The sequence below is a fragment of the Blastococcus colisei genome (assembly GCF_006717095.1).
GTDB classification, from domain to species: domain Bacteria; phylum Actinomycetota; class Actinomycetes; order Mycobacteriales; family Geodermatophilaceae; genus Blastococcus_B; species Blastococcus_B colisei.
The window spans coordinates 511,602-567,280 of sequence record NZ_VFQE01000002.1 but is presented as its reverse complement, the minus strand read 5'-3'; the positions used below and the strand labels follow the sequence as shown (position 1 = coordinate 567,280).

Here is a 55,679-nt window from a genome sequence, read left to right as displayed (position 1 = left end):
GTCGCCGACACCGCTGCAGCCAAGGAGTTCTACTCCGCCGTCTTCGGCTTCACCTTCGACCAGATGGAGGCCGAGATGGCCGGCGAAGGCATGGACTACGCCACCTTCACCAAGGGCGCGAACCCGTTGGGCGGCCTGGGCGCCTCGGACCCGAGCATGCCGACGGGCTGGCTGACCTGCTTCTCGGTGGCGTCGGCCGACGAGGCGGTGGCCGCGGTCGAGGCGGGGGGCGGCACGGTGACGACGCCCCCGATGGACACACCGTTCGGGCGTTTCGCGATCGTCGAGGACCCGTGGGGCGCGGCGTTCGAGGTCATGCAGGACCCGCCGGCCTGACGGTCACCGGCCGGCGCGCACGGGGCGCGCCGGCCCATTCAGCCGCGCAGCTGACCGTAGGCGTGCTCGGGCCGGAACCGGACGACGAGGCGCCGGTCGGCGACCATGGCGGCGCGGTACTCGTCCCAGTTCTCGTGCTCGCCGCTGATGCCGCGGTAGTAGGTGATCAGCTCCTCGACCGTGGCATCGTGCGGGTCGGCCGCCGGCGGGGTGAGCTCCGCGGTGCCCTCCACGGCGACCCAGGTCCAGAAGTCCGACGAGGCCACGTGCAGCGTCACCCGCGGGTCTCGCTGCAGGTTGCGGGTCTTGGCCCGGTCGGCGGTCACCGAGACCCGGATCAGCTGCGCGCCGGAGTCGTAGGCGTAGCCGACGTTGGACAGCTGAGGGCGGCCGTCCTGCTTGGTGGTGGCCAGCACGCCCCAGCGGTTCTCCGCGACGAATGCGAGCATCCGGGGGTCGATGGAGGCGGCCATCACCGCACCCGCCCACGGGCCTTGAGCGGCATCGCCGGGAGCGAGGGAGCGGGCAGCCGGTCGCCGTCGTACCCGACGACGACGCCGAAGCGGTCGTCCTCGGCGTTCCAGAGCTCGGCGTAGTCGGCGATCTCCTCACCCGACCGGCCGACGAAGTTCCACCACATGACCAGCTGCTCCTCGAACGGCTCTCCGCCCAGCAACAGCAGGCTCGCGGCCTCCTCCGCCCGCAGCCGCACGGTCCGCCGGCCGGTGCCCAGGTAGAGCATCGCGCCGTGCGCCACGGGGGCGCCCTCGACGGTCGCCGACCCGCCGGCGGCCAGCACGGCGTACTCGAAGTCCGGCTCGAGGGGCAGTTCGACATCGGCGCCAGGGGTCAGCCTCAGGTCGGCGCCCACCAGCGGGCTGTAGGCGGTGCCCGGGGAGATGACACCGCCGACCGAGCCCATGAGCACCGTGGCCGTCAGCCCGTCGGAGCGGAAGCCGGGCAGCGTCGCGTGGTGCTGGAAGTGCGGAGCCACCTCGCGGTGCGCGTCCGGCAGCGCGACCCAGAGCTGGGCGCCGTGCAGGAATCGGGGGTGCACAACCGGCGACTGCTCGGAGTGGGCGATGCCGTGCCCGGCCGTCATGAGCGCCAGCTGACCGGGACCGAACACCACGTCGCTGCCGACGGAGTCCCGGTGGTGCACCTGGCCCTCGAGCAGCCAGGAGACCGTCTGCAGTCCGGTGTGTGGGTGCGGGGCCACCTGCATGCCGGCCGAGGAGGTGACGTCGTCCGGGCCGTAGTGGTCGACGAACGCCCAGGCACCGACCATCCGCCGTCCCAGGGTGGGCAGCAGCCGCCGGACTCGGGTGCTCTCGCCGAGCAGCACCTCCTTGCCCGGCAGCAGGTCCATCGCCGGGCCGGCCGCGGTGGCCTCGAGGCCGCCCATCTCGCGGGCGGCCGGGCGGCGGTCGAGGTTGCTCATCGCGGTCCTCCGGAAGGAATCGGCGTCAGGCGCGGGGAGTCGGCGGCGTCGCCTGCCCAGTCTCGCCCCGGACATCAGCATGGGGAACCGGTTCACGGCCTCCGTAGGCGGCGGGGATCGAGCCGAGCCGCCCGGCCTGGAAGTCGGTGAACGCGTCCATGACCTCCTGGCGGCTGTTCATGACGAACGGCCCGTACATCGCGATCGGCTCGCGGATCGGCGCGCCGCCGAGGATGACGACGTCCAGCGCCGGAGTGCGCGACTCCTGGTGGACGGCGCCGTTGATGGTCACCGTGTCGCCGGGGCCGAGGACGGCGAGCTGACCGGTCCGGACCGGGGCGCCGTCGATGCCCACCGAGCCGGCGCCGGAGAGCACGTAGACCAGCGCGTTGAAGTCCGGGCGCCACGGCAGGTCGAGGGTGGCGCCAGGAGAGACGGTGGCGTGCACCATCGCCATGGGCGTGTAGGTGGAGCCCGGGCCGGTGTGGCCGGCGACGTCCCCGGCGATCACCCGGAGGAAGGCGCCGGCGTCCGGGCTGGCCAGCAGCACCGACTCGTCGGCGCGCAGGTCCTGGTAGCGCGGCTCCACCCACTTCTGGGCGCGAGGCAGGTTCACCCACAGCTGGAGGCCGTGGAACAGCCCGCCGCTGACCACGAGGTGCTCCGGCGGGCGCTCGATGTGCAGGACGCCGCCGCCGGCGGTCATCCACTGCGTGTCGCCGTTGCTGATCGTGCCCCCACCGCCGTGGGAGTCGGCGTGCTCGAACGTGCCGTCGATGATGTAGGTGACGGTCTCGAATCCGCGGTGCGGGTGCCAGCTGGTGCCCTTGGGCTCACCGGGGGCGTACTCGACCTCGCCCATCTGGTCCATGTGGATGAAGGGGTCGAGGTCGCGGAGGTCGACACCGGCGAAGGCGCGGCGGACCGGAAAGCCCTCGCCCTCGAAGCCGGACGGCGCGGTGGTGACCGAGCGGGTGCGGCGCCGGACGGTCCCGGGTGCGGGCACCGGGACGCGGGCCAGGGTGGTGGTGTCCTCGACGGTCACGGCAGGCATGCCGGCCTCCTCGGTTGAGTGTTCAACTAATGAGGACTCTAACCCTGGCCGGCCCGGTTGTCTTCCCCTCGGACGCGACCAGATGGCCGATGTGGGTCACTTGATGCAAAGAACAGTTTGCAAAGAAATCTTTGCAAGCCTACGGTCTCCTCGTGCCCGTTGAACCGTTCATCGAGCCCGCCGTCCAGGTGACCGATGTGCGTGCCCTCCGCGCCCTCGCCCATCCCCTGCGCAACCGCCTGCTGGGCCACCTCCGGCTGCACGGCCCGTCGACGGCGAGCCAGCTCGGCCGGGCGGTCGGCGAGAGCAGCGGCTCGACCAGCTACCACCTGCGGCAGCTGGCGGCCTACGGCTTCGTCGAGGAGGACGAGGGACGCGGCAGCGCGCGGGAACGGTGGTGGCGGGCGCGGCACCGGATGACCAGCTGGCAGCGCTCCGGCATCGCCGCGCAGGAGGGGGGCGAGGAGGTCCAGGACGAGATGTCGCGCCTCCAGGCCGATCTGCACGGTCGGGTGCTGAGCACCTGGCACGTGCAGAAGAACCGGCTGGATCCGGCATGGGTGGGCGCGGCCTCGATGAGCGACTACGCCCTGCAGCTGCGCCCGGACCAGGCCCGCGCCCTCGCCGACGAGCTGGACGCCGTCGTCATGCGCTGGCTGGACGCGCATCCGGGGGACACCCCCGCCGAGGGCACCGAACTGGTTTTCGTGCTCAGCACCGTGGTCCCGGTGCAGGAGTGGCCGTCGTGAGCGCGCCGGCGACGGTCCGTTCGGCAACCCGCCGGCTGGTCGCCCTCACCGCACTGCGGTGGCTGCCGGTCGGCCTGACCACCCCGATCACCGTGCTGCTCGCCCAGGCGCGGGGGCTCTCCCTCGCCGACATCGGTCTGCTGTTCACGGTGCACGGGCTCGTCGTCCTCGCGCTGGAGCTGCCGACCGGCGGGCTGGCCGACGTCCTCGGCCGCCGCGTGGTCGTCGTCGCCGGAGCCCTGCTGCACCTGGTCTCGTGCGTGGTCTACGCGACCGCCACCAGCTTCGCCGGATTCCTCGCCGGCGTGCTGCTGCTCGGGCTCGGCCGCGCGCTGGATTCCGGCCCGGTCGAGGCCTGGTACGTCGACACCGTCCACGCCCTGGACCCGGGGGGCGACGTCGCGCCCGGGCTGGCCAGGCACTCCGCCGCCGACGGCGGCGGCCTGGCGGTGGGCGCCGTCGTCGGCGGCTTCCTCCCCGCCCTGCTCGGCGGGACGGACGGCGCCGCGCTCGCCGTGCCCTACGTCGCGGCGGCGGTCCTCGACGTCGTCTTCGTGGCGGCCGTCCTGCGGCTGCTCACCGAGGACCGCCCGCCGCGCGCGGGCCGCGTCGCCGCGGCGCTGGGCGCCGGCCTGCGGGCCGTGCCGGGCACGGTGGCCGGCGCGGTGCGGCTGTCGGTCACCGACGGCCCGATGCGCCTGGTCCTCCTGCTCACCGCCGTCGGCGGCCTCGGCCTGGTCGGCTGCGAGCTGCTCGGGCCGGTGCGGTTCGCCGAGCTGGCCGGAGGGGCCGACGGCGGCGCCGCGGTCTACGGCGTGGTGCTGGCGATCTCGTTCGCCGCGGCGGCGGTTGGGGCGATAGCGACCCCGGCGCTGCGCAGGCTGCTCGGCGGCTCCACGCGGACGACGTGCGTGGCGCTCTCGGTGCTCGGTGCCGGGGCGACGGCCCTGTTCGCGGGGCCCGATCTCCTGCTCGTCGCCGCGGCCGGCTTCGCGCTCTACTACGTCGCGCACGGTTCGAGCTGGCCGCTGCTCAGCGCGGTGCTGCACACGCGGGTTCCCGCGGAGGTGCGGGCGACCGCGGTCTCGGCGATGTCGCTGGCGATGGCCCTCGGTGGCGTCGTCGGCAATCTTGCTGTCCCCCGGCTGGCGGCGATGACCAGTGTGTCGACCGCGCTGCTGGTGATCGCCGCCGTCCTGGCGCTCGGTGCGGTCGCGTGCCTGTGGCTGCCGCACTCCACCCGCGACGAGGCCGCCGTGGCGGCCGGCAACCCCGCTCCGGTCTGACGCGCAGGGCTTCGCGACGCGCGGGAGGCAGGTCCTCACTAGGTTCGACCCCATGGCGGACCTCTTCGACGGCTACTCCCTCGGGGAGCAGTGGGACGAGATGTTCGCCCGCGCGGGCGAGCCGCGGGCGGCGTACGCGGGGCTGTTCGCGTCGCTGCAGCCCATGGCCGGCGAGGAACTGGCCGCCCGGGCCGACGTCCTCTCCCAGACCTACCGCGACGCGGGGGTCACCTTCGCCCACGCCGGCGAGGAGCAGCCCTTCCCGCTCGACATCGTGCCGCGGGTCATCGGTGCCGAGGAGTGGGCGGTCATCGAGCGCGGGGTCGCCCAGCGGGTGCACGCGCTGGAGGCATTCCTCGCCGACGTCTACGGCGCCGGTCAGGTGTTCGCCGACCGGGTGGTGCCGCGCAGCGTGGTGACCACCAGCGCGCACTTCCACCGGCAGGCGCACGGGCTGGTGCCGCCGAACGGCGTCCGGGTGCACGTCTCGGGCATCGACCTGGTGCGCGACGAGGCCGGCGACTTCCGGGTGCTCGAGGACAACCTGCGCTCGCCGTCGGGGGTCAGCTACGTCATCACCAACCGCGCCGCGATGAGCCAGGTACTGCCCGAGCTGTTCGCCGACCACCGCATCCAGCCGGTCGCCGATTACCCGAGCCGGCTGCTCGCCGCGCTCAAGGCGTCCGCGCCGTCGAACGTCGCCGACCCGACCGTCGTCGTCCTCACCCCCGGCGTCTACAACTCCGCCTACTTCGAGCACGCCCTGCTGGCCCGCCAGATGGGCGTGGAACTCGTGGAGGGCCGCGACCTGGTCTGCGCGGGCAACCACGTCAGCATGCGGACGACGGACGGTCAGCAGCGGGTCGACGTCATCTACCGCCGCATCGACGACGAGTTCCTCGACCCGGTGCACTTCCGGCCCGACTCGGTGATCGGCTGCGCCGGCGTGCTCAACGCCGCCCGCGCCGGCCGGGTGACCATCGCCAACGCCGTGGGCAACGGGGTCGCCGACGACAAGCTGCTCTACACGTGGGTGCCCGACCTGATCCGCTACTACCTGGGCGAGGAGCCGGTGCTGGCCAATGCCGACACCTACCGGCTCGACGAGCGCGACACCGTGGAGTGGGTGCTGGAGTCCCTCGACCAGTTGGTGCTCAAGCCGGTCGACGGGTCCGGCGGCAAGGGCATCGTCATCGGCCCGCGCGCGGACGAGACGACCCTGGACGACCTCGCGGTCAAGGTCCGGGCCCGGCCCCGCGACTGGATCGCCCAGAAGCCGATCGGCCTGTCCACCTGCCCGACGCTGATCGGTGGCCGCATCGCGCCGCGGCACGTGGACCTGCGGCCGTTCGCGATCAACGACGGCTCCACGGTGTGGGTGCTGCCGGGCGGGCTCACCCGGGTGGCGCTGCCCGAGGGAGAGCTGGTGGTCAACTCCAGCCAGGGCGGCGGGTCGAAGGACACCTGGGTGCTCAGCCCGCCGCGGCAGACGGCCGAGCCCGAACCGGAGCTCACCACCATCGAGTTCACCGCCGTCGACCTGCCCGAGGACCCGCCCGCGCAGGACCCGGGTCCGCTGAACGACACCGTCGTCGGCCAGGGGCAGCAGCAACAGCAAGGTGCATTTATGGCCATAACTGCCGCCGGCAGGGTGGCGCACGTCCGGCCGGAAGGGCAGTTATGGCCATAAACGCTGCTCGGGGGGCGTCGTGCTGAGCCGGATCGCCGAGTCGCTGTTCTGGATCGGCCGGTACGTGGAGCGCGCCGACGACACTGCCCGGATCCTCGACGTGCACACCCAGCGGCTGGTCGAGGACCCGTGGATCGACGAGCGCCGCGCCTGCGCGAACCTGCTGGCGCTCATGGGTGAGCCGGTGCCGGAGTCGGAGGCCGACACCGAGCGGGTGCTGGCCACCCTCGCGTTCGACCGCGCCAGCCCGAGCTCGATCGTCGGCGCGCTCTCGGCCGCGCGGGAGAACGCCCGCGGCGCGCGCGAGGTGCTCAGCGCCGAGATCTGGGAATCGCTCAACGTCACCCACAACGCGCTGCCGCAGCAGCGGACGATGGCCCGCCGGTACGGCCCGCACTCGCTGTTCCGGTTCGTCCGCGAGCGGTCGGCGATGGTGTTCGGCCTGGCCGACGCGACGATGAGCCGCGACGAGAGCTGGCTGTTCCTCATCCTGGGCCGCTCGCTGGAGCGGGTGGACATGACCAGCCGGATCATCTCCACCCGCATCCTGGCCGGGGACGCGGCGCCGTCCTGGACCCTGGTGCTGCGCTCGACCGGCGCCTACGAGCCCTACCTGCGCACCTACCGGGGGATGGTCAACAGCAGCCGGGCCGCGGAGTTCCTGCTGCTGGACCGGTTGTTCCCGCGCTCGGTGTTCGCGGCGCTGGAGCAGGCGGAGTCGTGCCTGGCCGAGCTGGAGCGCTCCACGGTCCGCGACGCCGCCCGCATCGGCGTGGCCGGTGAGGCGCACCGGATCGTCGGCCGCGCCCGCACCATGCTGGAGTTCATGAGCCCGCCCGAGCTGCTGGCCCAGCTGCCGTCGCGGCTGGAGGAGCTCCAGCGCACCTGCTCGGCGGCCAGCGCCGCGGTCACCCACCGCTTCTTCACCGAGCAGGCGCCGCAGGTGTGGGTGCCGGAGGAGGCCGGGTGATGTCGCAGGCGCAGACGTTCGAGCCGACGACGGCGGCGCGCCCGGCCGCGCACCGGTGGCGGCTGCAGGTCGTGCACCGCACCCGCTTCCACTACACCGGCCCGGTGCGCTCCAGCTACAACGAGGCGCGGCTGACGCCGGAGAGCAGCAACCGGCAGACGACGCTGCGCTCCAAGGTCGAGATCGAGCCGGTCGCGACCGCCTACGCCTACCGTGACTACTGGGGGTCCACGGTCACCGCGTTCGACCTGCACAGCCCGCATGCGGAGCTGGTGGTCACCGGGACGTCGATCGTGGAGGCCGGGCCCGAGCTCGGCGGCCACGACCGGGTGGGGTGGAGCGGGCTGCGCGCCCGCGAGGTGCGGCAGCAGTTCGGGGAGCTGCTCAGTCCGACGCCGCTCACCGCCATGGACGACGACGTGGTGGTCCAGGCGCGGACGGCGGTCGGCGAGACCCATCCGCACGAGGCCGGGCCGCTGATCTGCCGGTTCGTGCGCGACCACATGGACTACCTCTCCGGGTCGACGAACGTGAAGACCAACGCGATGCAGGCCTGGACCAAGGGTCAGGGCGTCTGCCAGGACATCTCGCACGTCACCGTCGGCCTGCTGCGCGCACTGGGGCTACCGGCGCGCTACGTCTCCGGCTACCTGCACCCGACTCCCGGCGCCGAGATCGGCCAGCCGGTCACCGGGGAGAGCCACGCCTGGGTGGAGTGGTGGGACGGCGGGTGGAACGCCTTCGACCCGACCAACTCCGTCGAGATCGGCACCCGGCACGTCACCCTCGGCCGGGGGCGCGACTACGGCGACGTCCCGCCGTTCAAGGGACTCTTCTCGGGGCCGAGGAGCGAGGGCCACACGGTGACGGTGGAGGTCACCCGTCTCGCCTGAAGAAGGACCGCCCTTCCCCCCACGCCTCGCGTGCTCGGCGCGGGTCCCAGAAGGGCGGCCGTTCCAGCCCCGTCACCAGCTCGCGGCGGGCCCGTTCAGGGGGCCGGTAATACTGGAGGCGATGAGCGCCCCCCTGAACCTGGTCAACCTCGAGCGGGTGCACAAGGCACACGGCACGACCGTGATCCTCGACGACGTCTCCCTCGGCGTCGCCGCCGGTGAACGGATCGGTGTCGTCGGCCGCAACGGCGGCGGCAAGAGCACGCTCCTGTCGCTGCTGACCGGCGCCGACGAGCCCGACTCCGGGCGGGTCACCCTCCGCGGCGACCTGGTGATGGGCGTGCTGGACCAGTCCGGCACCCTGCCCGAGGGGACGACGGTGCGCGACGTCGTCCTGCCGCCGTCGATGTTCGCCGCCGAGCACGAGTGGGCCGGTGACCCCGCCGTCCGCTCGGTGCTGACCGGCCTGGAGCTCGACCGGCTCGGCCTCGATGCGCCGGTCGCCCCCATGTCCGGTGGCGAGCGACGCAGGGTGGCACTGGCCGCGCAGCTGATCCGGCCGCTGGACCTGCTGGTCCTCGACGAGCCCACCAACCACCTCGACGTCGAGGGGGTCGCCTGGCTGGCCGAGTACGTGAAGCAGCGGGCCGGCGGCATGGTCGTGGTCACCCACGACCGGTGGTTCCTCGACGAGGTGTGCACCACGACGTGGGAGGTCGCCGACGGCAGCGTGCACGCCTACGACGGCGGCTACTCCGCCTACACGCTGGCGCGTGCGGAGCGGGCGCGGATCTCGGCGGTCACCGAGGAGCGCCGGCTCAACCTGGTCCGCAAGGAGCTGGCCTGGCTGCGCCGGGGCCCGCCGGCGCGGACCAGCAAGCCGAAGTTCCGCATCGAGGCCGCGCAGGCGCTGATCGCCGACGAGCCCCCGGCGCGCGACTCGATGGCGCTCAAGGGCTTCGCTGCGCGCCGGCTCGGCAAGACCGTCTACGACGTCGAGGACGTCGACTACGCCGTCCCCACCGACGACGGGTCGCGGACGCTGTTCGAGGACCTGACCTGGCACGTCGGCCCCGGCGACCGGATCGGCATCGTCGGCGTCAACGGCGCCGGCAAGACGTCGCTGCTCAAGCTGCTGGTCGGGGAGACGGAGCCCGACTCCGGCAGGGTCGTCGTCGGCCAGACCGTGGCGCCGGCCTATCTGTCCCAGCACGTCACCGAGCTGCCGCCGCGGGCTCGGGTGCTGGAGGCCGTGCAGGACGTGGCCCGCATCGCGCGGATCGGCAACCAGGAGATCTCGGCGTCGTCGCTGGCCGAGCGGTTCGGCTTCGCGGCCAACCGCCAGTGGACACCGGTCGGTGACCTCTCCGGTGGCGAGCGCCGCCGGCTGCAGCTGCTGCGCCTGCTCATGGCCGAGCCGAATGTGCTGGTGCTCGACGAGCCGACCAACGACTTGGACATCGACACCCTCACCGCGCTGGAGGACCTGCTCGACAGCTTCCCCGGCACGGTCCTGGTCGTCAGCCACGACAGGTACTTCGTCGACCGGGTCTGCGACAAGGTCGTCGCGCTGCTCGGCGACGGCACCCTGGCCGAGCTGCCCGGCGGGGTGGAGGAGTACCTCCGCCGTCGCGCCGCGGGCGGTGCTCCGTTGACGACGGCATCGGGCGACGGCGGGCCCCGGCCCGTCGGCGCGCCCTCGACCGCCGCGCCCGCGGTGTCGGCGGCCGAGGCGCGGGCGGCGAAGAAGGAGGCGGGCCGGCTGGAGCGGCGGATGCTCAAGCTGGACGCCGACGAGAAGAAGCTGCACGAGCAGCTCGCCGCCGCCGCCACCGACTACACGAGGGCCGCCGAGCTCGACGCCGAGCTCAAGGCCGTGCACGCGGAGAAGGAACAGGTCGAGAACGACTGGCTGGCCGCCACCGAGATCGCCGAAGGCTGACCCGGCGGATCGGCCTCCTCCCTCACCGTTCGGGGTCCTCCCTCATCGTCGACCGTGAGGGAGGACCCCTGATGACCAGGTCACCTGATCATCATCAGGCGGTCGCGTTCGCCTACGAGAGCGGGCTGGTCACGCCGGGCGGCCGCTGACGCCTGACCGGTAATCTGGGAGCACCGCCGCCGGTGTCTCCCCGACGTCTGTGGTCGTCCCCGAGCCCTTTTGACTCCCGGAGACCCGTGCTCGCAGTTCTGCTCCTCCACCTGGTGGCCGCCGTGCTGGCGCCCGTTGGGGTGCGGTGGTGGGGGCGGAACGCGTTCCTCGTGCTGGCCCTGGTGCCCACCGCCGGCTTCGTCTGGGTGCTGACCCGGCTGGCGGCGGTGACCGGGGGTGGAGAGGTCACCGAGAGCGTCCCCTGGGTGCCGGCGCTGAACCTCGACGTGGCCCTGCGGCTGGACGCCCTGTCGCTCACGTTCGCGCTGCTGGTCACCGGTGTGGGCGCCCTGGTGCTCGTCTACTGCGCGCGGTACTTCGAGCCCGACGACGAGGGAACCGCCCGGTTCGCCGGGAACCTCACGGCGTTCGCCGGCTCGATGCTGGGCCTGGTCCTGGCCGACGACCTGCTGATGCTCTACGTGTTCTGGGAGCTCACCACCGTCTTCTCCTTCCTGCTCATCGGCGGTGCGGGGACGAAGCTGGCCGCACGGCGGGCGGCCAGCCAGGCGCTGATCCTCACCACGGCCGGCGGGCTGGCCATGCTGGTCGGCCTGATCATGCTGGGCGAGACCAGCGGCAGCTACCTGCTGTCGGAGGTCGTCGCCGATCCGGGCAGCGGCCCGCTCCTGGTCGCGGGGACGATGCTCGTCCTGGCGGGCGCGCTGACCAAGTCGGCGATGATCCCGTTCCACTTCTGGCTGCCGGCCGCCATGGAGGCGCCGACACCGGTCAGCGCCTACCTGCACGCCGCCGCGATGGTGAAGGCGGGCATCTACCTGGTGGCCCGGCTCGCGCCCGGTTTCGCCGAGGTGCCCGGGTGGCGGCCGGTGGTCCTCGGGCTCGGCCTCGCGACGATGCTGGTCGGCGGCTACCGGGCCCTGCGGCAGAGCGACCTGAAGCTCCTCCTGGCGTTCGGCACCGTCAGCCAGCTGGGCTTCCTCATGGTGCTCGTCGGCGGCGGCAGCCGGGAGCTGGCCGCCGCCGGGTTGGCGATGACGCTCGCGCACGCCCTGTTCAAGTCCACGCTCTTCCTCACCGTCGGCGTCATCGACCACGCGACCGGAGTCCGCGACCTGCGCAGGTTGTCCGGTCTGGGACGGCGGCTGCCGGCACTCGCCGCGATCGGTGGGCTGGCAGGGGCCTCCATGGCCGGGCTGCCGCCCCTGCTGGGTTTCGTCGGCAAGGAGGCGGCTTTCACCGCGCTGTGGGACGGCGGGCTGCCCGACCGCACCGCCGCCGTCGTCGTCCTCGTCGGCCTGGTGCTCGGCTCGGTCCTCACGGCCGGCTACACCGCCCGCTTCCTCTGGGGTGCCTTCGCCCGCAAGCCGGGCCTCGACCCGACCGAGCCTGCCGAGCTGATCCACCCGCCGCGGGCGCTCTTCCTCGCCGCCCCCGCGGCGCTGGCCCTCACCGGCCTGCTGGCCGGGCCGTTCAGCCCGCTGCTGGAGCCGCTGGTCGCCGGGTACGCCGACACCATGCCGCTGCTGGCACCGGAGGCGGAGAAGCTGGCGCTGTGGCACGGCCTGCAGCCGGCCCTGCTGCTGTCGGCTCTCACCCTGGTCGGCGGCGCCCTCCTCTTCCTCGCCCGGACGGCGGTCTTCCGGACCCAGCGGCGGCTGGCCGTCGGCGCCTCCGCGGACGAGGGCTACTGGAACACCCTGCAGACCCTCGACCGCCTGGCCGTCCTGGTGACCGGGACGACGCAGCGCGGCTCGCTGCCGGCCTACCTCGGCACGATCCTGGTCGTCGTGCTGGCCCTCCCCGGAACGGTGCTGCTGTTCCGGGCACCCTGGCCGGGCGAGTGGCGGGCGTGGGACAGCCCGATCCAGGCGCTGGTCGGCGCGGTCGCGCTCATCGCCGCCGGGCTGGCGCTGCGCATCCACCAGCGGCTGTCCGCGGTGCTGGTCGTCGGCGTCACCGGCTACGCGCTCGCGGTGCTCTTCGCCCTGCACGGTGCCCCCGACCTGGCCCTCACCCAGTTCCTGGTCGAGACGCTGACCCTGGTCGTCTTCGTGCTGGTGCTGCGGAAGCTGCCCAAGGACATCACCGAGCGGCACCGGCCCCGGGAGCGGGCCGGCCGGGGCGTGATCGCCGTCGCCGTGGGGGCCCTGATGGCGGCGGCCGGCGCCGTGGCGATGAGCGCGCGCACCGCGACGCCGGTCTCGGTGGACTACCCGGAGGCCGCCTACGAGTTCGGCGGCGGGCAGAACATCGTCAACGTCACCCTGGTCGACATCCGCGCCTGGGACACCCTCGGCGAGATCTCGTTGCTCGTCGTCGCCGCCACGGGGGTGGCCAGCCTCGTGTTCCTGCGCCGGCGGACCGGTGCCGTCGACCGCCTGGACCCCGTGCAGCTGGCGCAGCAGGAGCGCCGCTCCGCGCGGGCGCCCCGCGGCCAGTGGCTGTCCGCCTCGGCGGCGCTGAGACCCGAGCGGCGCTCGGTGATCCTCGAGGTCATCACCAGGATCCTGTTCCACACCATCCTGGTCTTCTCGGTCTTCCTCCTGTTCAGCGGTCACAACGAACCCGGCGGAGGCTTCGCCGGTGGCCTCGTCGCGGGACTGGCGCTGGTGCTGCGCTACCTGGCCGGCGGCCGCTACGAACTCGGGGAGGCCGCCCCGGTCGATCCCGGCCTGCTGCTCGGCGTCGGCCTGCTGTTCTCCGGCGGCACCGGCGTCGTCGGGCTGGCGCTGGGCGCCGAGGTCCTCCAGACGGCGATCCTGGAGACCACGCTGCCGGTGCTCGGCGACGTCAAGCTGGTCACCTCGCTGTTCTTCGACATGGGGGTCTACCTCATCGTCGTGGGGCTGGTGCTCGACATCCTGCGCAGCCTCGGCGCCGAGCTGGACCGCGAGGCCGACGAGGACGACCCGATCGACGCCACGCCCGGAGAGGTGATCGCCCGATGACGCCCACCGTCGTCCTGCCGGTGATCATCGGCGGCCTGTACGCCGCCGGGGTCTACCTGCTGCTCGACCGGAGCCTCACCCGCGTGCTGCTGGGCTTCCTGCTCCTGGGCAACGCGACCAACCTGCTGCTGCTGTCCGCCGGCGGCCCCGCCGGCCTGGCGCCGATCCTGGGGTACGCCGAGCCGGAGGAGATGAGCGATCCGCTGCCGCAGGCGCTGATCCTGACCGCGATCGTCATCACCTTCGGCATCGCGGCGTTCGTGCTGGCGATCATCTACCGGTCCTGGCGTCTGGTGCGGCAGGAGGTGATCGAGGTGGACGAGGAGGACCGCCGGGTCGCCCGCCGGTCGGACACCGACGCCGACGACATCGATCCCGACGACCTGGCGCCCGACGACCGGCCGGCCATGCACGCCGACACCTTCGCCGCCGACAACGAGGTCGAGCGCGGCCTGGCGCGGCAGTACTCCGGCATCCCGTCCGACGACGTCGACCTCCCGCCGACCCGGCGGAGAAACCGGTGATCCGCGTCCTCACGCCCCTGCCGGTGCTGCTGCCGCTGCTCGGCGCGGCGGCCGCGCTGCTGGTCGGCGGCCGGCACCCGCGGGTGCAGCGGACGCTGAGCATCGTGGTGCTGGGCGCCGTGCTCACCGTGTCGGTCGCGCTGTTGCTGATCGCCGACGCCGACGGTGCGGACGCCATCTCCGTCGGGGGGTGGCCGGTGCCGCTGGGCATCGTGCTGGTCGTCGACCGGTTGTCGGCGCTGATGCTCGTCGTCGCCGCGACCGTGGCCCTCGGGGTGCTGATCTTCGCCGTGGGCCAGGGTGCGGCCGACGGCGACGAGGAGACGCCGATCTCGATCTTCCACCCGACGTTCCTGGTGCTGATCGCCGGTGTGGCCAACGCCTTCCTGGCCGGCGATCTGTTCAACCTCTACGTCGGCTTCGAGATCCTGCTGACCGCGAGCTACGTCCTGCTGACGCTCGGGGGATCGGCGGCGCGCATCCGGGCCGGCATCACCTACATCATCGTGAGCCTGCTGAGCTCCCTGCTGTTCCTCGCCGCGATCGGCCTGGTGTACGGCGCCACCGGCACGGTGAACATGGCGCAGCTGGCCGTGCGCCTGGCGGAGCTCCCCGAGGGCACCCAGCTGCTGCTCCAGTCGATGCTGCTGATCGCCTTCTCCATCAAGGCGGCGGTATTCCCCCTGTCGGCGTGGCTGCCCGACAGCTACCCGACCGCGCCGGCCCCGGTCACCGCGGTGTTCGCCGGCCTGCTGACCAAGGTCGGCGTCTACGCGATCATCCGCACGCAGACGCTGCTGTTCCCCGGCGGCGTGCTGGACCAGGTGCTGATGTGGGCTGCGCTGGCGACCATGCTGATCGGCATCCTGGGCGCGGTCGCGCAGACCGACATCCGCCGGATCCTGTCCTTCACGCTGGTCAGCCACATCGGTTACATGGTGTTCGGCATCTCGCTGGCCTCGCAGGCGGGCCTGGCCGGGGCGATCTTCTACGTCGTCCACCACATCGCCATCCAGACGACGCTGTTCCTCGTCGCCGGCCTCGTCGAGCGACAGGGCGGCTCGACCGCCGTCGACCGGCTCGGCGGGCTGGCGACGGCGTCCCCCCTGCTGGCGATCCTGTTCTTCGTCCCGGCGATGAACCTGGCGGGGATCCCACCGTTCTCCGGGTTCATCGGGAAGCTCGGCCTGCTCCAGGCGGGCATCGCCGACGGCGGGTGGCTGCCGATCGTCCTGGTGGGCGGCGGAGCCGTGACCAGCCTGCTGACCCTGCTGGCCATCTCCCGCGTCTGGGGCCGGGCCTTCTGGCGGCCCGCGACCCAGGCCCCGGCCGATGACACGGACGACGCCGCGGCGGCCGACGCCGGCCCGGACCTCTCACCCGGACCGGAGCCCGACCCGGCCGAGCAGCACCAGCCGGCGGGGGAGAAGGAGCCGGCCGCCGCCCTCGACGGCCGCGCCGAGGCCCGGCGGGCGGCCTGGGAGCGGCACACCGCCGTCGCGACGGCGACCACGCCGGTCACGGACGGACTCGGCGACGAGGCCGCGCGGGAGCGGCCGCTGCGACCGCTGCCGCGGGTGATGGTCGGGTCCGCCGCCGCGATGGTGGCGGTGACGGTCGGGCTGACCGCCGTGGCCGGGCCGCTGTACGGGGTGGCCGAGCGGGCTGCCGGGGATCTCCGGGACCGGAGCCCCTATCTCTCGGCGGTCTTGGGCGGGGAGGACCTGCCGTGACCGGCGACGCGGTCACCCCGGGATTCGGGCACCGGTTGCGGCACCAGTTGCCCCTCCTCGTCTGGCTGGTTCTGGTCTGGAACCTGCTGTGGGGCACCTGGTCGTGGGCGAACCTGCTCGGTGGCATCGCCCTCGCGCTCGCGGTCACCTGGCTGCTGCCGCTGCCCCCGGTGGTCGGTGGCACCCGGGTCCGCCCCGTGGCCCTCCTGGTCTTCCTGGGTCACTTCCTCGTCGACCTGGTCAGCTCCGGTGCCCTCGTCGCCTGGCAGACCATCCGGCCGCGCGGCATCGACCGGAGCGCGATCATCCGGGTGCAGATGCGCACCGACTCCGACCTGCTGCTGACCATCCTGTCCGAGTCGGTCACCCTGGTGCCCGGCTCGATGGTGCTCGACCTGGACCGCGAGCGGCGCATTCTCGCGCTGCACATCCTGCACGTGCGGGACGAGGACGACGTCGAGCGGCAGCGGGCGTCCGTCCTGGCCGAGGAGGAGCGGGTCGTGCGGGCCTTCGGGACGGCGGACGAGGTCGCGGCGCTCGGTCTCGCGCCCGGGGAGCCGGTCCGCGGGGCGGGACAGAGGACGCCGTGACCGTCGTCGACTGGCTGGTCTACGGGATGCTCGGCGGCGGGGCGTTGCTGGCGCTGGTCCGGCTGGGCCGCGGGCCGTCGCTGCTGGACCGGGTGGTGGCCACCGACACGCTGCTCGTCATCATCTCGGCGGGGCTGGCCGTCTACGCCGGGCTGGAGCGGGACCCGACCGTCGTCCCCGTGCTCGTGGTCGTGTCCCTGCTGGCCTTCGTCGGTTCGGTCTCGGTCGCCCGCTACATCGGCGGGATGCTCGTGCACGCGACGCCGGGCGAGGGCCGCGACGACCGGTTGGGCGGTGCGGACACGTGAGCGCGATGTCCGCCGTCGGCGACGCGATCGCCGTCGTCCTGCTGCTGCTGGGTGCGTTCCTCTGCCTCACGGCGGGCCTGGGCCTGGTGCGCTTCCCGGACGTCCTCACCCGGATGCACGCCGGGACCAAGCCCCAGGTGCTGGGCGTCCTGCTGATCATGGTGGGGGCGGCCATCCGGCTCCAGGGCTGGTCGGCCACCTGGATGCTGCTGCTCGTGGCGGCGTTCCAGATGCTCACGGCTCCGGTGAGCGCGCACATGATCAGCCGGGTCGCCTACCGCCGCCGACACGTGCGCCGGGACCGGTTGCTGGTCGACGAGCTGAACACCGGTGGCGACGTGCGGGACAGCGTCTACCGCGGCGACGAGCCGGCCGACGCGCCGCCGGAGCTGCCGGCCGAGGCGCTCGCCGAGAGCCGCAGGGAGGACCGGGAGGCGGGGCCTCAGGACAGCTGACCGAGCCAGAACGGCAGGCCCTGGTCGTCGCGGCAGAGGGCCGACAGCCCGTAGGACTGCCGCGCTATCTCGCCGGCCCGGCCTCCGGCGGTACGGACGGCGGCCACCGCCACCTCGATGTCGTCGACGACGTACATCGGGACAGTGCCGGGCTCGCTGCTGCCGCCGCCGATCCCGACCATCGGGGTCTGCTCCTGGGTCTCCCAGCCGTCGTCCACCCGGCCGGGGCTCAGCGACCAGCCCAGCACCGCCTCGTAGAAGTCACGGGCGCGGGCACCGTCGGGCACCTGCAGCGTCAGGTACACCGCGTCGCCGGGCTTCGGGGCGGGGGTGGCGGTGGTCGGGGCGCTCTGGAGCAGCCAGCGGTGGCCGTAGGGGTCCGCGATCACGCCGGTGCGGCCGTAGGGGGCGTCGGTCGCCGGACGCTCGACGGTCGCCCCGGCGTCCTCGGCGCGGGCCATCGCGGCGTCGACGTCGGGCACCGAGAGGTGCAGCGATACCGGCGGCTTGCCGTCTCCCGGCCCGTCGAGGCCGTACTCCGGGTAGGGGTCGGCGAGATAGAGGGTCGCGCCGGCCACCTCGAGCTCGGCGTGGCCGATGCGGTCGCCGTCGAGGTAGGGGTCGCCGACGGTGTGCGCACCGAAGGCCTCGGCGTACCAGTTGATGGCGGCGCGGGCGTCGCGGACGACGAGGTAGGGGATCAGCTGCGCGGTCACGGCGCGATCTTCCCGCGCCGTGACCGTCGCCGCTGCACTTCTAGCGCTGGGCCCGGTTGACCGCCGAGACGACCGCCCGCAGCGATGCGCTCACGATGTTGGGGTCGATGCCCACGCCCCAGAGGACGCGGTCGCCGACTGCGCACTCCACATAGGCAGCCGCCTGGGCGTCGCCGCCGGCGGACATGGCGTGCTCGGCGTAGTCCAGGACGCGGACGTCGACGTCGAGGCTCTTCAGCGCGTCGACGAACGCCGCGATCGGGCCGTTGCCGCGACCCTCGATCGTCACCGGGACGCCGTCGTCGACCAGCTCGACGACCATCTCGTCGACCGTGTCGCCGTGCGCGGTGTGCCGGTGGCCGGCGAGGGAGAAGCGACCCCAGGGCGCCCCCGGGTCCGGCAGGTACTCGTTGCTGAAGGCCGCCCACATCTGCGCGGCGGTGACCTCGCCGCCCTCGTCGTCGGTGTGTTGCTGGATGACGGCGCTGAACTCGATCTGCAGCCGGCGCGGCAGGTCCAGGTGGTTCTCGGTCTTCATGATGTAGGCGACGCCGCCCTTGCCCGACTGGCTGTTCACCCGGATCACGGCCTCGTAGCTACGGCCGACGTCCTTGGGGTCGATCGGCAGGTAGGGGACCGCCCACGGCATCTCGGCCACGGTCGTCCCGGCTACCTGCGCGTCGGCCTCCAGCGCCTTGAAGCCCTTGTTGATGGCATCCTGGTGGGAACCGGAGAAGGCGGTGTAGACCAGGTCGCCGCCGTAGGGGTGCCGCTCGTGCACGCCCAGCTGGTTGCAGTACTCGACGGTGCGGCGGATCTCGTCGATGTCGGAGAAGTCGATCTGCGGGTCGATGCCCTGGCTGAACAGGTTGAGGCCGAGGGTGACCAGGTCGACGTTGCCGGTGCGCTCGCCGTTGCCGAACAGGCAGCCCTCGATGCGGTCGGCGCCGGCGCGGTAGCCCAGCTCGGCGGCGGCGACGGCGGTGCCGCGGTCGTTGTGCGGGTGCAGGCTGAGGACGACGGAGTTCCGCCGGCCCAGGTTGCGGTGCATCCACTCGATCTGGTCGGCGTAGACGGTCGGCTCGGCCATCTCGACGGTCGCCGGCAGGTTGATGATCGTCGGCCGGTCGGGGGTGGGCTCCCAGACGTCGGTGACGGCGTCGCAGACCTCCACGGCGAAGTCGAGCTCGGTGCCGGTGAAGGACTCGGGGGAGTACTCGAAGAGGATCTCCGTGTCCCCCATCTGCTCGGCCAGCTTGCGCACGATCTGGGCGCCGTGGACGGCGATGTCGACGATCCCGGCGCGGTCGGAGCCGAAGACCACTCGCCGCTGCAGGGTGCTGGTCGAGTTGTAGAGGTGCACGATCGCCTGCCGGGCGCCCCGCAACGACTCGTAGGTGCGCTCGATCAGCTCGTCCCGGGCCTGGGTCAGCACCTGGATGGTGACGTCGTCGGGAACCAGGTCGTCCTCGATGAGCTGCCGGACGAAGTCGAAGTCGGTCTGGCTCGCGGCCGGGAAGCCGACCTCGATCTCCTTGTAGCCCATCCGCACGAGCAGCTCGAACATCCGCCGCTTGCGGTCGGGCGTCATCGGGTCGATCAGTGCCTGGTTGCCGTCCCGGAGGTCGACGGCGCACCAGCGGGGGGCGGCGGTCGTGACCTTCTCCGGCCAGGTGCGGTCGGCCAGCACCACGGGGGTGAAGGGGGCGTAGCGGTGGATCGGCATCCGCGAGGGCTGCTGCGGATTGCGTACGTGGGGGTGCTGCGGGTTGGTGCTCACGGTCTCGGGCTCCTCTGGCGCGGGCTGGACTCAGCTCCGGTGGGGCGGTCAGCAGGCGCCGGGAACGCACTCGGTCACGGCAGATCACCGCGGCGAGGGGGCCGACCTAGGAGAGGGCCTCGCCGCGGCTCATAAGCAGGAGGCTGCCGCGCACGCCCCCACGGTAGCAGCGGATCACGCCAGGTCGCAGGAACACGGGCAGTCCTCGGCGTGCACGGGTGGGCCGCTCCGGTCGTCCAGCTCGTCGCACCGGGGCGGGCAGGTGCAGGTGAACACGTCCCCACGGCCGGCGACCTCGCCGGCCAGGTAGCGACGCTCGCGCTCCTCCGTCCGCCTGCGCCACTGTTCCGCCCGACGTCTGGCGGCGCGCTCCTCCGGCGCATCTCCGGGCTGGGGGAGCAGGTGGTCGTCTGCCCGCCCCGTGGTGCGGCGCCCGGGGCCCTCCCGCGTGCGGCGCCGGTCGAAGGTGTAGGTCGGCCGGTCCAGACGCGGCCGGTGGTCCCACCGCGAGCTACGTTCCTCGCTCAGCATGGTGTCGAGGTGCGCCGGGAAGCGGCGGCCGCCCCGGTCCCGGACGGCACCGGGATGCATGCCCCCCACCTCGTCGCCGTGGTCGTCCAGCAGAGCGATCCGCAGCCCAGCGAGACCGGCGGCGCGAGCCAACGCCGTGACGGGCAGGTCGCGCGTGCCCGCCTCGGCGTGCGCGACAGCGGAGACACTCAGCCCGGCCGCCGCTGCGAGCTGTCGCTGTGAGACGTCGGCTATCCGCCGGATGCGGCGCAGTACGCCGCAAAGATCGAAGACGTCCGCCACGGACATGAGGATCCGGCCGGCCAGTGGTCGGTAGAGGTCCACGGACTGGTCTGTGGACACCGCCCGTCTCGGTGGATGTAGTGCTCTGGACAGTCGGTCTCTGCTTACCCCTGGAAGCAGAGACCGAGCGTGCGCGGCACACCTCGCCCGAACGCTCGGCTTCTGCTTACGAGGCGATGCAGAGGCCGATGGTGCTCGGAAGACCGTGGGGAACCGGCGGCGTGGGGCGGCTGGTCGGGCAGTGACGTCAGAAGCTCTTCCGCAGACGCAGCCTGAGAGGGCGGCCGTCGGGGTCGACCAGGAGTCGGTAGACGGGGGTAGCCCACAGCAGGGTGAGCCGAGAGAGCTTCTCCGGCCGGTGCGGCCGCAGCCGGCCGGGCGGGCGAGGTCCCCGCCGGCCGCCCTCGTGCCAGGCCTCCAGCGCGGTGGCCCGCTCCGCCAGCGTGGTGACAAAACATTCGGGGGCCAGCACGGCGTGGTCCTCACCGCCGTCCTCGGCGAGGTCCAGGTGCTCGCGGACCAGGTGCAGCCGTAGGTCCCGGGCGAACACGCGGGCGTCCTCGCCGGTCCCGGCCGGGTCGCGCGGTTCCCTCGAATCGAGGGTGGTGTCGAGCACGGCGGAGGAGAGCTCGCTGTCGTGCGTCCACGAACGTCGGTTGAAGTTGTCGCTGCCCACGCTGGCCCACACGTCGTCGATCACGCAGACCTTGGCGTGCACGTAGACCGGCGTCCCCGCGTGGTTCTCCACGTCGAAGACGTGCACGCGGTCCCGGCCGGCGCGCTGGCACATCTCGATCGCCTGTCGGCGTCCCACGTGCTGCGGGCGCTCCCCGAATGCGTTCTCCTGGTCGGGCACGCGCGGCACCACGACCACCAGGTGCAGGTCCGGCTGGTCGGTGAGTGCATCGGCGAACAGCTGGGCGACCTCGGAGGACCACAGGTACTGGTCCTCCAGGTAGATCAGCCGTCGCGCCCGCTTGACCGCCTTCGAGTAGCCCCGGGCGATCGACCTCTCTCCCCGTGGGGCGAAGTCGTAGGCCGGCCGGATCGCGGGATAGGTGCGCAGGGTCTGCACCAGATGCGGGCCGCACTCCGGGGGCGGCGGCAACTGCGGCGGCAACGGCGGCGGGTCCAGCCGCGCGTGCCGGAACCGGTCCACCATGTACGCGAGGGGGTTCCCGGAGTCGGCGTTGGTCGGGTCCTCCCAGCGCTCGCGGAACACCGTGTCCAGCGCGTGCACCGCCGGCCCGCGAACCTGCAGTTGGACGTCGTGCCAGGGCGGGCGTTCACCGTAGGCGCGCGCCATCGCGAGTGTCTGCGGGTCGCCGCCGTGCGCGGCGTCGTCCCGCCGGCTGTGGCAGAGATCGATGCCGCCGGCGAAGGCGACGTCCCGCCGGGGATCGTCGTGGTGGCGGAGGACGACGAACTTCTGGTGGTGGCTGCCGCCACGGCGTACCCGCTGGTCCAGGACCACCTGCCCGCCGTCCTTCTCGACCTCCCGGTCCAGAGCCCGGTTCTCGTCCGCACTGAACGTCAGCGCGTCGATGTGCGACCGCCAGACGAGGCCACGCACGACGACGCCGCGGTGCAGCGCACGTTCGAACAGCTCGGCCACCGTCGGTCCGTCCTCGCGCAGCCGCTCGTCGGGATCGCCCCGCCAGTCGGTGAAGAACAGGTGGTCGCCCTCGTCGAGCGCATCGACCTCCTGGACCAGCCGGTCGAAGTAGGCGACGCCGTGGAACAGCGGTTCCGCGAGGTTGCCGGCCGTCCACGCGGGCAGCGCTGTGGCGGGGTTGCCGCGCTCCTCGGCCGTGAGGAGCCACTGCTCGGGGTCGTCCATCCCATGATCACAACGCGGTCGTGCCGGGGACGCAACCACCGGTGCTCCGCGGTACGTCGGTAGCCTGTGGACCCGTGGCCCTCGTCGTCCAGAAGTACGGCGGCTCCTCCGTCGCCTCCGCAGCGCACATGAAGCGTGTCGCCGAGCGGATCGTCGCCGCGAAGAAGAACGGCGACGACGTCGTCGTGGTCGTCTCCGCGATGGGTGACAGCACCGACGAACTGCTCGACCTGGCCGGTCAGATCACCGACGACCCACCCGGCCGCGAGCTCGACATGCTGCTGACCGCGGGCGAGCGGATCTCGATGGCGCTGCTGGCCATCGCCATCTCCACGCACGGCTACGAGGCGCGGTCGTTCACCGGCTCGCAGGCCGGCGTCATCACCACGTCCAGCCACGGCAAGGCGCGGATCATCGACGTCACCCCGGGGCGGCTGCGCTCGGCGCTCGACGAGGGGTCCATCGCGATCGTCGCCGGGTTCCAGGGCGTCAGCCAGGACACCAAGGACATCACCACGCTCGGCCGCGGCGGCTCCGACACCACCGCCGTCGCCGTGGCCGCAGCCCTGCGCGCCGACGTGTGCGAGATCTACACCGACGTGGACGGCGTCTTCACCGCCGATCCGCGGATCGTCCCCAATGCCAGGCGGCTGGACACCATCACCTACGAGGAGATGCTCGAGCTCGCGGCCTCCGGGGCCAAGGTGCTCATGCTGCGGTGCGTCGAGTACGCCCGCCGCGAGGGAATTCCCGTGCACGTCCGCAGTTCCTACTCACAGCTCTCCGGCACGATCGTGTCCGGCTCGATGGAGGACCTCCCGGTGGAACAGGCGATCATCACGGGCGTCGCGCACGACCGCTCCGAAGGCAAGATCACCGTCTACGGGGTGCCCGACCGTCCGGGCGAGGCGGCGCAGCTCTTCCGCGTCCTCGCCGACGCCGAGATCAACATCGACATGATCGTGCAGAACGTCTCGGCCGAGGCCAGCAAGCTCGCCGACATCTCCTTCACCCTGCCCAAGAGCGACGGTCCCGCGGCCCTCGCCGCGCTGGAGAAGGTCAAGCACACCGTCGGCTACACCGACGTCCGGTTCGACCAGCACATCGGCAAGGTGTCGCTGGTCGGTGCCGGCATGCGCTCGCACCCCGGGGTCTCGGCCAAGTTCTTCGGCGCCCTGGCCGACGCGGGCGTCAACCTGGAACTGATCAGCACGTCGGAGATCCGCATCTCCGTCGTCTGCCGCGACACCGAGGTCGACGTCGCGGTCCGCGCGGTGCACGACGCCTTCGACCTCGGCTCCGACGAGTCCGAGGCCGTCGTCTACGGAGGGACCGGACGATGAGCACCTTCTCCACCAGCGGCCTGCGGGTCGGCATCATCGGCGCGACCGGCCAGGTCGGCACCGTCATGCGCGAGATCCTCGCCGAGCGCGACTTCCCGCTCAGCGAGCTGCGCTTCTTCGCCTCCGCCCGGTCCGCGGGCAGCACCCTGCCCTGGGCGGGCGGCGAGATCACCGTCGAGGACGCCGCAACCGCCGACCCCACCGGGCTGGACATCGCGATCTTCTCCGCGGGGGCGACCACCTCGAGGGCGCAGGCTCCGCGGTTCGCGGAGGCGGGTGTGACCGTCATCGACAACAGCTCCGCGTGGCGGCGCGACCCCGACGTCCCGCTGATCGTGAGCGAGGTCAACCCGCACGCCCTCGCCGAGATCCGCAAGGGCATCATCGCCAACCCCAACTGCACGACGATGGCCGCGATGCCGGTTCTCCGGCCGCTGCACGACGAGGCGCAGCTGGTCCGCATCGTCGCCAGCACCTACCAGGCCGTCTCGGGCAGCGGGGTGGCCGGCGTGGAGGAGCTGCACGGGCAGGCGAAGGCGGTCGTGGAGAAGGCCGACGCGCTCACGCACGACGGGTCTGCCGTGGCCTTCCCCGACCCGGTCAAGTACGTCGCGCCGATCGCGTTCAACGTGCTGCCGATGGCGGGCTCCGTCGTCGACGACGGCTCGTTCGAGACCGACGAGGAGCAGAAGCTCCGCAACGAGAGCCGCAAGATCCTCGGCATCCCCGACCTCCGGGTCTCGGGCACCTGCGTGCGGGTGCCCGTCTTCACCGGGCACTCGCTGTCGCTGAACGTCGAGTTCGCCCGGCCGCTGTCGGTCGCGCGGGCCACCGAGCTGCTGGCGAACGCGCCCGGGGTCGAGCTGTCCGACGTCCCCACGCCCCTGCAGGCCGCGGGCCGGGACCCGTCCTACGTCGGCCGCATCCGGCAGGACCCGGGTGTGGACGACGGCCGCGGCCTCGCGCTGTTCGTCAGCAACGACAACCTGCGCAAGGGCGCCGCGCTCAACACCGTCCAGATCGCGGAGCTCATCGCCGCCTCGCGGTAGAGAGCGGCAGTTATGGCCATAAACGCCGACCGCGACCAGCCGGCGGTCGGGCACGAACAGCGTTTATGGCCATAACTGCTGCTCAGGGCTTCATGTGCCTCAGCGCGAAGTCGAGGGCGACCTCGACCTGGCGGATGGTCTCCTCGATGACCAGCGACCCGTGCCCGGCGTCGAAGCGGTAGACCTCGTGCTCCGTGCCGAGCTCCTCGAGGCGGCCGAGGTAGTTGTCGATCTGCCGGATCGGACAGCGCGGGTCGTTGGCGCCTGCGACGACCAGCACGGGCGCGGCGACGGCGTCCACGTAGGTGATCGGCGAGGAGCGCACGTACACGTCGTGCACCTCCTCCGGTGAGCCGCCGAACAGCGCCCGGTCGTAGGCCCGCAGGCCCTCCATCTCGTCCTCGTAGGCGGCCAGGTAGTCCGCCACCGGCACCTCGGCGATGCCCGCTGACCACCGCTCCGGCTGGGTCCCGAGCCCCAGCAGGGTGAGGAAGCCGCCCCACGAGCCGCCGGTGAGCAGCACCCGCTCGCGGTCGAGGAACCCCTCGGCCAGCAGGGCGTCGTAGACCGCTGCGATGTCCTCCAGCTCGGTGAGCCCGGGCCGGCCGGTGAGCGCGTCCCGCCAGGCCGATCCGTATCCGGTGGACCCGCGGTAGTTGACGTGCACCACGGCGTAGCCGGCGTCCACGTAGGCGGCCCGGCGGGCACGGTAGGAGTCGTCGTCCGCGGCCTCGGGTCCGCCGTGGACGAGGAACGCCGTCGCGTACGGCGCCGGCCCCTCGGGGCGGACGACGAGGGCGTGCACGTCGCCGCCCGGCCCGGGGATCCAGCGGTCCTCCACCGGGTAGGCCGCGGGCGGCTCCTCGTCGGCGACCGACAGCACCACCGGTCCGTCGGCGCGGCGGATGACCGGCGGCAGCGCGGCCGACGACCACGCCAGCTCCACGGTGCCGTCGGGCCGCGCCGTGGCGCCGCGCACGACGCCCGGCGGGGTCTCCAGCTTCTCCAGCGACCCGGTGGCCAGGTCGTAGCGGTAGATCTCGCTGCGGGCGGCGTGGTCGTGCCCGACCAGCAGCGCGGAGCCGTCCGGGTAGAAGCCCGCGGTCACGTCGCCGGGCAGGTCCAGCACGATCTCGGTCTCGGTGTCGGCGTCGACGTCCCAGATGAGCAGCTCGTCGCGGCCCCGGCGCTCGTGGCTCACCAGCAGACGCCGGTCGTCGGGCAGCGGCCCGAACTCCAGCGCGTGCAGGCCCAGACCGTCGCCGTCCCACTTCTCCGCGACCACCGAGTCGTCATCGGTGCGCAGCACCCGCAGTGCGGGGTAGCGCGGGTCGCCGTGCTCGGAGTGCGAGATCACCAGCAGCCGGTCGTCCTGGGTGAGCGCGTCGACCGACGCGGGGTCGCTGTGCCGGTAGACGACCCGGGGTGTCCCGCCGTGGGACGCCAGCCACAGCTCGCTGCCGTCGTCGGTCGACCGCCCGATCGCGACCAGCGTGCGGCCGACCTCCAGACCCGCCGGATAGGCCGGCTCCACCCCCGCGACGGCGGCGCTGTCCGTGCCGCCGCCGAAGGGCTGGGTCATCCAGATGCCGAACTCGTCGCCGTCGGTGTCGGCGAACCACCAGATCGTCTCGCCGTCGGGGCTGAGCGTGCTGATCAGCGTGCCGTTGGGCCGGTCGGTCACCTTGCGGTGCTGCCCGGTCTCCCGGTCCCAGGCGTACTGCTCGACGACGCCGCTGAGGTCGGAGGAGTAGATGTTCCGGTGGGGGGCGTCCTGTGCCCAGTCGGGCAACGACACCCGCGGGGCGCGGAAGCGGGCCTGCCAGCGGGCGGTGACCTCGGGGGAGAGAGCGGGGGCGGCGGCGTCGGTGGTCACGGCCACCATCCTCCCAGGACCGGAGAACGACTCAGGGGCCGCCATGTGGCGGCCCCTGAGCTGGTGGTCGGGGTGACAGGATTTGAACCTGCGGCCTCGTCGTCCCGAACGACGCGCGCTACCAAGCTGCGCCACACCCCGAGGTCCGCCGACGAGTCTAGCGCCCGCTCGGGCGGCCTCCGGCAGCGGCCCTCAGTCGTCCCGGGCGGTGAGCGTGAGCAGCGTCGCCTCCGGTGGGCAGGCGAAGCGCGCCGGGGCGTAGGGACTGGTACCCAGGCCCGCGGAGACGTGCAGCCAGGTGCCGTTCGGGTGGGCCGGGGCGGGCTCGGTCCAGCGGTGCAGCCAGCGCACCCGGTCCCGGTCGATGCCGCAGTTGGTCACGAGCGCGCCGTAGAACGGCACCCGCAGCTGGCCGCCGTGCGTGTGGCCGCAGAGCAGCAGGTCGTAGCCGTCGGCGGCGAACCGGTCGAGCACCCGCGGCTCGGGGGAGTGGGCCAGCCCGATCCGCACGTCGGCGGTGGCATCGGCCGGGCCGGCGACGTCGTCGTAGCGGTCGCGCCCGAGGTGGGAGTCGTCCACTCCGGCGAAGGCGATCCGTCGTCCGCCGACGGTCAGCTCACCGGCCGCGTTCGTGAGGTCGAGCCAGCCACGGGCGAGCATGCCGTCCCGCAGGTCGCGCCAGGGCAGCTCGTTCCCGTGCACCCGCTTGTGGTCGGGCCAGAAGTACTTCAACGGGTTCTTCGGCCGCGGGGCGTAGTAGTCGTTGCTGGCCAGCACGAACGCGCCCGGACGGTCCATCAGCGGGTCCAGCGCGCGCAGCGTGCCGGGGACGGCGTCGAAGCCGGCCAGGTTGTCGCCGGTGTTGATCACCAGGTCGGGCTCGAGCGCGGCGAGCCCGGCGACCCACCGCTGCTTCGAGCGCTGCCCGGCGGTCATGTGCAGGTCGGAGATCTGCAGCACGGTCAGCGGTTCCGACCCCGGGGCCAGCACCGGGACGTCGAAGCGGCGCAGCGTCCATCGAGTGCGTTCATAGAGGCTCGCGTAGGCCGTTCCCGCCAGACCTGAGGTGACGACGGCCGTGGGGAGAGCGGTGTACCAGCGCACGGTCGCAGAGCCTACGTGCGCCGACCGGCCGGGCACCGTGCCAGGCTGGGTGGGTGGCTGCCCTGAAGAACCGTCTGCGCGACGACCTGACCACCGCCATGAAGGCCCGGGACGAGCTGCGGACGGCGACGCTCCGCATGGTGCTCTCCGCCGTCAGCGCCGAGGAGGTGTCGGGCAAGGAGGCCCGGGAGCTCTCCGACGACGAGGTGATGGGAGTCCTGCGCCGGGAGGCGAAGAAGCGCCGGGAGGCCGCGGAGGCCTTCGCCGGGGCCGGCCGGGCCGAGCAGGCCGCGCGGGAGGAGGCCGAGGGCGGCGTGCTGGCCGACTACCTGCCGGCCCAGCTCGACGACGCCGACCTCGTGGCGATCGTCGCCGACGTCGTCACCCGCACCGGTGCCTCGGGCATGAAGGACATGGGGAAGGTCATGGGTGCCGTGCAGGGAGCGGTCGCCGGCCGGGCCGAGGGTGGCCGGGTCGCGGCGGAGGTCCGCCGGCAGCTCGGCTGATCTCCCCGTCGTCAGCCCCCGGGCGCTGGCGGTGGCGGCGCCGGTGCGGGCTCCGGCGCCGGTGCGGGGGCCGGTACGGGCTCCGGCGCCGGGGCGGGTGCCGGGGCCGGAGCAGGTTCCGGTGCCGGTGCAGGCCGCGGTTCAGGCCGCGGAGCGGGCCGGCCGCCGTTCAGCAGCCCCTGGTCGGCCGGTGGGAAGGGGGACGTCGGCTTGTCGGCCAGGAACGGCGCCATCGCGTTGCGCCAGATGGTCGCCGGCATGTTACCGCCGAAGCCTCCGACGTCCTGCTTCGTCTTCGGGTTGAACACCATCACGCTGGCCGCGTACTCGGGCATGAAGCCCACGAAGGCGACCGAGTCCCGGCCCTGCGAGGTTCCGGTCTTGCCGGCGATCTCGTGGCCGGCGATCGCGGCCCTGGTGCCGGTGCCATCCGGGCGGGCGATGTCGCCGACCAGGATCTGGCTCAGCGTGTTGGCGATCGCCGCAGGGACGGCGTCCGGGGTGCAGTTGTCGCCGGTCACGAGGGGCTGGCCGTCCTCGCCGGTGACCGGCTGACCCGCACGGTCGAGCACCTGCACCACCGGCGTGGGGGTGCACCGGGTGCCCTGGGCACCGAGGGTGGCGTAGGCGTTCGCGAGGTCGAGGGGGCTCGTCGCCTCGGCGCCGAGGGTGAACGACCCCCGGTTCTCGTCGATGATCTGCTGCGCCGGTGTCTGGTTGGGCTGGTCGAACTCCATGCCCATGCGCTCGGCCATGCGCACCGGGCCCTCGACGCTGCCGAGCCGGTCCTCCAGCGCCAGGAAGTAGGTGTTCGAGGAGCGGACCAGCGCGCCGACCATGTCGAGGGTGTCGGGGTAGTTGCCGGCGTTCTCGACGCAGTACATGCTCCGACCGCTCCGGCTGTCGTCACCGCACGAGGGGCCGCGGAACACCCGTGACGTGTAGCGGTTGCCGGGCGTGCTGATCGTGGTGCCGGCCCCGATGCCCGCATCGAGCGCGGCCGCGGCGGTGAAGACCTTGTAGGTCGACCCCGCGCCCTTGCTGGCCACGGTGTTGAGGACGACGGACTCGCAGTCGGGGTCGGAGCAGCCGTACCGGCGGTTGGTGCTCATCGCCAGCACGTGCCCGGTGCCCGGCTCCACCGCGGTGAACATGCCCGCGAGGTCAGCGCCCATGGGCAGGGTGTCGAGCACCGCCTGGTCGCCGTACGCCTGGAGGTCGGGGCGCAGCGTCGTCTGGATGGTGTAGCCGCCGCTGTCGATCTCCTGCTGCGAGAGGCCCAGCGTGCCGGTGACGTACTGCAGCGCGTAGGCGCAGAAGAAGCCGCCGATCGTGGCGTCGATGCAGCCGTTCGCGGGGTCCTGGCCCGGGGCGACGGCCACGGGCTGCGCCGAGATCTCGGTGAACTCCTGCTCGGTGATGTGCCCGAGGTCGAACATCCGCTGCAGCACCTGGTTGCGGCGGATCTGGGCGTTCTCCGGGTTGGTGATCGGGTCGTCGTTGGCCGGGCTCTGCACCAGGCCGGCGAGCATCGCGGCCTGCGGCAGCGTGAGGTCGATGGCGTTCACGCTGAAGTACTTCTGGGCGGCGGACTGGATGCCGTAGGCGCCCTGACCGAAGTACACGAGGTTCAGGTACCGGGTGAGGATCTCGTCCTTGGAGTAGGTCTCCTCCAGGGCCATCGCCAGCCGGGCCTCGCGCAGCTTGCGGCCCACGTTCTGCTCGGTGGCCGCCTGTCGGGCCTCCGGCGTCTCCGCGGTCTGCAGCAGCGTCTGCTTGACCAGCTGCTGGGTGAGCGTCGAGCCACCCTCCTGGACCGAGCCCGCCGCCACGTTGGTGACCAGCGCGCGCACCGTGCCCTGCACGTCCAGGCCGTTGTGGTCGTAGAACCTGGAGTCCTCGATGTCGACCAGCGCCTGCTTCATGATCGGCGAGATCTGGTCGGGCGTCACCGGGGTGCGGTTGTTGGTGTAGAGATTCGTGATCAGCGAGCCGTCGGCGGCGAGCACCCGGGTGTTGCCGGCCGGGGTCTTGTCGGTCAGCTCCACGGGCAGCGCGTCGAGCAGCGATGCGGAGTTCCGCGCCACCAGCCCGGTGCCCCCGACCCAGGGAAAGAGGAATCCGGCGAGCAGCGCCCCGGCGACGACGACCGTCGCGGCGAGCTTCGCGAGTGTTCTGGACCTGAGTTGAGCGTTCTCCGACATCGGCGTCGAATGTACGTGGCCGGATGTCCCGGAGCCCGGGGTCAGCCGCGGCGCGCGGGCAGGATCCGGGTGCGGGGCGTGCCGGTCGGCGTGTCCGCGTCCGGGCCGGTGAGCTCCTCGGCCATCCCACGGAGCCCGTCGAGGTCGTGCACGTCACCGGCGGCCGCCGGCACCGTCCGGACGGCGACCTCCGGGTGGGCGCTGGTGAACCGGTCGGCCAGGTGCTGCTCGCGGGTCGCCTGCAGCATCCGCTCGGCGTGCACGCGCAGGGCGGCCGCGGCGAGCTCGGCACCCGGCGCACCGGCCTCGAGGACCTCCTCGGCCGCGCCCTCGGCCCGGGTCGCCGACAGCGTCGTCGTCGCCGGCGGGTGGGTCCGGTTCACGACCAGGCCGGCCAGCGGCATCTCCTCGGCCGACAGCCGGTCGACGAAGTACGAGGCCTCGCGCAGGGCATCGGGCTCCGGCGTCGCGACGACGACGAACCAGGTGCCCGGGCGCCGGAGCAGCTCGTAGGTCGCCGTCGCCCGCTCGCGGAAGCCGCCGAACATGGTGTCCAGTGCCGCGACGAACGCGGAGATGTCCCGTAGCAGCTGCCCACCGAGGATCTTGCTGATGATCCGGCTGAAGAACACGAAGCCGGCGCTGGCGATCTTGAAGCCGGTCCGGCTGGGGGCGGTGAGCAGCCGGATCATCGTGCCGTCGAGGAACCGGCTCATCCGGTTCGGGGCGTCCAGGAAGTCCAGCGCCGACCGGGACGGCGGGGTGTCGACGATGATCAGGTCCCACCGGTCGCTGGCCCGCAGCTGGCCGAGCTTCTCCATCGCCATGTACTCCTGCGTCCCGGCGAAGGAGGACGACAGCGACTGGTAGAAGGGGTTGGCCAGGATCTGCTCGGCCCGCTCCGGCGTGGAGTGCGCGACGACGACATCGTCGAACGTGCGCTTCATGTCCAGCATCATGGCGTGCAGCTCGCCGTCGGCCCCTGGTACGTCCACCCGCCGGGGCTCGTTGTCCAGCTCCACCAGGCCGAGGGACTGCGCGAGCCGCCGGGCCGGGTCGATGGTGAGGACGACGACCGTCCGGCCGGCCTCGGCCGCGGCGAGCGCCAGGGCCGCCGACGTCGTCGTCTTGCCCACCCCACCCGCGCCGCAGCAGACGACGATCCGCGTCTGCGCATCGGTGATCAGGTCGTGCAGGTCCATCGGCAGGGCGACCGGACCCGGGCGGGACGGGCGGGCGGGGCGGGCCGGGCGCTCCTCCGGCTGGGGGGCGGCACTCACGCGATGTCCCCCGTCGCTCCCGCGGGACGCTCCGCTCCTCGCTCGTTCCTCGCTGCGATGCTCACGCCCCCGTCCGCTCCTCTACCTCGCTGCGCAGGTGGTCCTCGAGGCGGCCGGCCAGCTCGAAGAGGCACCCGAGGTCCATCGTCCCGGTCATCAGGGGCAGCTCCACGGTCGGCCTGCCCAGCGCCTCCACCTCGTCGCGCAGGGCGTCCTGGCCGGCCCACCGGCGGGCGTGCTCGGTGACCTCGGCGGCCAGCGCCTCGGCGAGGTCGGGACCGCCGGGCAGGTGGGCGGCGGCCAGGGCCGGCGCCAGCTCGTCCCCGGTGAGACCGCCCGCGGCGGCTCGGGACAGCCCGTCGACCGGCAGTACCTGCTCAGCGGCCATGTTGACCACGACGGAGCCGACCGGGAGCCCCGCCTTGGTCAGCTCGGCGATGGCGTCGGCCGTCTCCTGGACCGGCATGTCCTCGAGCAGCGTGACCAGGTGCACGGCGGTCTGCGGCGAACGGAGCACGGCCATGACGCCGTCGCTCTGGGTCTTGATCGGGCCGGAGCGGGCCAGCTGCGACATCTCGGCGGTCACGCCGAGGAAGCGGGTGATCCGGCCGGTCGGCGGGGCGTCCACGACGACGGCGTCGTAGACCTGCCGACCGTCGTGACGGCGGGTCACGGCCTCCTTGATCTTGCCCGTGATCAGCACGTCGCGCAGACCCGGCGCGATGGCCGTGGCGAAGTCGATGGCCCCCATCTTCCGCAGCGCCCGCCCGGCCCGCCGCAGGTTGTAGAACATGTCCAGGTAGTCGAGGAGGGCCTCCTCGACGTCGATCGCCAGCGCCTTCACCTCGCCGCCACCGCGGGTGACCGCGACGCGGCGCTCCTCGTACGGGAGGGGCGGGGTGTCGAAGAGCTGGGCGACCCCCTGCCGGCCCTCGGTCTCGACGAGCAACACCGACCGGCCGTCGACGGCCAGGGCGAGTGCCAGCGCGGCGGCGACGGTGGTCTTGCCGGTGCCGCCCTTGCCGGTGACGACGTGCAGGCGCACGGGGGACGGGTCGGGGCTCACCTGCACCAGCGTAGAAGTCGAAGGACCACCCTGCCCCCCACGCCTCGCAAGCTCGGCGCGGGCCCCTGCAGGGTGGCCGTTCCAGCACGTCACCAGGGGGGCTAGCGTCCTCGCCATGACCCAACCGGCCCGCCAGAAGTGGGAGTACGCGACCATCCCGCTGCTCATCCACAACACCAAGGCGATCCTCGACTCCTGGGGCGTCGACGGGTGGGAGCTGGTGACCGTCCTCCCCGGTCCCGGCGGCTCCGACCAGCTCGTCGCCTACCTCAAGCGCCCGGCATGAGCTGGCACGCCCGCCTGGCCGAGCTGGGCATCCGCCTGCCGTCGGTCGCCGCGCCGGTGGCCGCCTACGTCCCCGCCGTCCGCACCGGGAACCTGGTCTTCACCTCCGGGCAGCTGCCCTTCGTCGACGGCGGGCTGCGCCGTACCGGCAAGGTGGGGGGATCGGTCGACATCGAGGCCGCTGCGGCCGACGCCAAGGTGTGCGCCCTCAACGCGCTGGCGGCCATCGACGAGCTCGTCGGCCTGGACTCGGTGGCCCGGATCGTGCGGGTCGTCGGCTACGTGGCCAGCGCCGAGGGCTTCAGCGGGCAGCCGCGGGTGGTGAACGGCGCGAGCGAGCTCCTGGGCAAGATCTTCGGGGAGGCCGGGCAGCACGCGCGCAGCGCCGTCGGGGTGGCCGAGCTGCCGCTGGGCGCACCCGTCGAGGTCGAGCTGACCGTCGAGCTGCGGTGACGCCGGCCACGCCCAAGCAGGCGGCCACCGTCCTGCTGCTGCGCGACGGCGAGCCCGGCCTCGAGGTCTACCTGCTCCGGCGGACCAGGGGCATGCCGTTCGCCGGCGGCATGACGGCCTATCCCGGTGGTGGCGTCGACCCGCGCGACGGGGACACCGAGATCGCCTGGCACGGCCCGGCGCCCGCCGAGTGGGCGAGCGCGTTCGGCTGCGACGAGCGCATGGCCCGCGAGCTCGTCTGCGCCGCGGTGCGCGAGACGTTCGAGGAGGCCGGCGTCCTGCTGGCCGGCGATCCGGAGGGCGGCGCCGTCGTGCCGGACGTCTCGGGTGACGACTGGGAGGAGCAGCGTCAGGCGCTGCTGGCGCGGGAGCTCTCGCTGTCCGAGCTGCTGGCCGGCCGCGGGCTGGCGCTGCGCTCGGACCTGCTGCGTCCGTTCGCGCACTGGATCACCCCGCCCGTGGAGCCCCGGCGCTACGACACCAAGTTCTTCGTCGCGGCGTTGCCGGTGGGCCAGGAGGCGCGGCACGTCTCGGGCGAGGCGGACGAGGCGGCCTGGCTGACCCCCTCGGCGGCGCTGGACGAGCTCACCTCGGGCGCGCGCCCGATGATGCCGCCGACCACTCACACGCTGGGCCAGCTGGGGGTGTTCCCCGACGTCGCGGCGGCGCTCGCCGGGTCACCGCCGGAGCCGTTGCACCCGATCAGCCCGACGTTCGAGGAGACCCCCGACGGAAAGTGGGCGGTCCTTCCGGACGGGACGCGCGTCCGCCTGGTCGTGCCGCTGCCGTCCTGAACGGTCCTACCTCACGGTTCTGGGTCCTCCCACGCGGTCGACGCCGAGGGAGGACCCGGTTCGATCAGGAACCCTGATCGTCGGGGAGGGTCAGCGGGCGCGGCGGCGGAGGCGGTCCTCGTCGAGGACGACGACCGACTTGCCCTGCAACTGGATCCAGCCGCGGTGCACGAAGTCGGCCAGGGCCTTGTTCACCGTCTCGCGGGAGGCGCCGACCAGCTGGGCCAGCTCCTCCTGCGTGAGGTCGTGCTTGACGCGCAGGCCGTCGCTCTCGCGGCTGCCGAAGCGATCGGCCATCTGCAGCAGCGCCTTGGCCACGCGGCCGGGGACGTCGGTGAAGATCAGGTCGGCGACCGAGTCGTTGGTACGGCGCAGTCGCCGGGCCAGGACCCGCAGCAGCTGCTCCCCGATCTCGGGGTGCGCCTCGATCCAGGGACGCAGCACCGACTGCGGCATCTTGGCCAGCTTCACGTCGGTCACCGCGGTCGCCGTCGCCGTCCGCGGGCCCGGGTCGAAGACCGAGAGCTCGCCGAACTGGTCGGACGGGCCCATGACGGCCAGCACGTTCTCCCGGCCGTCGGGCGACCGGCGGGACAGTTTGATCTTGCCGGTGGCGACGATGTACAGGCTGTCGCCGGGTTCGCCCTCGTTGAAGATCACCCGGCCGCGCGGCAGCGTGATCATCTCCAACCGACTGGCGACCGGGTGCACCGCGTCCTCCGAGAGCCCCTGGAAGATCCCGGACTGGGCCAGCACCTCGTCCACTGCACGTCCTCTCACTGCCGTTCGCGATAGGACGCAGAGGCGTCCGTGTCCGGAGGGAGTCTAGGCGGCTGTGCCGTCGGTCACCCGATCGGTGGTTGCCCGCGTCCCCCCTCCGAGCGAGTGGTCCGGGCCACAGCGCCCACGGACGTGCAGTTCAGACCATCGGAGGGTTGGATGTGCGACCGCCCGTGTGACGGCGGCGCCGCCAGCGGGCCAGCGCTCGCCGGATGCCCGAGGAGGCGAGCGTGTCGACCTCTCCCGGCGTCGCCGTGCTGAGGAACTCGGTGACCTCCCGTGGGCCGGCCGGCCGCCGCAGCGGCTCTTCGACGCGCTCCATGACCAGCAGGAAGGCGATCAGCAGGGGTGGGAACAAGATGACGCTGAGTGCGACCACGTCGACCTCCTTCGCCTCGCCTGCGTGTTCCCCGGACCGCTGCGGCGCGGGAGCCCATCCCTGCTCAAGGATGACACGGCCGGAAGTCGTCAGCCTGGCCGCCTACCCTCGACCGCGTGTCCCTGCCCGAGTCGGAGCTCGCGACCGAGCCGGCCTACGCCCGCCCCGCACCGCCGCGCCGTCCCACGCAGGCGGCGCGCACCGGCGCCTCCCCCTACGACCCCGGTGAGACGCCGCTGTCGCGCACCCGCCGGGCCCGGCGGATGGCCCGGGAGCTCGCGCTCATCCACCCCGACGCGCACTGCGAGCTGGACTTCACCAACGCCTTCGAGCTGCTGGTCGCCACGGTCCTGTCGGCGCAGACGACGGACAAGATGGTCAACAAGGTGACGCCCACGCTGTTCGCCCGGTACCCCGACGCGGTCGCGCTCGCCGGTGCCGACCGCGAGGAGCTCGAGACGATCCTCAAGCCCACCGGCTTCTTCCGGGCCAAGGCCAACTCGGTGCTCGGGCTCAGCCAGGCGCTGGTCGAGCGGTTCGACGGCGACGTGCCCGGCCGGATGGCCGATCTGGTCACGCTGCCCGGCGTGGGCCGCAAGACCGCCAACGTCGTGCTCGGGAACGCGTTCGGAGTGCCCGGCCTCACCGTCGACACGCACTTCGGCCGGCTGGTCCGCCGGTTCGGCTGGACGGCGGAGGAGGACCCGGTGAAGGTCGAGGCCGAGATCGCCGCGCTGGTCCCGAAGAAGGAGTGGACCGACTTCAGTCACCGCGTGATCTTCCACGGTCGCCGGGTCTGCCACGCCAAGAAGGCCGCCTGCGGTGCCTGCGGGCTGGCCAGGTGGTGCCCCTCGTTCGGCATCGGCCCGGTCGACCCGGACGTGGCCCTCACGCTGGTCAAGACCCCCGCAGCGTCGGACACCGAGTGATGCGGCGGTCGCTGCTCGGGCTGATGGCGCTCGTCCTCCTCTCGGCCTGCACAGCCGAGCCGACGAACTCCGGGACGGCGAACTCCGGGACGACGAATTCCGAAGCGCCGTCCCTGGACGTCGAGGGGTACGACACCGTCCTGGAGCCCTGCCCCGAGCAGCCGGAGCAGGCGGCGGCCGGCGCGCAGACGTTGCCGCCGCTGTCGTTCGACTGCGTCGGCGGCGGAGTACTGGACCTCGCGCGGGCACCCGGCGTTCCGACCCTGGTCAACCTCTGGGGCAGCTGGTGCCCGCCGTGCAGAGCCGAGCTGCCGCTCCTGCAGGAGTTCGCGGACGTGGCGGGTGACCGGGTGCGCGTGGTGGGCGTCATCAGCAAGGACGGCGTCCCGCAGGCCGACTCCTTCGCCGACGACGCCGAGGTCACGTTTCCCGGGGCGTTCGACGGGGAGGGTGCGCTCATGGCCGAGCTCGGCATCAACGCGCTGCCGTTCACCTACTTCCTGGACGCCGACGGCGCGCTGGTGCACACCGAGGTCGGCGACGTCGCCTCGGTCGACGAGCTCCGTGCCCTGGCCGCCGAGCACCTCGGGGTCCAGCTGTGAGCCCCGCCGGGGACGGGGCCGGCGATCTCGACGGACTGCCCGGGTACCTGCACCGGCTGCTGGACGCCGCCGACGACCTGCCGCTGCGGCACCGGATGCCCCGGGCGACGGCGACCGCGCGGCGCTCGGCCGTGCTCATCCTCTTCGGCGAGGGCCCCGCGGGCCCCGACGTGCTCCTGATCGAGAAGTCCGCGCACCTGCGCAGCCACGCCGGTCAGCCGGCCTTCCCGGGGGGCCAGGCCGATCCGACGGACGACTACCCGATCGGGACGGCGCTCCGCGAGGCGGAGGAGGAGGCCGGCATCGACCCCGACGGCGTCCGGGTGCTCGCCACCCTGCAGGAGCTCTTCCTCGGGCCCTCGGACAACCTCGTCGTCCCCGTGGTCGCCTGGTGGGACGACCCGCGGGACGTGAGCATCGGCGATCCGCACGAGGTCGCCCGGGTCGCCCGGGTGCCACTGGCCGAGCTCACCGATCCCGGCAACCGGTTCCGCGTGAGCCATCCGTCCGGGTACATCGGCCCGGCCTTCGCCGTGGCCGACATGCTGGTCTGGGGCTTCACCGCCGGCCTCCTGGACGCGATCCTGGACGCCGCCGGCCTCGCGCAGCCGTGGGACACCCGCGACGTGCGCCCCCTGCCCACGTCCGTCGTGCGCCCGTACGCCCTGCCGGGCGCCGTCGGCGCGGGTGGCGAGGAGGACGCCGCCGCGCCGACGGTGGCCGATCCCGCACCCGACGGCCCTCCGGCGCGTACGGTTCCGCCCCGATGAACGGCAGAAGGACCTCCTTGCCCCCCACCACTCGTAGAAGGACCACCTCCTCCCCGCTCCTCGCAGGCTCGGGGCGGAACCGGGGAGGCGGCCGGGGCCCCTGCAAGAAGGCCGCTGTGGTCGCCGCCGCGCTGGTCCTGCTTGCCGGCTGCGGTGGCGAGGAGTCCCCGGGTTCCGGCTCCGCTGCCGCACCGTCCACCGCGCCAGGCGTGGGGGAGGTGACGACGGCGCCCGACGGCGTCCAGGAGATCACCCTGCAGACCCAGGACGACTACGTCTTCCTGCCCGACAGCTTCACGGTGGACCCGGGAACGGTGCGGTTGACCGTGGTCAACGTGGCCGAGGAGATGACCCACAACCTCGAGTTCGACGACGGCGAGGGGCCCGAGCCGATCGACGCGGGCATCTCGCTGCTGGCTCCGGGTGAGCAGAAGACGATCGAGTTCACGGTGACCGTGCCCGGGGACCACCCCTTCACCTGCACCTTCCACACCCAGCTCGGCCAGGTCGGCACGATGACGGTGCGCGGCCGATGACGACAGGTGCGGGAGCATCGCAGGGAGCGCCAGCGACCGAGGAGCGGATCGCGCCCGGAGTCGAGCGAGGTTACTGACCGATGTCCCTCGTCGACGTGGTGCTGATCGTCTTGGCCCTGGTGTTCGCGCTGTCGGGTTTCCGGCAGGGCCTGCTGGTCTCGTCGGCCTCGCTCTTCGGCTTCCTCGGCGGCGCCGTCGTGGGTGCGCAGCTGTCCGAGCCGGTCGCCGAGCGGATCGACGGCTCCAGCGTCACCCGGGTGTTCGCGGCGCTGGTCGTCGTGCTCGCGGGGGCGCTGCTCGGGCAGATCCTCGCGGGTGCGATCGGTCGCGCGGTCCGCGGACAGGTCACGTGGGAGCCGGCCAAGATGGTCGACTCGGTGGCCGGGGCGGTGGTCTCGGCGACGGCGGTCCTGCTGGTGGCCTGGATGGTGGCCTCCCCGCTGGCGAGTTCGCCGTTCCCGCAGGTCGCCAGCCAGGTGCGGCAGTCCGCGCTCGTGCAGGCCGTCGACCGGGCGGTGCCCGACGGGGTGCGCACGGTCTACGACAACCTCCGCGACGCCATCGACCGCCGCGGCCTGCCCGACGTCCTCGACCCGCTCACTCCCACTCAGGTGCCGGAGGTCGCAGCGCCCGACCCGGCGCTGCTGAACAGCCCGGTGGTCGCGTCGGTGCAGGGATCGGTGGTGAAGATCAGCGGCGTCGCGCCGTCCTGCTCGCGGCAGATCGACGGCTCGGGCTTCGTCTACGCTCCGGAACGGGTGATGACCAACGCGCACGTGCTTGCCGGCGTCACCGATCCGGTCGTGCTGGCCGAGGGCGAGGAGTACGACGCCACCTCGGTCTACGTGGACGAGGAACTCGACGTCGCGGTGCTCGCCGTCCCGGGGCTGGAGACCCTGCCGCTGTCGTTCGCGCAGACGCCGGCCGAGGCGGGCGACGACGCGCTGATCATGGGCTATCCCGGTGGCGGCCCGTTCTTCGTGGGCCCGGCGCGCGTGCGCGACCGCGGGGAGATCAGCGGACCGGACTTCCGGAACACGCAGACCGTCGTCCGCGACGTCTATGCGCTGTACGGGACCGTCCGTGCGGGGAACTCCGGCGGGCCGCTGTTCGGGCCGGACGGCAGCGTCCTCGGCGTGGTGTTCGCCTCCGCGATCGACGACCCCGACACCGGCTACGCACTCACCGGGCCCCAGGTCGCGCAGGCCGCGAACGTGGGCAGCACCGCGACGACCGAGGTCGGCACCGGCCCCTGCGAGTGACCCCGACGAATCCGCGACGCGCATTCGGTCGGGGTGGGCCGAAGGCCATCCTCGGAGTGCCTGACAGCCCGGCGGAGCCGGTCCGTCACCCCAGCGGAGCTGCGAAGTCGGCGATCGCCTGGCTGATTTCGGCCGGGGCCTCCTCCTGGGGGAAGTGCCCGATCCCGGGGAGCTCGCGGAACTCGTAGGCGCCGGCGACGTAGCGTGCCGAGCCCCGCGCGGTGTCGACGAGCACGCAGGAGTCCAGGGTGCCGTGCAGTTGCAGCGTGGGGGCGGTCACGGGAGCAGACATCCGCCGCGCGTAGCGCAGCCCGTCCGGCCGCAGCTGCGAGCGGGCGGCCCAGCGGTGGTACTCCATGGCCCCGTACGCCGCCTGGGGGATCCGGGCGGCCGCGCGGTACCGGTCGACGGCCGCCGCGAAGTCGGGGGTGCGCGACCAGGCGGGCCCCGACCACCGCTGCATCAGGTCGGCCACCGGGTCGTCGTCGGCCCGCGTCAGCCGGCGCTCGGGCAGGCGGGGGACCTGGAAGCCCAGCGCGTACCGCGACGCGCGCCGCTGGGCGGGGTGCGCCATGCCGGCGCGCAGGCGCCGTGGATGGGCCATGGAGAGGACGACGAGCCGGCGCACCGAGCGCGGGTGCAGCGCCGCCATGGTCCAGCCGAGCAGCCCGCCCCAGTCGTGACCGACCACCACCGCGTCCTGCTCGCCGAGCGCCCGCACCAGCGCGGCGACATCCGCCGACAGCGTGGGCAGGTCGTAGCCGCGGGGAGGCTTGTCGCTGGCGCCGTAACCCCGGAGGTCCGGAGCGACGACGTGGAAACCGGCGGCGGCCAGATCGGTCAGCTGCGAGCGCCACGTCCACCAGAACTGGGGAAAGCCGTGCAGCAGCAGGACCAACGGACCGCGGCCGGCCTCGGCCGCGTGCAGCCGGACGCCGTTGGCGGAGATGTCCCGGTGGGTCCAGGGCCCGGGCAGGAGGACGCTGGTCGCGTCGGGCGGGCCGTCCGGGGGGACGGTCACCGGCCGCTCAGACCTTGTAGGACTCGTTGCCGCGCAGGGCGACCCGGCCGTCGCTCACCTCGGGCACGGCGCGGCGGCGCTGGCCCGGCGCCTCGCGGTGCAGCACCTCGGGCAGGTCGGAGAGGGTCTCCAGCGTCCGCTCCGGCTTCTCGATCTTCGAGATCATCCGCTTCCCGATGAGTGCGCAGATGCCGGCGAGGACGAGCAGGAAGAGCGTGACGATGCCGTAGGACACCCAGCGAGGGAGGCCCAGGGCGGTCAGCGCTTCGGCGACCGTGACGAACAGGTAGATGCCGGCGAAAGCGGCCAGCACGCCGGCGGCGCCGAACAGGCCGACGCTGATCCCGGCCTTCTTGGCCGCCCGGCCGATCTCCGCCTTGGCCAGCTCGACCTCGGCACGGACCAGCGTCGACATGTCGGCCATGGCGCTCTGGACGAGAGTCCCGACGGAGGGTTCCTCGGCGGCGGTCGCCGCGTCGCGGTGGGCCGGCGACACACTGTGGGCCACGGGGCTCCTCCTTCTCTTCGATTCGGCTGGTCAGGGGAATCGTGCCGCACGACGGCGGCCCGCGCGCTGCGGCCCCCCGTCGGACCACCCCGTGCAGGTCGGCCGCGCGCCTGCACGGGGTGCTCGATCAGTCCTCCGACGGGGCGGCCGGCAACTTCTCCTTGATCAGGTTCATCACGGACGAGTCGGTCAGCGTGGTGACATCGCCGAGCTCGCGGTTCTCGGCGATGTCGCGGAGCAGCCGGCGCATGATCTTCCCGGATCGGGTCTTGGGCAGCTCCTGGACGACCATGATCTGACGCGGCTTGGCGATGGGGCCGATGTCTCGGGCCACGTGGTTGCGCAGCGTCTGCACCAGCTCGTCCCCGGAGTCCGTACCGCTCTCGCGGAGGATGACGAACGCGACGATGCCCTGCCCCGTGGTCGGGTCGCTGGCGCCCACGACCGCCGCCTCGGCGACCGCGGGGTGCCCGACGAGGGAGGACTCGACCTCGGTGGTGGAGATGCGGTGCCCGGACACGTTCATGACGTCGTCCACCCGGCCGAGCAGCCAGATGTTGCCGTCGGCGTCCTTCTTCGCCCCGTCGCCGGCGAAGTAGACGTTCTTCCCGAACCGCGACCAGTACGTGTCGACGTAGCGGTCGTCGTCGCCCCAGATGGTGCGCAGCATCGACGGCCACGGTTCGGTGAGCACCAGCAGTCCGGTGGAGTCGTTCGTGAGCTCGTTGCCCTCGTCGTCCACGACCTTGGCCGAGATGCCCGGGAACGGGTGCTGGGCCGAGCCGGGGACCAGGCTGGTCACGCCCGGGAGGGGATTGATCATGTGGCCGCCGGTCTCGGTCTGCCACCAGGTGTCCACGATCGGGCAGCGGCCGCCCCCGATGTTCTTGTGGTACCAGAGCCAGGCCTCGGGGTTGATCGGCTCCCCGACCGAGCCGAGCACGCGGAGGCTGGAGAGGTCGAAGCCGGCGGGGACGTCCTCGCCCCATTTCATGAACGTGCGGATCACGGTGGGCGCGGTGTACAGGATCGTCACGCCGTACTTCTGGATGATCTCCCACCAGCGGCCGCGGTGCGGGGTCTCCGGGGTGCCCTCGTACATGACCGACGTCGCCCGGTTGGAGAGCGGGCCGTAGACGATGTAGCTGTGGCCGGTGACCCAGCCGACGTCGGCCGCGGTCCAGAACACGTCGTCGTCGGCCTTGAGGTCGAAGCTCGCCCAGTGCGTGAAGCTGACCTGGGTGAGGTAGCCGCCGGTGGTGTGCAGGATGCCCTTGGGCTTCGCCGTCGTCCCGGACGTGTACATGATGTAGAGCGGGTGCTCGGCGTCGAAGGACTCCGGCTCGTGCTCGGTCGACTGCCGCTCGACGACATCGTCCCACCAGAGGTCGCGACCCTCCGTCCACTCGACGTCCTGGCCGGTGCGCTTCACGACGACGACGTTGCGGACGCCGGGGCTGCGGCCCACGGCGTCGTCCACCGCGGGCTTGAGGGCGCTGGGGGCGCCCCGGCGGTAGCCACCGTCGGAGGTGATGACCAGGACGGCGCCGGCGTCGTCGAGACGGCTGGCGAGGGCGTCGGCGGAGAAGCCGCCGAAGACCACCATGTGGACGGCGCCGATGCGGGCGCAGGCCAGCATCGAGATCACCGTCTCCGGGATCATCGGCATGTAGATGGCGACGCGGTCGCCTGCTCGGACGCCGAGTTCGATCAGCGCGTTCGCGGCCTTGCAGACCTCGTCCTTCAGCTGGGCGTAGGTGATCGTCCGGGTGTCGTCGGCCGGCTCGCCCTCCCAGTGGTAGGCGACCTGGTCACCGTGCCCGTCCTCGACGTGCCGGTCCACGCAGTTGTAGGCGACGTTGAGCTTCCCGCCGACGAACCACTTGGCGAAGGGCGGGTTGCTCCAGTCGAGCACCTCGTCCCACTCCTGCGTCCAGGTCAGCCGGCGGGCCTGCTTCGCCCAGAACGCGAGCCGGTCGGCCGACGCCTCGTCGTAGACGTCGGGGCCGACGTTGGCGTGGGCGGCGAGCTGCTGAGGCGGCTCGAAGCTCCGGCCCTCCGTCGTGCTGGTGCCGCTGGCGGTCTCGCTCATGCACTACCTCCCGGTTCCGGCGTCGCGGAATGCGGCGACGCAGTGTGGGTCCCGCCACACCGTATGGCCCACGCGGCCTGAGCGTCTGCCCCGGGACGGATGCTGAGCCGAACGGTGCAAAGGTGTCGATGAGCGAGACTGGCCAGGTGGCGACGGGGAACTCCGACGCGGTGGTCGCGCGGCTGCTCGGCGCCGACGCGCTCGGGTTGGTGCTGCCGCCGTCGGGTGACGTCGTCCCCGCGGTTTCGTTCGCCGACCTCGAGTGGACCGCCGGGGTGCTCGAGCGTCGCGCCCGCCGGTTCGGCAGCGCCGACCGCCGCGTCCTGGCCACCGTGTGGTGGTACTCGGCGTCCTCGGTGCTGCTCACTCCGCCGTTGGCGGGCCTGGTCACCGGCATCCCGCTCTCGGCCCGGCTCGCCGACCTGTCGGTGGCGATGCTGCCGGGCCCCCTGCCGGCAGCGGCGGAGGCGGGCGCGGCGGGGTCGGGCGATCTGGCAGCGGACCTGCGCGACTCGCTGGGGGCCGTGATCGCCGCCGTGGCCGAGGCCGGCCGGATGCGCGAGCGACCGCTGTGGGCCATCGCCACCGACTCGCTCGCCAACCGGCTGCTCGCCCTCGGGCAGGCCACGGGGAAGACGGACCGGGCCACCGGGCTGGCGGTGCCGCTGGCCGCGTCCGTGGGGCCGCCGCTCCCGTCGCCGCGGTACGAGGACGTCGCGGGACGGCGGTTCGTCCGGCGGGCCTCCTGCTGCCTGCTGGATCGGACACCCGGCGGGCCCACCTGCACGTCGTGCCCGCGCCGCCCGCCCGCCGAGCGCCGCCGCCTGCTGGAGCGCCTGACGGGTGGCGTCAGGGGAGCGGGCTCGCGCGAGTGACCGGCGTCCGGTACCGCGGCGGCGATCCGCGCCCGGTCGGACGGCCTCGCACTCCGTCGCGGGCGGGGCGATGATCGGCTGAGTCGATGACGACAGAGGGAGAGCCGCATGCCCGTCATGCCCGCCGCGTTCTTCGGTCATGGCAACCCGATGAACGCGCTCGAGAAGAACCGGTACACCGAGGCCTGGCGGGCGTTCGGCCAGGCCGTGCCGCGTCCCCGGGCGATCCTCGTCGTCTCCGCCCACTGGTACGTGCAGGCCACCGCGGTCACCGCCATGCCGCGACCGCGCACCATCCACGACTTCTTCGGCTTCCCGCGCGAGCTCTTCGAGGTCGACTACCAGCCGCCAGGCCTGCCCGAGCTGTACGAGGAGGTCGCTGACGTGGTGCATCCGACGTGGGTCGGCGCCGACCTCGACAGCTGGGGGATCGACCACGGGGCCTGGTCGGTGCTTCTGCACGCCTTCCCCGACGCCGACATCCCCGTCGTCCAGTTGTCGATCAATGCGCTCAAGTCCTTCGACTACCACCTGCAACTGGGCGCCGCGCTCGCCCCGTTGCGGGAGGACGGCGTCCTGGTGATCGGGAGCGGCAACGTGGTGCACAACCTGGGCGGGGTGAGTCGCGCGCTGCCCGACGCGGGGTTCGACTGGGCGCAGCGGTTCGACCAGGAGGCCAAGCAGCTGATGCTCACCGATCCCACCGAGGTCGGCCGGCTCGACGGTCACCGCGACTACGACCTGGCCGTGCCGACCCCGGACCATTTCCTGCCCCTGCTCTACGTCGCCGGCGTGGCCGGGGCGACGGGGACGCCGGCAGAGGTGCTCGTGGACGGCTACAGCTATGGATCCCTCTCGATGACGGCGTACACGGTCGGCATGGATGCGCCCGCGGTGTCCGGGTCGGGCTTCGCCGCGCCCCTGCCCGAGGGCCCGCCGGCCGACGGAGCCAACATCTGATCGCCCGGCTCTCTACGTTCCCGCGGGAACGCCGGTGGCCTCGGTCTCCAGGCGGCGGACCAGATCGCGGTTGCCCATGAGCACCCCGACGACGTAGCGGACGTCCATGCGCTCTCCGCCGGTCGGCATGGCGTCGGGAAGCGGCGGCTCTCCGTCGGGGAAGAGCGTGGCTCCGATGGGGACGGCCGGGCAGGTGGGCCGCAACCGCTTGCTGGCGTTGTGCCGGTCGCGGCGTCTGCCCGGCCGCCGCGACCCGGGGCGAGCACGGACCGGCCGGGACGCTGCGGTCGCGACCGGATCCGCTGCGCTCGGGCGCCGTTCCATCTGCAGGTCAACTGGATGCACCCCGGCCCACTCGTCCCGGGCGGGCGATGTGTCGGAGAGCCCTGGGAGACCTCCGGTGAAGGCCGCGTCCGCCACTCCCCACACCCGACGGCCGTCCGGAGCTGTGACGACGAGGCGTCCGTCGGCGCGGCTCATCACCAGGTCGAGTTCGTGCACGAGTCCGTGGTCGCGGTCGCACAGCAGCACGAGGTTCGACAGGTCCGTCCGCCCACCGAAGAGCCAGTGCCGCAGGTGATGGGCGTGCAGTCGTTCGACCCGGGACTCCAGGCAGCCCGGACGCGCGCAGCCGCCGTCCCGGCGGAGCAGTGCCGTGCGCTGTGCCCGGGTGGCGCGCCGCTTCCGGCGGCCCACGGCGAGGGGCTCGCGGTCCCTCTCGATCATGCCGACCACCGAGGCCTCGCAGAGCATCCGGCGGACGACGGACGGGGTCAGCGCCGGGCCGCCCTCGACGTAGGCGCGTCCGGCCGCGGCGTCGTCGGCCAGGACGGCGGCGTCGACGTGCACCACCACCTCACGGCGCGGCGGATCACCCGCGCGGCGGCCGATGTCCGCGGCGGCCTCCGCCAGGACCGACAGCGCTGCCAGCCGGCGGGCGGCGAGGCGGCCGGGCGCCGGACCGTCCTCGTCGTCGGCAGGTGGGGCCTCGGCGGCCCTCGGCGCCCCCGCGGTCCGGGTCGCCTCGGCGCGTTCCCGACGGGCGGTGCGCTCGGCCACCGAGTCGATCGCCGCCATGAAACCGGTGCCCTCCTCGGGGGCCATGCGGATCTTCACCGTCAACATGCCTGACTCGTCCCACCAGTGGTCGAACGACGGCCGCGCCTCCGGCGGCGGGTCGCCGGCGTTCAGGATGTCCGCTCGGCGCCACTGGCGGACCGTCCGCTCGACCTGCGAGGCCGTGAGCTCCACGGCCAGCTCCAGCAGCGCTGCCTCGCTATCCGGCTCGGCGATCCGGGTGAGCGCACGCACCTTCGAGTAGGACAGCCGACCCGCCGCGAACGCCGCCTCGATCAACGGCAGCGATGTCAGCGCTCGTGCGACCCGCACGTGCTCGCGGGCCGCCCCCGGGGAGAGCCCGCACTGCCACGACAGCCAGTGCGCGCACGACGCGATGCCGTAGCCGTGCCAACCGTCCCGCTCGTCGAATTCGGCGATCAGACGGAGCCACGCCGCGGTCGCGGCGGCGAGGCGGACCGCTCCGGCAGTGATGGCGGCCGCCAGTTCGGGCAGTGGACCGCCGGGCCGGTGCTGGGCAGTCGGGTGATCGGGCACGGGACCTCCTTCGAATGCGTGTTCGAAGAATAGCGGCGGCCACCGACAGAAACTGCACGTCAGAGGCACGGCCGTCGGCGGGACGTTCCCGCGGGAACGCCACACCCGCGCACTCGCCACCCGTTCGCGGAGCAGGGCGACGGCGGCGGCCGCGTCGTGTGCCGAGAACGACACCCGCCGGACGGTGCAGCTCCGGCCGTCGACCTCGAGGGCGGCGTCGGGGGAGAACGGGAGCTCCACGTCCGTCCTGTCCATGAAGGACAGGGCGAGGTCCTCGTCGTCGTGCTCGAGGGTCTTCCGGTGGTCGTTGTGCACGTCCTCCTCAGGCGGTGCGGCTCGACCGCTGGCCCTAGTCCGGGTCCGCGGCGCGCGGCAGGTCGCGGATCCGCAGGAAGGGATCCGTCGAGAAGATCGTCTCCACGGGCAGCCCGAAGAAGCCGGCGTCCGCAGCGCGAGGCGCAGGCCCGGGTTGTACTCGTACCGCTCCAGGTAGACCGACGGTCTGGTAGTGGACGCCGAGGGCGTCAGCGAGCTGCCGCCGGGTCACCCCCTGCGCAGCCCGGAGCAGCGCGATCCGGTTGTAGACGGCGTCGCCGGAGCGGTCCGTACTCACGTGACCCGATCGTCGCCCCCCGAGCGCATCCGGAAGCCCTCCACGATCTCGATCGTCGTCGTCCTGCCGGCGCCGTTGGGCCCGAGCAGGCGGACCACCTCGCCGGGGTGGACATCGAAGTCGACGCCGGTGAAGACGTCGTGCGTGCCGTAGGTCATCCGGAGGCCGGTGACCCGGACCACCGGCTCGAGCTGCGGACTCATCCGCCGACACCGTCCCTGGGAAGGGTCTTGGATCGATGCCGCGGATAGAAGGAGTGCTGCATCAGCAGTACACGTGCTTTCGAGGCGGCTCAGTCCAGATCGGCGTCGTCGTCCGGCGGCGGGTCGTCATGGGGTCCGTCGAGCCCGACCACCGCGCCGACCACCCAGACGGCGGGCGGGCGGACGTTCTCCTCGGTCACCGTGCGCGGGAGCGCCGCGAGCGTGGTCCGGAGGGTGCGCTGGGACGGCGTGGAGCCGTCGCTGACCACCGCGACCGGGGTGTCCGGTGCCCGCCCGTGCTCCACGAGCGCGGCGGCGATGGCCGGCGCGGTGTCCACGCCCATGAGGACGACGACGGTGCCGCGCAGCCGCGCGATCGCCGCCCAGTCGACGAGCGACTTCGGATGCCCGGGCGGCAGGTGCCCGGACACCACGACGAACTCGTGGGTGAGCCCGCGGTGGGTGACCGGGATCCCGGCCAGCCCCGGGACGGCGATGGCGCTGGTGACGCCGGGCACGACCTCCACCGGGACGCCGGCCGCCGTGCAGGCCTCGAGCTCCTCCATCCCGCGGCCGAACACGAACGGGTCCCCGCCCTTGAGTCGCACCACGCGCTTCCCGGCGAGGGCGCGCTCGACCAGCAGGGCGTTGATCTGCTCCTGGGCCATCGACCGCCCGCGGGGCAGCTTGGCGGCGTCGACGACCTCCACGTGCGGAGGCAGGGTCTCCAGCAGGGTCAGCGGTGCCAGGTGATCGGCCACGACGACGTCGGCCTGGGCGACCGCCTGCCGGCCGCGGACGGTGATCAGCCCGGGGTCCCCGGGCCCGCCGCCGACCAGGACGACGCTGCCCGGGCGGGCCACCGTGGGTGTGCGGGCGGCGCGGTCGGCGATGCTGCCGTCGGTGAGCCCGGCGACGACGGCGTCCCGCACGCCGATCGCCCGCTGCGGATCCCCGCCCCCGTGCACACCGACGACCAGTTCGCCGTGCCGACCCACGGCGGGGGTCCAGACGCTGGAGGCCGACCGGTCGTCGGCGCGCGCGCAGAAGATCCGGGCGCGTTCGGCCTCCTCGGCCACGGCAGCGTTCACCGCGGGGTCGTCGGTGGCGGCCACCGCGTACCAGGCGCCGTCGAGGTCGCCGGTCGCGTACCGGCGTCGTATCCAGGTCAGCGACCCCGGCTCGACCAGGGCCTCCAGTGCCGGGGTGACCGCCGGGGAGACCACGGTGACCCGGGCGCGCGCCGCCAGCAGGCCGGCCACCCGCCGGTGGGCCACCTGCCCCCCGCCCACCACCACGACGGAGCGGTCGTGCAGCCGCAGCCCGACGGGGTAGACGACCCCGCTCTCGGGGGGGACGGGGGTGGCGTTCATTTCTGGGTCACGCCGGCGGCGTCGAACGTGGCGACGTCGCGGAGCGCCCGGGCTGCACTCGCCACCAGCGGCAGGGCCAGGAGGGCGCCGGTGCCCTCGCCGAGCCGGAGGTCGAGGCGGAGCAGCGGGCGCAGGCCCAGCGACTCCAGGGCGATGGCGTGCCCGGGTTCGACGGACGCGTGCCCGGCGAGCGCGTACTCCACGGCGGTGGGGCACAGTGCGGCGGCCACCAGTGCGGCGGACCCGGCGATCGCGCCGTCCAGCAGCACCGGCACGCGCGCGGCCGCGGCGCCGAGGACGAACCCGGCCAGTGCCGCGTGCTCGAGCCCGCCCACCTCGGCCAGGACGGCCAGCGCCGCGGCCGGCGTCGCGGGCCGGGACGGCACCCGGCCGACGGCGCGGCTGACGACATCCACCTTGCGGGCCAGCGTGGCGTCGTCCACGCCGGTTCCCCGCCCGGTCGCGGCGACGGGGGAGGCGCCGGTGAAGGCGCACACCAGCGCGGCGGACGCCGTGGTGTTGGCGATCCCCATGTCGCCGGTGATCAGGCAGGGCGAGGCGGTGGCCAGCCGGGTGGCCACCTCGATGCCGGCCTCCACCGCCCGGCGGGCCTCGTCGAGCGTCATGGCCGGGCCCTCGGCGAGGTCGGCCGTGCCGGAGCGGATCTTCCGGTCCAGCAGCCCGTCCGCGGCATCCAGGGGCGCGACCACACCGACGTCCACCACCACCACCTCGGCACCCAGCTCGGCGGCGAAGGCGTTGACCACCGCGCCGCCGGCCAGGAAGTTGGCCACCATCTGGGCGGTCACCTCCTGCGGCCAGGGTGTGACCCCTTGGGCGTGCACCCCGTGGTCCCCGGCGAAGACGGCGACGACCGCGGGGACCGGCAGCGGAGCGGGGCAGCTGCCGGCGATGCCGGCCAGCTGCGCGGCGACGTCCTCGAGCACGCCGAGGGAGCCCGGCGGCTTGGTCATCCGGTCCAGCCGCTCCCGGGCGGCCTGCTCGGCCGCGGCGTCCCGGGGCATCACGGCGTCGATGGTGCTTCCCAGCAGGGTGCCGGCGAACGGGTTCGGGTCGGTGCTCAGTGCGTCTCCTCGGCAGCAGGTCCTCCGTACAGGATCCCAGCGAGGGCCGCGGTGAACGCGCGGGAGGTCTCCGGATCCCGCACCGCGACCCGCAGGTGGTCTCGGGAGAGGCCGGGGAAGGTGTCGGCGCGACGCACCGCCCAGCCCCGGTCGCGCAGGGCCTCGGGCACCCGGCCGCCGTCGGGAACCCGCAGCAGGACGAACGAGGAACGGGGCTCGCCCACCGGCTCGACGCCGGGAGGAAGGGCAGCGAGCAGGGCCCGCCGGTCGTCGGCGTCCTCCGGAACCGCGGCCGGGTCCAGCCGGTAGCCCTCCTCGGGCCGGAGCAGCAGCCGGGTCGCCGGGTGGGCGGCCGCCCGCAGCGCGACCTCCGGCTCGGTGAACGACGGGTGGACGACGACGGCGCGGCGCGGACGCAGGGCTCGCGCGAGCAGCGTGAAGGCCTCCGCCGCGCCGGCGGTGAGGAGCACCTCGGCCGGGTCCCGTCCGTGGGCCGCCGCCACCGCGGCCCGGGCCGGCCCGGCGTCGGGATAGGCGGCGCTGTCGTCGATCGCCTCGTGCAGCACGGTCCGCAGCCAGGCCGGCCCGGTGCCGGCCCGCACGTTGACGGCGAGGTCCGCGAGGCCGGGCGCGAGCTCGACGTCCCCGTGGTGGCGCAGGTCGGTCACGACAGGCATGAGAGCACGGCCGTCACGGCCTTCGACGCGCACGTCGCCGAACTGCGGCGGATCACGGGAGCCTGCCCGGCAGAGTGGCCCCTGTGGGGAACCGGGGCCGGAAGCTGCTCGACCTCGCCGCGGTCGTCGCCGCAGCGGTGGTGGCGAGCTACGGGTTCGCCGTCCTGGGCCTGCCCTCGCCGGCGTTGTTCGGTGGTCTGCTCGCCGGGCTGGTGCGCGCGCTGGGGTTCCCGGGATCGGCAGCCGTCCCCGGCGTCGCCGCCACGGCGGGCCAGACCGTCATCGGTGTCGCGATGGGGTCGCTCGTCGACCTCGAGACGCTCCGGTCGGTGGCCGAGAACTGGCTGGCCGTCCTGCTGGTGACCGTCGGAACGCTGGCCCTCAGCCTCGGTGCGGGGCTGCTGCTGCGGCTCCAGCCCGGGATCAGCCCGGTGACCGGCGCCTTCGCGTTGATCGCCGGGGGCGCCTCGGGAATCATCGTGATGGCCCGCGACCTGGGCGCCGACGAGCGCATGGTCGCGGTCCTGCAGTACCTGCGGGTGTTGCTGATCGTCATCCTCATGCCCGTCGTGGCGACCGTGGCCTACGGCGCCGCGTCCGGTGGGGGCGCACCGGATTCGCTGGACGCCGGGCCCGGCTGGCCGGCCGGGCTGCTGTTCACGGCCGGCTGCTCGCTGGCCGGCGTCGTCGTCGGGCGGCTCGTGCGGTTGCCCGTGGCCGCACTCCTCGGCCCGATGGTGGCCGCCGCCGTCGTCGACCTCACCGGGATGGGGCGCGGCGCCGAGGTGCCCGGCCTGGTCGAGAGCGCCGCGTTCCTGGTGATCGGCCTCCAGGTCGGCGTCAGCTTCACCCGGGACAGCCTGCGGACCGTCGGCCGTGCCCTGCCCCTGGCGCTCGGCGCCATCCTCGGACTGATCCTGACCTCGGCCGGACTGGGTGCCGTACTGGCGGCGACGACCGGCGCGAGTGCGCTGGACGGCTATCTCGCCACGACGCCGGGCGGTCTGTACGCCGTCCTGGCGACGGCGAGCGACATCGGCGCGGACGTCACGTTCGTGCTGTCGGTCCAGGTGCTGCGGCTGTTCGTGATGCTCCTGAGCGCACCGCTGGTCGCCCGATGGCTGCACAGACCGGCCGGGGGCTGACCCGGAGGCCTCTGCGCGCCTACCCTGGCGATCGGGCGGAACCACAGGGAGGCAGAACTGTCCGAGGACGCGATGGCCGGGGACGCACGGGCCGCGACCGGCACGAGCACGGACGACGACGCCGTGCTCCTCTTCGTCGGCGGCCCCCTCGACGGCCGGGTGGAGATCCGCGCGGCGCGGCACGGCGAGCCGCTGCCGACGGTGACGCACGTGCACCTGCACGACGGCCCGAAGGTCGTGCACCGCTACGACCTCGAGCCGCTCACGGCGGGTGTCGGCGTCTACAACCTGCGCCCACGCGTCCGCGATGCGGCGAAGGACGAGCCGGCCGCCGGCTGAGAACTAGGCGCCTACGACCCGCTTGACTTCCTAACGGTATTAGGAGAACACTGCCCGGCGTGACCGGGACGGTGCCGCTCGACCGTCGGCAGCGGCGGCGGCAGGAGACGATCGAGCAGGTGCTCGACGTCGCCGTCGAGGTCATGGCGGACCAGGGCGTCGCCGGGCTGACCCTGGGCGAGGTCGCCCGCAGGATGGGAATCCGACCGCCGTCGCTCTACAGCTATTTCGACGGCAAGAACGCCCTGTACGACGCACTCTTCGAGCGCGGCTGGCGGGAACTCCTCGCGGTGATGCGAGAGACGGACGCGGCCTGCGACGGCGTCGACCTGGCGGCGGACCTGCTCGTCATGGAAACCGCGTTCGTGCGCTGGGCCGTGGAGCACCCCGCATACGCCCCGCTCATGTTCTGGCGCCCGGTGCCGGGTTTCGTCCCGTCGTCGCAGGCCTATGCGCCGGCCCTCGAACTGGAGCGGCAGAGCCGGGCCTTCCTGGCCCGGCTGCGCGACGCCGGGCTGTTGCCGTCCGACGCCGATCTCGACCTGGTCTACCGCACGCAGACCGCGGTGGTCAGCGGCGTCATCACCCAGCAGCTGGCCAACGCACCACAGGACCCGTTCGAGAGCGGGTCCTTCACCTCGACGCTGCCCGACGTGGTCGCCATGTGGCTGGCGCACCACGGCGGGGCCCGGAACCGAACGTCGGACTGACTACCGGAGAGGCACGCCGATGACCGCCAGCACCACCGCCCGTCCCGCCGTCCGCAGGGGTGCCCTGGAGCGCTCCACCGCCGTGCGGCTGGCGGCCACGGAGTACGGCCGCTTCGAGGAGCTCCTGAGGTCGCTGGACCCCTCCGACTGGGCCCGGCCCACCGACTGCCCGGCGTGGGATGTCCGCGCGATGGCCGGCCACGTGCTGGGGATGGCGGAGATGGTGGCGTCGGTCCGCGGCGTCGTCGGACAGAACGCGGCCGCCTCCCGGGCCGGCGGGGGGATCGATGCCCTCACCGCCGTGCAGGTGCGGCGGACGGCGGCGCTCTCCGCGGAGGAGCTCGTCGAGCGCTTCGCCGCGGTCGCGCCCCGCGCGGTGCGCGGACGTCGCCGGCTCTCGGGGGTGATCGGGGGGCTGACGCTGCCGGAGGACCAGGACGTCGGAGGCCGGGTCGAGCGCTGGCGGTTCGGCTTCCTCTTCGACGTCGTCCTGACCCGGGACGTCTGGATGCACCGCATGGACATCGCCCGCGCCACCGGACGGCAGCCCCACCTCGCGCCCGAGCACGACGCGGTGCTGGTCGCCGACGTCGTCGCGGAGTGGGCGGACCGGCACGGCCGTCCCTACCGGCTGGCGCTCACCGGCCCGGCCGGTGGCAGCTGGTCGTCCGGCGCGGGTGGGGAGGAGCTGGAACTGGATGCCGTGGAGTTCTGCCGGTTGCTCTCCGGGCGCGGCGATGCGGCGGGCCTGCTGAGCCAGCAGGTCCCGTTCTGAGTGGACCGCGACGCCAGATCTCGCGGGTACGAAGACCCTTGTCGGTGACAACTTGTCACTGACAAGATGCTCGCATGACGGCTCCGGCACGAGACCTCAGGGCGACGCTGCTGCGGGTCGCCGCCGAGGTGGTGACGGAGTCGGGCGTCGGTGAGGTCTCCGTCCGGGCGCTGGCGCGGGCCGCGGGTGTCTCCCATGCGGCTCACCGCTACCACTTCGCCTCCCGGAGCGGGCTCCTGTCCGCCCTGGCCGCGGAGGGGCACCGGATGCTCGCCGGTGCTCTCGAGGAAGCGGCGACCACGTCCTTCCTCGACGTCGGCGTTGCCTACGTGGCCTTCGCCCACGACCACCCCGGCCACTTCGCCGTGATGTTCGCCCCGGACGCACTCGACGAGGACGACCCCGAGCTCGCCGCGGCGCGGGCTCGTACGTTCAGCGTGCTGGCGGCGGGTGTGGACGCCCTCGCCGTCGAGGGGCGCATCGAGGATGCGCGGGCGGCCGTCGTCGCGGCGTGGTCCCTCGTCCACGGTCTGGCCGTCCTCGCCGCCACCGGCAACCTGTCCGGCGCCGGCCTCGCGCCACCGCCGGGCAGGGAGGCGTTGCTGGAGCTCGCGCGACGGGCGGCCGGAATGCTCTACGGATCACCGGAGGGAGGCACCGGACATGCGTGACACGATCCTCGCCCTGCACGTCGTCGCCGGGACCGCAGGACTGCTCCTCGGGCCCGCCTGGCTCCTCTCGCGACGCCGCGGGAGTCCAGGTCGCACCTCCGCCCGGGCGTATCACGGCGCGGTCGCGGTGGTCGTCGCGAGCTCGGCGTACCTGGCGGTCAGCGCCCCGGGCCTGTGGTGGCTCCTGCCCTTCGGGGCGCTCACCGAGGTCCTGCTCGTCACGGGCTCACTCGCCCGCAGGCGGAACTGGCCCGGGTGGCGGACGTGGCAGCCGCACCTCCTCGGCGGCTCCTACATCGCCCTCGTGACCGGCGTCCTCGTGGCCGGGACGGGCAACCCCATCTTCTGGCTGTTCCCGGCGGTCGTCGGTCAGCTCCCCATCGCGATCGCCAAGCGGCGGCTGCATGCGGCCGCGCCCCTGCCGGTCGCTGCCTGAGCCTCACCAGCCCTGGACCCGCCGGGCCTCGGCCACGACGCGATCGAACCGCGCCCGGTCGAGTGCGGCGCCTTCGCGGCGGACGGCGGCCGGGTCCAGCTCCAGGAGCCGGTCCAGGCGGACCTCGCTCGGCCGGCCCCGCGAGTCCCAGGAGCCGGTGCCGATGTCGGTCCACACCCGCCCGTGCCGGGCCTCGTCCGCGGTGTCGCGGTCGTGGTCCCTGCTGGTGAGCATCAGCCCCAGCAGGTGCGCCCCGCGCCGGCCGATGACGAGGACAGGCCGGTCCTTGCCGCGGCCGTCGCCCTCGTCGTAGGGCACCCAGGTCCACACGATCTCGCCCGGGTCGGGCCGGCCGTCCGCGTGCGGCCGGTACGCCACGTCGGGAGCCTCCGACATGGCCGCGCTGCGTCGAGCGCGACGCCCGGGCGGCGGACGCGTTGCCCTTCCCGTGCCGACTGCGCCGCGGACCAGGCCGGCGGCCCGGCCGACGAGCCGGAGGATGCCTGCGTCGCGCGCCATCCCGGCACCGTACGACGTCGCCGTCCGCCTGACCGGCGGACCCGGTGGCTGGTCCCATCCGCCCCGGCTGTCACGTGTGACACATCGGTACCGAATGGTGACGGAGGGGGTTGGATCCGGCGACAGCCGGGCACCATGGACCCACGGGTGCTCGGCGGAGCCCCGGGAGACGGGGGTTCGCAGTGACGACGTTCGAACCGGTGCGCCCGGCGGTTCCCCGCGCGCGGGAGGTGCGGGCGAGCGTCCTCGCCGCCTTCCAGCTCGTCGAGGACGCCCGCTACCTCGGCAGCGACCGTCGACCCCGCCGGCGGCGGTCGCGCGTCATGGCCGAGCGCGCCGTCGCCGACCGGAAGCTGCAGCGGGACCTGCGCGCCGGCTGAAGCCCTCCCGGACAGGGCACCGACGGTCCGGCAGTCCTCAGAGCTCCTGCGCGAGGTCCGCCCGGATCGTCGCGTCGTCCGGCAGGTCGGTCTCCAGCGCGCAGTGGTCCTTGAGCACCCGGCCGAAAGGCGTCAGGGTTCCCCGCGCGACCTGTCGGGCAGGATCCCAGAGGCCCGAGCGCATCACCGACTTCGGGCACTGGAAGTAGGCCCGCTGCACGTG

Annotated in this window: 58 protein-coding genes and 1 tRNA gene (2 of these 59 cut by a window edge); 33 read left to right on the top strand and 26 right to left on the bottom strand. The window is 73.2% G+C overall.

Features of this window, described 5'->3' with window-relative positions; translation table 11 throughout:
• Positions 1–336: the end of a VOC family protein gene (locus tag FHU33_RS22185; protein WP_142027739.1), read on the top strand. It extends 438 nt beyond the left edge of the window; 336 of the gene's 774 nt are visible here — the last part of the coding sequence; its start codon lies beyond the left edge, outside the window; its stop codon occupies positions 334–336.
• A 38-nt stretch (positions 337–374) separates the two neighbouring features.
• Here the strand turns inward: FHU33_RS22185 and FHU33_RS22180 are convergent, their stop codons facing one another.
• From FHU33_RS22180 to FHU33_RS22170, 3 genes are read right to left on the bottom strand one after another with little or no spacing between them, the layout of a single operon-like run.
• The gene (locus FHU33_RS22180) at positions 375–809 is read right to left on the bottom strand and encodes a PPOX class F420-dependent oxidoreductase (RefSeq protein WP_142027738.1); all 435 of its coding nucleotides are present in this window, start codon (positions 807–809) and stop codon (positions 375–377) included.
• Entirely contained in the window at positions 809–1,777 is a 969-nt protein-coding gene (locus FHU33_RS22175) for a pirin family protein (RefSeq protein WP_142027737.1), read from the bottom strand. Before FHU33_RS22175 ends, FHU33_RS22180 begins: the two co-directional genes overlap by 1 nt.
• 25 nt (positions 1,778–1,802) lie before the next feature.
• The gene (locus FHU33_RS22170) at positions 1,803–2,831 is read right to left on the bottom strand and encodes a pirin family protein (RefSeq protein WP_142027736.1); all 1,029 of its coding nucleotides are present in this window, start codon (positions 2,829–2,831) and stop codon (positions 1,803–1,805) included.
• Between the two features lie 152 nt (positions 2,832–2,983).
• Between FHU33_RS22170 and FHU33_RS22165 the strand changes: the two genes are divergently transcribed.
• The 12 genes from FHU33_RS22165 (at position 2,984) to mnhG (ending at position 17,093) form a co-directional block, all read left to right on the top strand.
• Positions 2,984–3,580 (top strand): winged helix-turn-helix domain-containing protein, encoded by a 597-nt coding sequence (locus FHU33_RS22165; protein WP_170182629.1) that lies wholly within the window; start codon positions 2,984–2,986, stop codon positions 3,578–3,580.
• A complete protein-coding gene (locus FHU33_RS22160) occupies positions 3,577–4,866 on the top strand; it encodes an MFS transporter (protein WP_170182628.1) in 1,290 nt (429 codons plus the stop codon). The genes FHU33_RS22165 and FHU33_RS22160 overlap by 4 nt, the downstream gene beginning before the upstream one ends.
• A gap of 52 nt (positions 4,867–4,918) precedes the next feature.
• Positions 4,919–6,556, top strand: coding sequence for a circularly permuted type 2 ATP-grasp protein (locus tag FHU33_RS22155; RefSeq protein ID WP_142027733.1), 1,638 nt, complete (start codon positions 4,919–4,921; stop codon positions 6,554–6,556).
• Positions 6,557–6,575: 19 nt separating this feature from the next.
• Complete coding sequence (locus FHU33_RS22150) at positions 6,576–7,526, top strand: alpha-E domain-containing protein (RefSeq protein ID WP_142027732.1); 951 nt, start codon at positions 6,576–6,578, stop codon at positions 7,524–7,526.
• Positions 7,526–8,419, top strand: a complete 894-nt coding sequence (locus FHU33_RS22145; RefSeq protein ID WP_142027731.1) for a transglutaminase family protein — start codon at positions 7,526–7,528, stop codon at positions 8,417–8,419. Before FHU33_RS22150 ends, FHU33_RS22145 begins: the two co-directional genes overlap by 1 nt.
• Before the next feature lie 121 nt (positions 8,420–8,540).
• Positions 8,541–10,361 carry an ABC-F family ATP-binding cassette domain-containing protein gene (locus FHU33_RS22140; RefSeq protein ID WP_142027730.1) on the top strand — a complete coding sequence of 607 codons (1,821 nt, stop codon included), beginning with the start codon at positions 8,541–8,543 and terminating at the stop codon, positions 10,359–10,361.
• A 236-nt stretch (positions 10,362–10,597) separates the two neighbouring features.
• On the top strand, positions 10,598–13,483 hold the full coding sequence (locus FHU33_RS22135; RefSeq protein ID WP_142027729.1) for a Na+/H+ antiporter subunit A: 2,886 nt from the start codon (positions 10,598–10,600) through the stop codon (positions 13,481–13,483).
• The gene (locus FHU33_RS22130; protein ID WP_142027728.1) at positions 13,480–14,007 is read left to right on the top strand and encodes a Na(+)/H(+) antiporter subunit C; all 528 of its coding nucleotides are present in this window, start codon (positions 13,480–13,482) and stop codon (positions 14,005–14,007) included. Before FHU33_RS22135 ends, FHU33_RS22130 begins: the two co-directional genes overlap by 4 nt.
• A complete protein-coding gene (locus FHU33_RS22125; protein WP_211355323.1) occupies positions 14,004–15,740 on the top strand; it encodes a Na+/H+ antiporter subunit D in 1,737 nt (578 codons plus the stop codon). Before FHU33_RS22130 ends, FHU33_RS22125 begins: the two co-directional genes overlap by 4 nt.
• On the top strand, positions 15,737–16,330 hold the full coding sequence (locus tag FHU33_RS22120) for a Na+/H+ antiporter subunit E (RefSeq protein WP_142027727.1): 594 nt from the start codon (positions 15,737–15,739) through the stop codon (positions 16,328–16,330). The genes FHU33_RS22125 and FHU33_RS22120 overlap by 4 nt, the downstream gene beginning before the upstream one ends.
• On the top strand, positions 16,327–16,638 hold the full coding sequence (locus FHU33_RS22115; protein ID WP_142027726.1) for an MrpF/PhaF family protein: 312 nt from the start codon (positions 16,327–16,329) through the stop codon (positions 16,636–16,638). The genes FHU33_RS22120 and FHU33_RS22115 overlap by 4 nt, the downstream gene beginning before the upstream one ends.
• A 5-nt stretch (positions 16,639–16,643) precedes the next feature.
• Entirely contained in the window at positions 16,644–17,093 is a 450-nt protein-coding gene (gene mnhG / locus FHU33_RS22110) for a monovalent cation/H(+) antiporter subunit G (protein ID WP_170182682.1), read from the top strand.
• Here the strand turns inward: mnhG and FHU33_RS22105 are convergent.
• The 4 genes from FHU33_RS22105 to FHU33_RS22090 form a co-directional block, all read right to left on the bottom strand.
• Positions 17,081–17,809 carry a VOC family protein gene (locus tag FHU33_RS22105; protein WP_142027724.1) on the bottom strand — a complete coding sequence of 243 codons (729 nt, stop codon included), beginning with the start codon at positions 17,807–17,809 and terminating at the stop codon, positions 17,081–17,083. The genes mnhG and FHU33_RS22105 overlap by 13 nt on opposite strands.
• A 40-nt stretch (positions 17,810–17,849) precedes the next feature.
• On the bottom strand, positions 17,850–19,589 hold the full coding sequence (gene leuA / locus FHU33_RS22100) for a 2-isopropylmalate synthase (RefSeq protein ID WP_246064118.1): 1,740 nt from the start codon (positions 19,587–19,589) through the stop codon (positions 17,850–17,852).
• Between the two features lie 174 nt (positions 19,590–19,763).
• Positions 19,764–20,462, bottom strand: coding sequence for a helix-turn-helix domain-containing protein (locus FHU33_RS22095; RefSeq protein WP_142027723.1), 699 nt, complete (start codon positions 20,460–20,462; stop codon positions 19,764–19,766).
• Positions 20,463–20,649: 187 nt separating this feature from the next.
• A complete protein-coding gene (locus tag FHU33_RS22090) occupies positions 20,650–22,242 on the bottom strand; it encodes a phospholipase D family protein (protein ID WP_142027722.1) in 1,593 nt (530 codons plus the stop codon).
• A gap of 74 nt (positions 22,243–22,316) precedes the next feature.
• Between FHU33_RS22090 and FHU33_RS22085 the strand changes: the two genes are divergently transcribed.
• Together FHU33_RS22085 and FHU33_RS22080 are read left to right on the top strand one after the other, a co-directional pair.
• Complete coding sequence (locus FHU33_RS22085; RefSeq protein ID WP_142027721.1) at positions 22,317–23,585, top strand: aspartate kinase; 1,269 nt, start codon at positions 22,317–22,319, stop codon at positions 23,583–23,585.
• The gene (locus tag FHU33_RS22080; RefSeq protein WP_142027720.1) at positions 23,582–24,634 is read left to right on the top strand and encodes an aspartate-semialdehyde dehydrogenase; all 1,053 of its coding nucleotides are present in this window, start codon (positions 23,582–23,584) and stop codon (positions 24,632–24,634) included. The genes FHU33_RS22085 and FHU33_RS22080 overlap by 4 nt, the downstream gene beginning before the upstream one ends.
• Before the next feature lie 82 nt (positions 24,635–24,716).
• On the opposite strand, the gene FHU33_RS22075 is transcribed toward FHU33_RS22080, so the two are convergent.
• The 3 genes from FHU33_RS22075 to FHU33_RS22065 all read right to left on the bottom strand — a co-directional run bounded on the left by FHU33_RS22075 (position 24,717) and on the right by FHU33_RS22065 (position 27,614).
• Positions 24,717–26,510: a S9 family peptidase gene (locus FHU33_RS22075; RefSeq protein WP_170182627.1), complete on the bottom strand. Its 1,794-nt coding sequence runs from the start codon at positions 26,508–26,510 to the stop codon at positions 24,717–24,719.
• A 64-nt stretch (positions 26,511–26,574) separates the two neighbouring features.
• Positions 26,575–26,651, bottom strand: a tRNA-Pro gene (locus tag FHU33_RS22070).
• Positions 26,652–26,702: 51 nt separating this feature from the next.
• Positions 26,703–27,614 (bottom strand): metallophosphoesterase, encoded by a 912-nt coding sequence (locus FHU33_RS22065; RefSeq protein WP_142027718.1) that lies wholly within the window; start codon positions 27,612–27,614, stop codon positions 26,703–26,705.
• A 53-nt stretch (positions 27,615–27,667) separates the two neighbouring features.
• Between FHU33_RS22065 and FHU33_RS22060 the strand changes: the two genes are divergently transcribed.
• Positions 27,668–28,120 carry a GatB/YqeY domain-containing protein gene (locus FHU33_RS22060; protein WP_142027717.1) on the top strand — a complete coding sequence of 151 codons (453 nt, stop codon included), beginning with the start codon at positions 27,668–27,670 and terminating at the stop codon, positions 28,118–28,120.
• Positions 28,121–28,131: 11 nt separating this feature from the next.
• Here FHU33_RS22060 and FHU33_RS22055 read toward each other — a convergent pair whose 3' ends face one another.
• The 3 genes from FHU33_RS22055 to bagA all read right to left on the bottom strand — a co-directional run bounded on the left by FHU33_RS22055 (position 28,132) and on the right by bagA (position 32,670).
• Positions 28,132–30,324, bottom strand: coding sequence for a transglycosylase domain-containing protein (locus tag FHU33_RS22055; RefSeq protein WP_142027716.1), 2,193 nt, complete (start codon positions 30,322–30,324; stop codon positions 28,132–28,134).
• Between the two features lie 41 nt (positions 30,325–30,365).
• On the bottom strand, positions 30,366–31,604 hold the full coding sequence (gene bagB / locus FHU33_RS22050; protein ID WP_246064116.1) for an ATPase BagB: 1,239 nt from the start codon (positions 31,602–31,604) through the stop codon (positions 30,366–30,368).
• Positions 31,605–31,665: 61 nt separating this feature from the next.
• The gene (gene bagA / locus FHU33_RS22045) at positions 31,666–32,670 is read right to left on the bottom strand and encodes an ATPase BagA (RefSeq protein ID WP_142027715.1); all 1,005 of its coding nucleotides are present in this window, start codon (positions 32,668–32,670) and stop codon (positions 31,666–31,668) included.
• 115 nt (positions 32,671–32,785) lie between these two features.
• Here bagA and sp36 point away from each other — a divergent pair, with 115 nt between their 5' ends.
• From sp36 to FHU33_RS22035, 3 genes are read left to right on the top strand one after another with little or no spacing between them, the layout of a single operon-like run.
• Positions 32,786–32,956: a Sp36 family protein gene (sp36, locus tag FHU33_RS25185; RefSeq protein ID WP_170182625.1), complete on the top strand. Its 171-nt coding sequence runs from the start codon at positions 32,786–32,788 to the stop codon at positions 32,954–32,956.
• Entirely contained in the window at positions 32,953–33,408 is a 456-nt protein-coding gene (locus FHU33_RS22040; RefSeq protein WP_142027714.1) for a RidA family protein, read from the top strand. The genes sp36 and FHU33_RS22040 overlap by 4 nt, the downstream gene beginning before the upstream one ends.
• Positions 33,405–34,202 carry an NUDIX hydrolase gene (locus FHU33_RS22035; RefSeq protein ID WP_142027713.1) on the top strand — a complete coding sequence of 266 codons (798 nt, stop codon included), beginning with the start codon at positions 33,405–33,407 and terminating at the stop codon, positions 34,200–34,202. Before FHU33_RS22040 ends, FHU33_RS22035 begins: the two co-directional genes overlap by 4 nt.
• A 90-nt stretch (positions 34,203–34,292) precedes the next feature.
• On the opposite strand, the gene FHU33_RS22030 is transcribed toward FHU33_RS22035, so the two are convergent.
• Positions 34,293–34,967, bottom strand: coding sequence for a Crp/Fnr family transcriptional regulator (locus FHU33_RS22030; protein ID WP_142027712.1), 675 nt, complete (start codon positions 34,965–34,967; stop codon positions 34,293–34,295).
• A 154-nt stretch (positions 34,968–35,121) separates the two neighbouring features.
• Positions 35,122–35,361 (bottom strand): hypothetical protein, encoded by a 240-nt coding sequence (locus FHU33_RS22025; protein ID WP_142027711.1) that lies wholly within the window; start codon positions 35,359–35,361, stop codon positions 35,122–35,124.
• Positions 35,362–35,477: 116 nt separating this feature from the next.
• Here FHU33_RS22025 and nth point away from each other — a divergent pair, with 116 nt between their 5' ends.
• The 5 genes from nth to FHU33_RS22000 all read left to right on the top strand — a co-directional run bounded on the left by nth (position 35,478) and on the right by FHU33_RS22000 (position 39,460).
• The gene (gene nth / locus FHU33_RS22020; RefSeq protein ID WP_142027710.1) at positions 35,478–36,290 is read left to right on the top strand and encodes an endonuclease III; all 813 of its coding nucleotides are present in this window, start codon (positions 35,478–35,480) and stop codon (positions 36,288–36,290) included.
• Positions 36,290–36,892, top strand: a complete 603-nt coding sequence (locus tag FHU33_RS22015; RefSeq protein ID WP_142028110.1) for a TlpA family protein disulfide reductase — start codon at positions 36,290–36,292, stop codon at positions 36,890–36,892. Before nth ends, FHU33_RS22015 begins: the two co-directional genes overlap by 1 nt.
• Positions 36,889–37,662 carry an NUDIX hydrolase gene (locus tag FHU33_RS22010; RefSeq protein WP_211355322.1) on the top strand — a complete coding sequence of 258 codons (774 nt, stop codon included), beginning with the start codon at positions 36,889–36,891 and terminating at the stop codon, positions 37,660–37,662. Before FHU33_RS22015 ends, FHU33_RS22010 begins: the two co-directional genes overlap by 4 nt.
• Before the next feature lie 116 nt (positions 37,663–37,778).
• Complete coding sequence (locus FHU33_RS22005) at positions 37,779–38,198, top strand: plastocyanin/azurin family copper-binding protein (RefSeq protein WP_246064113.1); 420 nt, start codon at positions 37,779–37,781, stop codon at positions 38,196–38,198.
• An 80-nt stretch (positions 38,199–38,278) separates the two neighbouring features.
• Positions 38,279–39,460 carry a MarP family serine protease gene (locus FHU33_RS22000; protein WP_142027708.1) on the top strand — a complete coding sequence of 394 codons (1,182 nt, stop codon included), beginning with the start codon at positions 38,279–38,281 and terminating at the stop codon, positions 39,458–39,460.
• An 85-nt stretch (positions 39,461–39,545) separates the two neighbouring features.
• Here the strand turns inward: FHU33_RS22000 and FHU33_RS21995 are convergent, their stop codons facing one another.
• From FHU33_RS21995 to acs, 3 genes are all read right to left on the bottom strand, one after another.
• Positions 39,546–40,481, bottom strand: coding sequence for an alpha/beta fold hydrolase (locus FHU33_RS21995; protein WP_142027707.1), 936 nt, complete (start codon positions 40,479–40,481; stop codon positions 39,546–39,548).
• A gap of 7 nt (positions 40,482–40,488) precedes the next feature.
• On the bottom strand, positions 40,489–40,989 hold the full coding sequence (locus tag FHU33_RS21990; protein ID WP_142027706.1) for a phage holin family protein: 501 nt from the start codon (positions 40,987–40,989) through the stop codon (positions 40,489–40,491).
• A gap of 127 nt (positions 40,990–41,116) precedes the next feature.
• The gene (acs, locus tag FHU33_RS21985) at positions 41,117–43,081 is read right to left on the bottom strand and encodes an acetate--CoA ligase (RefSeq protein ID WP_142027705.1); all 1,965 of its coding nucleotides are present in this window, start codon (positions 43,079–43,081) and stop codon (positions 41,117–41,119) included.
• 128 nt (positions 43,082–43,209) lie between these two features.
• Between acs and FHU33_RS21980 the strand changes: the two genes are divergently transcribed.
• Both FHU33_RS21980 and ygiD read left to right on the top strand, forming a co-directional pair.
• A complete protein-coding gene (locus FHU33_RS21980; protein WP_142027704.1) occupies positions 43,210–43,956 on the top strand; it encodes a (2Fe-2S)-binding protein in 747 nt (248 codons plus the stop codon).
• Positions 43,957–44,064: 108 nt separating this feature from the next.
• The gene (gene ygiD / locus FHU33_RS21975; RefSeq protein ID WP_211355321.1) at positions 44,065–44,916 is read left to right on the top strand and encodes a 4,5-DOPA-extradiol-dioxygenase; all 852 of its coding nucleotides are present in this window, start codon (positions 44,065–44,067) and stop codon (positions 44,914–44,916) included.
• A gap of 12 nt (positions 44,917–44,928) precedes the next feature.
• Here ygiD and FHU33_RS21970 read toward each other — a convergent pair whose 3' ends face one another.
• The 6 genes from FHU33_RS21970 to FHU33_RS21945 form a co-directional block, all read right to left on the bottom strand.
• Positions 44,929–46,845 carry an HNH endonuclease signature motif containing protein gene (locus FHU33_RS21970; RefSeq protein ID WP_246064111.1) on the bottom strand — a complete coding sequence of 639 codons (1,917 nt, stop codon included), beginning with the start codon at positions 46,843–46,845 and terminating at the stop codon, positions 44,929–44,931.
• Positions 46,846–46,879: 34 nt separating this feature from the next.
• On the bottom strand, positions 46,880–47,143 hold the full coding sequence (locus tag FHU33_RS21965) for a helix-turn-helix transcriptional regulator (protein ID WP_246064110.1): 264 nt from the start codon (positions 47,141–47,143) through the stop codon (positions 46,880–46,882).
• Positions 47,140–47,346 (bottom strand): ATP-binding cassette domain-containing protein, encoded by a 207-nt coding sequence (locus tag FHU33_RS21960; protein WP_142027703.1) that lies wholly within the window; start codon positions 47,344–47,346, stop codon positions 47,140–47,142. The genes FHU33_RS21965 and FHU33_RS21960 overlap by 4 nt, the downstream gene beginning before the upstream one ends.
• A gap of 89 nt (positions 47,347–47,435) precedes the next feature.
• Positions 47,436–48,719, bottom strand: coding sequence for a uroporphyrinogen-III C-methyltransferase (gene cobA, locus FHU33_RS21955; protein WP_142027702.1), 1,284 nt, complete (start codon positions 48,717–48,719; stop codon positions 47,436–47,438).
• Positions 48,716–49,768 carry a nicotinate-nucleotide--dimethylbenzimidazole phosphoribosyltransferase gene (gene cobT, locus FHU33_RS21950; protein ID WP_281281709.1) on the bottom strand — a complete coding sequence of 351 codons (1,053 nt, stop codon included), beginning with the start codon at positions 49,766–49,768 and terminating at the stop codon, positions 48,716–48,718. Before cobT ends, cobA begins: the two co-directional genes overlap by 4 nt.
• Positions 49,769–49,800: 32 nt before the next feature.
• Positions 49,801–50,481, bottom strand: a complete 681-nt coding sequence (locus tag FHU33_RS21945) for a hypothetical protein (RefSeq protein ID WP_142027700.1) — start codon at positions 50,479–50,481, stop codon at positions 49,801–49,803.
• An 83-nt stretch (positions 50,482–50,564) separates the two neighbouring features.
• Here FHU33_RS21945 and FHU33_RS21940 point away from each other — a divergent pair, with 83 nt between their 5' ends.
• The 6 genes from FHU33_RS21940 to FHU33_RS21915 all read left to right on the top strand — a co-directional run bounded on the left by FHU33_RS21940 (position 50,565) and on the right by FHU33_RS21915 (position 54,557).
• Positions 50,565–51,626, top strand: coding sequence for an AbrB family transcriptional regulator (locus FHU33_RS21940; RefSeq protein WP_142027699.1), 1,062 nt, complete (start codon positions 50,565–50,567; stop codon positions 51,624–51,626).
• Positions 51,627–51,698: 72 nt separating this feature from the next.
• The gene (locus tag FHU33_RS21935; RefSeq protein WP_142027698.1) at positions 51,699–51,965 is read left to right on the top strand and encodes a hypothetical protein; all 267 of its coding nucleotides are present in this window, start codon (positions 51,699–51,701) and stop codon (positions 51,963–51,965) included.
• A 59-nt stretch (positions 51,966–52,024) separates the two neighbouring features.
• The gene (locus tag FHU33_RS21930) at positions 52,025–52,675 is read left to right on the top strand and encodes a TetR/AcrR family transcriptional regulator (RefSeq protein WP_142027697.1); all 651 of its coding nucleotides are present in this window, start codon (positions 52,025–52,027) and stop codon (positions 52,673–52,675) included.
• A gap of 19 nt (positions 52,676–52,694) precedes the next feature.
• Positions 52,695–53,450 (top strand): maleylpyruvate isomerase family mycothiol-dependent enzyme, encoded by a 756-nt coding sequence (locus FHU33_RS21925; protein WP_142027696.1) that lies wholly within the window; start codon positions 52,695–52,697, stop codon positions 53,448–53,450.
• Between the two features lie 74 nt (positions 53,451–53,524).
• Complete coding sequence (locus FHU33_RS21920) at positions 53,525–54,121, top strand: TetR/AcrR family transcriptional regulator (protein ID WP_142027695.1); 597 nt, start codon at positions 53,525–53,527, stop codon at positions 54,119–54,121.
• Positions 54,114–54,557, top strand: coding sequence for a hypothetical protein (locus FHU33_RS21915; protein ID WP_142027694.1), 444 nt, complete (start codon positions 54,114–54,116; stop codon positions 54,555–54,557). The genes FHU33_RS21920 and FHU33_RS21915 overlap by 8 nt, the downstream gene beginning before the upstream one ends.
• 3 nt (positions 54,558–54,560) lie before the next feature.
• Here FHU33_RS21915 and FHU33_RS21910 read toward each other — a convergent pair whose 3' ends face one another.
• Entirely contained in the window at positions 54,561–55,076 is a 516-nt protein-coding gene (locus FHU33_RS21910; protein ID WP_142027693.1) for a type II toxin-antitoxin system PemK/MazF family toxin, read from the bottom strand.
• Positions 55,077–55,258: 182 nt separating this feature from the next.
• On the opposite strand from FHU33_RS21910, the gene FHU33_RS21905 reads away from it, so the two are divergent.
• A complete protein-coding gene (locus FHU33_RS21905; RefSeq protein WP_142027692.1) occupies positions 55,259–55,456 on the top strand; it encodes a hypothetical protein in 198 nt (65 codons plus the stop codon).
• A 37-nt stretch (positions 55,457–55,493) separates the two neighbouring features.
• Here the strand turns inward: FHU33_RS21905 and FHU33_RS21900 are convergent, their stop codons facing one another.
• On the bottom strand, positions 55,494–55,679 hold the 3' portion of the coding sequence (locus FHU33_RS21900; protein WP_142027691.1) for an MSMEG_1061 family FMN-dependent PPOX-type flavoprotein. Its footprint extends 459 nt past the window's final position; the window shows 186 of its 645 coding nt (coding positions 460–645); the start codon falls outside the window, past its right edge; its stop codon occupies positions 55,494–55,496.

Coding starts and splice junctions, on each gene's coding strand:
- FHU33_RS21910 (WP_142027693.1), bottom strand. CDS start 55,076: ATGGCGCGCGACGCAGGCATCCTCCGGCTCGTCGGCCGGGCCGCCGGC.
- cobA (WP_142027702.1), bottom strand. CDS start 48,719: ATGAACGCCACCCCCGTCCCCCCCGAGAGCGGGGTCGTCTACCCCGTC.
- FHU33_RS22000 (WP_142027708.1), top strand. CDS start 38,279: ATGTCCCTCGTCGACGTGGTGCTGATCGTCTTGGCCCTGGTGTTCGCG.
- sp36 (WP_170182625.1), top strand. CDS start 32,786: ATGACCCAACCGGCCCGCCAGAAGTGGGAGTACGCGACCATCCCGCTG.
- FHU33_RS21980 (WP_142027704.1), top strand. CDS start 43,210: ATGAGCGAGACTGGCCAGGTGGCGACGGGGAACTCCGACGCGGTGGTC.
- FHU33_RS22145 (WP_142027731.1), top strand. CDS start 7,526: ATGTCGCAGGCGCAGACGTTCGAGCCGACGACGGCGGCGCGCCCGGCC.
- FHU33_RS22055 (WP_142027716.1), bottom strand. CDS start 30,324: ATGTCGGAGAACGCTCAACTCAGGTCCAGAACACTCGCGAAGCTCGCC.
- FHU33_RS22170 (WP_142027736.1), bottom strand. CDS start 2,831: ATGCCTGCCGTGACCGTCGAGGACACCACCACCCTGGCCCGCGTCCCG.
- FHU33_RS21920 (WP_142027695.1), top strand. CDS start 53,525: ATGACGGCTCCGGCACGAGACCTCAGGGCGACGCTGCTGCGGGTCGCC.
- mnhG (WP_170182682.1), top strand. CDS start 16,644: ATGTCCGCCGTCGGCGACGCGATCGCCGTCGTCCTGCTGCTGCTGGGT.
- FHU33_RS22180 (WP_142027738.1), bottom strand. CDS start 809: ATGGCCGCCTCCATCGACCCCCGGATGCTCGCATTCGTCGCGGAGAAC.
- FHU33_RS21925 (WP_142027696.1), top strand. CDS start 52,695: ATGACCGCCAGCACCACCGCCCGTCCCGCCGTCCGCAGGGGTGCCCTG.
- FHU33_RS22155 (WP_142027733.1), top strand. CDS start 4,919: ATGGCGGACCTCTTCGACGGCTACTCCCTCGGGGAGCAGTGGGACGAG.
- ygiD (WP_211355321.1), top strand. CDS start 44,065: ATGCCCGTCATGCCCGCCGCGTTCTTCGGTCATGGCAACCCGATGAAC.
- FHU33_RS22175 (WP_142027737.1), bottom strand. CDS start 1,777: ATGAGCAACCTCGACCGCCGCCCGGCCGCCCGCGAGATGGGCGGCCTC.
- FHU33_RS22080 (WP_142027720.1), top strand. CDS start 23,582: ATGAGCACCTTCTCCACCAGCGGCCTGCGGGTCGGCATCATCGGCGCG.
- FHU33_RS22140 (WP_142027730.1), top strand. CDS start 8,541: ATGAGCGCCCCCCTGAACCTGGTCAACCTCGAGCGGGTGCACAAGGCA.
- FHU33_RS22090 (WP_142027722.1), bottom strand. CDS start 22,242: ATGGACGACCCCGAGCAGTGGCTCCTCACGGCCGAGGAGCGCGGCAAC.
- FHU33_RS21945 (WP_142027700.1), bottom strand. CDS start 50,481: ATGCCTGTCGTGACCGACCTGCGCCACCACGGGGACGTCGAGCTCGCG.
- FHU33_RS22015 (WP_142028110.1), top strand. CDS start 36,290: ATGCGGCGGTCGCTGCTCGGGCTGATGGCGCTCGTCCTCCTCTCGGCC.
- FHU33_RS21915 (WP_142027694.1), top strand. CDS start 54,114: ATGCGTGACACGATCCTCGCCCTGCACGTCGTCGCCGGGACCGCAGGA.
- FHU33_RS22040 (WP_142027714.1), top strand. CDS start 32,953: ATGAGCTGGCACGCCCGCCTGGCCGAGCTGGGCATCCGCCTGCCGTCG.
- FHU33_RS21960 (WP_142027703.1), bottom strand. CDS start 47,346: ATGAGTCCGCAGCTCGAGCCGGTGGTCCGGGTCACCGGCCTCCGGATG.
- FHU33_RS22130 (WP_142027728.1), top strand. CDS start 13,480: ATGACGCCCACCGTCGTCCTGCCGGTGATCATCGGCGGCCTGTACGCC.
- acs (WP_142027705.1), bottom strand. CDS start 43,081: ATGAGCGAGACCGCCAGCGGCACCAGCACGACGGAGGGCCGGAGCTTC.
- FHU33_RS21935 (WP_142027698.1), top strand. CDS start 51,699: ATGGCCGGGGACGCACGGGCCGCGACCGGCACGAGCACGGACGACGAC.